At 51.4% G+C, this 57,671-nt stretch carries 44 protein-coding genes, 1 tRNA gene and 6 pseudogenes (1 of these 51 cut by a window edge); 29 read left to right on the top strand and 22 right to left on the bottom strand.

The genetic code is table 11. The features are described 5' to 3' along the window. The 5 genes from aspA to ACLRGG_RS09080 form a co-directional block, all read left to right on the top strand. Positions 1–1,327, top strand: partial view of an aspartate ammonia-lyase gene (aspA, locus tag ACLRGG_RS09100; protein WP_416249412.1) — the 3' portion only. The gene continues 110 nt to the left of window position 1, outside the view; 1,327 of the gene's 1,437 nt are visible here — the last part of the coding sequence; its start codon lies beyond the left edge, outside the window; its stop codon occupies positions 1,325–1,327. Positions 1,328–1,330: 3 nt separating this feature from the next. Next, the gene (locus ACLRGG_RS09095) at positions 1,331–2,632 is read left to right on the top strand and encodes an anaerobic C4-dicarboxylate transporter (RefSeq protein ID WP_416249411.1); all 1,302 of its coding nucleotides are present in this window, start codon (positions 1,331–1,333) and stop codon (positions 2,630–2,632) included. A 192-nt stretch (positions 2,633–2,824) separates the two neighbouring features. After that, a complete protein-coding gene (locus ACLRGG_RS09090) occupies positions 2,825–4,660 on the top strand; it encodes a protein-disulfide reductase DsbD (RefSeq protein ID WP_416249410.1) in 1,836 nt (611 codons plus the stop codon). Positions 4,661–4,720: 60 nt separating this feature from the next. After that, complete coding sequence (locus ACLRGG_RS09085; protein WP_416249409.1) at positions 4,721–5,299, top strand: transcriptional regulator; 579 nt, start codon at positions 4,721–4,723, stop codon at positions 5,297–5,299. A 110-nt stretch (positions 5,300–5,409) separates the two neighbouring features. Continuing rightward, positions 5,410–5,485 (top strand) — tRNA-Phe (locus ACLRGG_RS09080). A gap of 182 nt (positions 5,486–5,667) precedes the next feature. On the opposite strand, the pseudogene ACLRGG_RS09075 reads toward ACLRGG_RS09080, so the two are convergent. Both ACLRGG_RS09075 and ACLRGG_RS09070 read right to left on the bottom strand, forming a co-directional pair. After that, positions 5,668–6,685: pseudogene (locus ACLRGG_RS09075) on the bottom strand (tyrosine-type recombinase/integrase). 57 nt (positions 6,686–6,742) lie between these two features. Beyond that, on the bottom strand, positions 6,743–7,378 hold the full coding sequence (locus ACLRGG_RS09070) for a conjugal transfer nickase/helicase domain-containing protein (RefSeq protein ID WP_416249408.1): 636 nt from the start codon (positions 7,376–7,378) through the stop codon (positions 6,743–6,745). Here ACLRGG_RS09070 and ACLRGG_RS09065 point away from each other — a divergent pair. After that, positions 7,332–7,604: pseudogene (locus tag ACLRGG_RS09065) on the top strand (integrase core domain-containing protein); the annotation flags it as partial. The gene ACLRGG_RS09070 and the pseudogene ACLRGG_RS09065 sit on opposite strands and share 47 nt — an antisense overlap. A 56-nt stretch (positions 7,605–7,660) precedes the next feature. Here the strand turns inward: ACLRGG_RS09065 and ACLRGG_RS09060 are convergent. Beyond that, positions 7,661–8,301, bottom strand: a pseudogene (locus ACLRGG_RS09060) (transposase); the annotation flags it as partial. A gap of 57 nt (positions 8,302–8,358) precedes the next feature. Here ACLRGG_RS09060 and ACLRGG_RS09055 point away from each other — a divergent pair. Then, a pseudogene (locus ACLRGG_RS09055) lies at positions 8,359–8,457 on the top strand (hypothetical protein); the annotation flags it as partial. 352 nt (positions 8,458–8,809) lie between these two features. On the opposite strand, the gene ACLRGG_RS09050 reads toward ACLRGG_RS09055, so the two are convergent. Genes ACLRGG_RS09050 through ACLRGG_RS09035 form a run of 4 tightly spaced genes read right to left on the bottom strand, consistent with a single transcriptional unit; the run spans position 8,810 to position 12,128 of the window. After that, positions 8,810–10,012, bottom strand: coding sequence for an MFS transporter (locus ACLRGG_RS09050; protein ID WP_416249407.1), 1,203 nt, complete (start codon positions 10,010–10,012; stop codon positions 8,810–8,812). Then, a complete protein-coding gene (locus ACLRGG_RS09045) occupies positions 10,009–10,848 on the bottom strand; it encodes a sulfurtransferase (protein ID WP_416249406.1) in 840 nt (279 codons plus the stop codon). Before ACLRGG_RS09045 ends, ACLRGG_RS09050 begins: the two co-directional genes overlap by 4 nt. Before the next feature lie 42 nt (positions 10,849–10,890). Then, positions 10,891–11,649 (bottom strand): hypothetical protein, encoded by a 759-nt coding sequence (locus ACLRGG_RS09040; RefSeq protein WP_416249405.1) that lies wholly within the window; start codon positions 11,647–11,649, stop codon positions 10,891–10,893. Next, on the bottom strand, positions 11,622–12,128 hold the full coding sequence (locus tag ACLRGG_RS09035) for a hypothetical protein (RefSeq protein ID WP_416249404.1): 507 nt from the start codon (positions 12,126–12,128) through the stop codon (positions 11,622–11,624). The genes ACLRGG_RS09040 and ACLRGG_RS09035 overlap by 28 nt, the downstream gene beginning before the upstream one ends. Before the next feature lie 355 nt (positions 12,129–12,483). Here ACLRGG_RS09035 and ACLRGG_RS09030 point away from each other — a divergent pair, with 355 nt between their 5' ends. From ACLRGG_RS09030 to ACLRGG_RS09010, 5 genes and pseudogenes are all read left to right on the top strand, one after another. Further along, on the top strand, positions 12,484–12,645 hold the full coding sequence (locus tag ACLRGG_RS09030; RefSeq protein WP_416249403.1) for a hypothetical protein: 162 nt from the start codon (positions 12,484–12,486) through the stop codon (positions 12,643–12,645). A gap of 28 nt (positions 12,646–12,673) precedes the next feature. Next, a complete protein-coding gene (locus tag ACLRGG_RS09025; protein ID WP_416249402.1) occupies positions 12,674–13,708 on the top strand; it encodes an ATP-grasp domain-containing protein in 1,035 nt (344 codons plus the stop codon). Further along, positions 13,647–14,831, top strand: coding sequence for a trans-sulfuration enzyme family protein (locus tag ACLRGG_RS09020; protein WP_416249401.1), 1,185 nt, complete (start codon positions 13,647–13,649; stop codon positions 14,829–14,831). Before ACLRGG_RS09025 ends, ACLRGG_RS09020 begins: the two co-directional genes overlap by 62 nt. 195 nt (positions 14,832–15,026) lie before the next feature. Further along, positions 15,027–16,647, top strand: a pseudogene (locus tag ACLRGG_RS09015) (ISL3 family transposase). A 194-nt stretch (positions 16,648–16,841) separates the two neighbouring features. Next, positions 16,842–17,256 (top strand): annotated as a pseudogene (locus tag ACLRGG_RS09010) (ABC transporter permease subunit); the annotation flags it as partial. Between the two features lie 31 nt (positions 17,257–17,287). On the opposite strand, the gene ACLRGG_RS09005 reads toward ACLRGG_RS09010, so the two are convergent. Continuing rightward, the gene (locus tag ACLRGG_RS09005; protein ID WP_416249400.1) at positions 17,288–18,499 is read right to left on the bottom strand and encodes a diguanylate phosphodiesterase; all 1,212 of its coding nucleotides are present in this window, start codon (positions 18,497–18,499) and stop codon (positions 17,288–17,290) included. A 192-nt stretch (positions 18,500–18,691) separates the two neighbouring features. On the opposite strand from ACLRGG_RS09005, the gene ACLRGG_RS09000 reads away from it, so the two are divergent. Further along, positions 18,692–19,660 carry a magnesium and cobalt transport protein CorA gene (locus tag ACLRGG_RS09000; protein WP_416249399.1) on the top strand — a complete coding sequence of 323 codons (969 nt, stop codon included), beginning with the start codon at positions 18,692–18,694 and terminating at the stop codon, positions 19,658–19,660. 105 nt (positions 19,661–19,765) lie between these two features. Here the strand turns inward: ACLRGG_RS09000 and ACLRGG_RS08995 are convergent, their stop codons facing one another. Next, positions 19,766–20,515 (bottom strand): transcriptional regulator, encoded by a 750-nt coding sequence (locus ACLRGG_RS08995; protein WP_416249398.1) that lies wholly within the window; start codon positions 20,513–20,515, stop codon positions 19,766–19,768. A 721-nt stretch (positions 20,516–21,236) separates the two neighbouring features. Here ACLRGG_RS08995 and ACLRGG_RS08990 point away from each other — a divergent pair. From ACLRGG_RS08990 to ACLRGG_RS08955, 8 genes are all read left to right on the top strand, one after another. Beyond that, a complete protein-coding gene (locus ACLRGG_RS08990) occupies positions 21,237–21,893 on the top strand; it encodes a helix-turn-helix transcriptional regulator (protein WP_416249397.1) in 657 nt (218 codons plus the stop codon). Then, on the top strand, positions 21,880–23,214 hold the full coding sequence (locus ACLRGG_RS08985; RefSeq protein ID WP_416249396.1) for a TolC family outer membrane protein: 1,335 nt from the start codon (positions 21,880–21,882) through the stop codon (positions 23,212–23,214). The genes ACLRGG_RS08990 and ACLRGG_RS08985 overlap by 14 nt, the downstream gene beginning before the upstream one ends. Before the next feature lie 237 nt (positions 23,215–23,451). Further along, positions 23,452–24,495, top strand: a complete 1,044-nt coding sequence (locus ACLRGG_RS08980; RefSeq protein WP_416249395.1) for an HlyD family secretion protein — start codon at positions 23,452–23,454, stop codon at positions 24,493–24,495. A gap of 41 nt (positions 24,496–24,536) precedes the next feature. Next, positions 24,537–26,663 (top strand): peptidase domain-containing ABC transporter, encoded by a 2,127-nt coding sequence (locus ACLRGG_RS08975; protein ID WP_416249394.1) that lies wholly within the window; start codon positions 24,537–24,539, stop codon positions 26,661–26,663. A 771-nt stretch (positions 26,664–27,434) separates the two neighbouring features. Then, positions 27,435–27,986 (top strand): fimbrial protein, encoded by a 552-nt coding sequence (locus tag ACLRGG_RS08970; RefSeq protein ID WP_416249393.1) that lies wholly within the window; start codon positions 27,435–27,437, stop codon positions 27,984–27,986. Positions 27,987–28,044: 58 nt separating this feature from the next. Continuing rightward, a complete protein-coding gene (locus ACLRGG_RS08965; protein ID WP_416249392.1) occupies positions 28,045–28,782 on the top strand; it encodes a fimbrial biogenesis chaperone in 738 nt (245 codons plus the stop codon). Between the two features lie 111 nt (positions 28,783–28,893). After that, on the top strand, positions 28,894–31,398 hold the full coding sequence (locus ACLRGG_RS08960) for a fimbria/pilus outer membrane usher protein (protein WP_416249391.1): 2,505 nt from the start codon (positions 28,894–28,896) through the stop codon (positions 31,396–31,398). A 22-nt stretch (positions 31,399–31,420) separates the two neighbouring features. Continuing rightward, complete coding sequence (locus ACLRGG_RS08955; protein ID WP_416249390.1) at positions 31,421–32,434, top strand: fimbrial protein; 1,014 nt, start codon at positions 31,421–31,423, stop codon at positions 32,432–32,434. A gap of 300 nt (positions 32,435–32,734) precedes the next feature. On the opposite strand, the gene ACLRGG_RS08950 is transcribed toward ACLRGG_RS08955, so the two are convergent. Together ACLRGG_RS08950 and ACLRGG_RS08945 are read right to left on the bottom strand one after the other, a co-directional pair. Next, positions 32,735–33,319 (bottom strand): YceI family protein, encoded by a 585-nt coding sequence (locus tag ACLRGG_RS08950; protein ID WP_416249389.1) that lies wholly within the window; start codon positions 33,317–33,319, stop codon positions 32,735–32,737. 207 nt (positions 33,320–33,526) lie between these two features. Then, positions 33,527–34,378 carry an SDR family oxidoreductase gene (locus ACLRGG_RS08945; RefSeq protein ID WP_416249594.1) on the bottom strand — a complete coding sequence of 284 codons (852 nt, stop codon included), beginning with the start codon at positions 34,376–34,378 and terminating at the stop codon, positions 33,527–33,529. Positions 34,379–34,496: 118 nt separating this feature from the next. Between ACLRGG_RS08945 and ACLRGG_RS08940 the strand changes: the two genes are divergently transcribed. Next, positions 34,497–34,907, top strand: a complete 411-nt coding sequence (locus ACLRGG_RS08940) for a winged helix-turn-helix transcriptional regulator (RefSeq protein ID WP_416249388.1) — start codon at positions 34,497–34,499, stop codon at positions 34,905–34,907. 167 nt (positions 34,908–35,074) lie between these two features. Here ACLRGG_RS08940 and treF read toward each other — a convergent pair whose 3' ends face one another. Then, the gene (gene treF, locus ACLRGG_RS08935) at positions 35,075–36,805 is read right to left on the bottom strand and encodes an alpha,alpha-trehalase TreF (RefSeq protein ID WP_416249387.1); all 1,731 of its coding nucleotides are present in this window, start codon (positions 36,803–36,805) and stop codon (positions 35,075–35,077) included. 316 nt (positions 36,806–37,121) lie between these two features. Here treF and ACLRGG_RS08930 point away from each other — a divergent pair, with 316 nt between their 5' ends. Continuing rightward, complete coding sequence (locus ACLRGG_RS08930) at positions 37,122–38,030, top strand: LysR family transcriptional regulator (RefSeq protein ID WP_416249386.1); 909 nt, start codon at positions 37,122–37,124, stop codon at positions 38,028–38,030. 30 nt (positions 38,031–38,060) lie between these two features. Here the strand turns inward: ACLRGG_RS08930 and ACLRGG_RS08925 are convergent, their stop codons facing one another. Continuing rightward, positions 38,061–38,840: an L-threonylcarbamoyladenylate synthase gene (locus ACLRGG_RS08925; protein ID WP_416249385.1), complete on the bottom strand. Its 780-nt coding sequence runs from the start codon at positions 38,838–38,840 to the stop codon at positions 38,061–38,063. Between the two features lie 243 nt (positions 38,841–39,083). Between ACLRGG_RS08925 and ACLRGG_RS08920 the strand changes: the two genes are divergently transcribed. Beyond that, positions 39,084–39,605, top strand: a complete 522-nt coding sequence (locus tag ACLRGG_RS08920) for a GNAT family N-acetyltransferase (protein ID WP_416249384.1) — start codon at positions 39,084–39,086, stop codon at positions 39,603–39,605. A gap of 1 nt (position 39,606) precedes the next feature. On the opposite strand, the gene ACLRGG_RS08915 is transcribed toward ACLRGG_RS08920, so the two are convergent. Next, positions 39,607–40,674, bottom strand: coding sequence for an SDR family oxidoreductase (locus ACLRGG_RS08915; RefSeq protein ID WP_416249383.1), 1,068 nt, complete (start codon positions 40,672–40,674; stop codon positions 39,607–39,609). Between the two features lie 99 nt (positions 40,675–40,773). Here ACLRGG_RS08915 and ACLRGG_RS08910 point away from each other — a divergent pair, with 99 nt between their 5' ends. Next, positions 40,774–41,715, top strand: a complete 942-nt coding sequence (locus ACLRGG_RS08910) for a LysR family transcriptional regulator (protein WP_416249382.1) — start codon at positions 40,774–40,776, stop codon at positions 41,713–41,715. A 39-nt stretch (positions 41,716–41,754) separates the two neighbouring features. Here ACLRGG_RS08910 and ACLRGG_RS08905 read toward each other — a convergent pair whose 3' ends face one another. Genes ACLRGG_RS08905 through ACLRGG_RS08895 form a run of 3 tightly spaced genes read right to left on the bottom strand, consistent with a single transcriptional unit; the run spans position 41,755 to position 45,601 of the window. Next, positions 41,755–43,068, bottom strand: a complete 1,314-nt coding sequence (locus ACLRGG_RS08905) for a c-type cytochrome (protein ID WP_416249381.1) — start codon at positions 43,066–43,068, stop codon at positions 41,755–41,757. Between the two features lie 11 nt (positions 43,069–43,079). Continuing rightward, positions 43,080–44,861, bottom strand: a complete 1,782-nt coding sequence (locus ACLRGG_RS08900; RefSeq protein ID WP_416249592.1) for a GMC family oxidoreductase — start codon at positions 44,859–44,861, stop codon at positions 43,080–43,082. A 2-nt stretch (positions 44,862–44,863) separates the two neighbouring features. Beyond that, positions 44,864–45,601 (bottom strand): gluconate 2-dehydrogenase subunit 3 family protein, encoded by a 738-nt coding sequence (locus ACLRGG_RS08895; protein WP_416249380.1) that lies wholly within the window; start codon positions 45,599–45,601, stop codon positions 44,864–44,866. A gap of 283 nt (positions 45,602–45,884) precedes the next feature. Here ACLRGG_RS08895 and sbmA point away from each other — a divergent pair, with 283 nt between their 5' ends. Continuing rightward, the gene (gene sbmA / locus ACLRGG_RS08890; RefSeq protein ID WP_416249379.1) at positions 45,885–47,111 is read left to right on the top strand and encodes a peptide antibiotic transporter SbmA; all 1,227 of its coding nucleotides are present in this window, start codon (positions 45,885–45,887) and stop codon (positions 47,109–47,111) included. Positions 47,112–47,720: 609 nt separating this feature from the next. Here sbmA and ACLRGG_RS08885 read toward each other — a convergent pair. Continuing rightward, positions 47,721–49,265: a methyl-accepting chemotaxis protein gene (locus ACLRGG_RS08885; protein ID WP_416249378.1), complete on the bottom strand. Its 1,545-nt coding sequence runs from the start codon at positions 49,263–49,265 to the stop codon at positions 47,721–47,723. 385 nt (positions 49,266–49,650) lie between these two features. Beyond that, on the bottom strand, positions 49,651–50,955 hold the full coding sequence (gene gltP / locus ACLRGG_RS08880) for a glutamate/aspartate:proton symporter GltP (protein ID WP_416249377.1): 1,305 nt from the start codon (positions 50,953–50,955) through the stop codon (positions 49,651–49,653). A gap of 531 nt (positions 50,956–51,486) precedes the next feature. Here gltP and acs point away from each other — a divergent pair. From acs to ACLRGG_RS08865, 3 genes are all read left to right on the top strand, one after another. Then, on the top strand, positions 51,487–53,442 hold the full coding sequence (acs, locus tag ACLRGG_RS08875) for an acetate--CoA ligase (protein WP_416249376.1): 1,956 nt from the start codon (positions 51,487–51,489) through the stop codon (positions 53,440–53,442). Between the two features lie 311 nt (positions 53,443–53,753). After that, the gene (locus ACLRGG_RS08870) at positions 53,754–54,065 is read left to right on the top strand and encodes a DUF485 domain-containing protein (protein ID WP_067704401.1); all 312 of its coding nucleotides are present in this window, start codon (positions 53,754–53,756) and stop codon (positions 54,063–54,065) included. After that, positions 54,062–55,729, top strand: a complete 1,668-nt coding sequence (locus ACLRGG_RS08865) for a cation acetate symporter (protein ID WP_416249375.1) — start codon at positions 54,062–54,064, stop codon at positions 55,727–55,729. Before ACLRGG_RS08870 ends, ACLRGG_RS08865 begins: the two co-directional genes overlap by 4 nt. 48 nt (positions 55,730–55,777) lie before the next feature. Here ACLRGG_RS08865 and ACLRGG_RS08860 read toward each other — a convergent pair whose 3' ends face one another. The 3 genes from ACLRGG_RS08860 to ACLRGG_RS08850 all read right to left on the bottom strand — a co-directional run bounded on the left by ACLRGG_RS08860 (position 55,778) and on the right by ACLRGG_RS08850 (position 57,622). Then, positions 55,778–56,323, bottom strand: coding sequence for a YfaZ family outer membrane protein (locus ACLRGG_RS08860; protein ID WP_416249374.1), 546 nt, complete (start codon positions 56,321–56,323; stop codon positions 55,778–55,780). 179 nt (positions 56,324–56,502) lie between these two features. Beyond that, positions 56,503–57,201: an LrgB family protein gene (locus ACLRGG_RS08855; protein WP_416249373.1), complete on the bottom strand. Its 699-nt coding sequence runs from the start codon at positions 57,199–57,201 to the stop codon at positions 56,503–56,505. Continuing rightward, positions 57,194–57,622 (bottom strand): CidA/LrgA family protein, encoded by a 429-nt coding sequence (locus tag ACLRGG_RS08850; RefSeq protein WP_416249372.1) that lies wholly within the window; start codon positions 57,620–57,622, stop codon positions 57,194–57,196. The genes ACLRGG_RS08855 and ACLRGG_RS08850 overlap by 8 nt, the downstream gene beginning before the upstream one ends. Positions 57,623–57,671 lie beyond the last annotated feature (49 nt).

Raw genomic sequence — 57,671 nt, 5'->3', positions numbered from 1 at the left:
TAACAGTAAAATCAGTGATATTCCTGAGTTTGTGCGCGGCATGGTTATGGTCAAGAAAGCAGCGGCCATGGCGAATAAAGAGCTGAAAACCCTGCCTCGTGACATTGCGAACCGGATCATTCAGGCCTGTGATGAAGTGCTTAACAACGGCAAATGTCTGGATCAGTTCCCGGTTGATGTCTATCAGGGCGGCGCAGGCACCTCGGTAAATATGAACACCAACGAAGTCCTGGCGAATATCGGACTGGAGCTGATGGGCCACCAAAAGGGTGAATACCAGTTCCTTAATCCTAACGACCACGTTAATAAATGTCAGTCAACGAACGACGCCTACCCAACCGGTTTCCGCATTGCGGTTTATACCTCCATTCTGACGCTGCTGGAGGCGCTTAGTCAGCTCAGCGCAGGCTTCGAGCTCAAGGCCACTGAGTTTAATACCATCCTGAAAATGGGGCGCACCCAGCTACAGGACGCCGTGCCCATGACGCTCGGGCAGGAATTCCACGCCTTTAACGTGCTGCTGAATGAAGAGATCAAAAGCATTCTGCGCACCGCCGAACTGCTGCTGGAGGTCAATCTGGGGGCGACGGCAATCGGTACGCGGCTAAACACCCCGGAAGGTTACCAGCATCTGGCGGTGCAAAAGCTGGCTGAAATCAGCGGCCTGCCCTGTATCCCTGCAGAGGATTTGATTGAAGCTACCTCAGACTGCGGCGCCTACGTGATGGTGCACAGCGCGCTGAAGCGCCTGGCCGTTAAGCTCTCTAAAATCTGCAACGATTTGCGCCTGCTCTCCTCCGGCCCCCGTGCGGGCCTGAATGAAATCAACCTTCCCGAATTGCAGGCAGGCTCCTCAATCATGCCCGCTAAAGTCAATCCGGTGGTGCCCGAGGTGGTCAACCAGGTGTGCTTCAAGGTGATTGGCAACGATATGACCGTGACGATGGCGGCAGAAGCGGGCCAGCTGCAGCTGAATGTAATGGAACCGGTCATCGGCCAGGCGATGTTTGAGTCTGTACATATTCTGACCCATGCCTGTTCAAACCTGCTGGAGAAATGCGTCAAAGGCATTACGGCCAATAAAGCCGTATGCGAAGCCTACGTGTTCAATTCCATCGGCATTGTCACCTACCTGAACCCCTACATTGGTCACCATAACGGCGATATTGTTGGCAAAATTTGCGCTGAAACGGGTAAAAGCGTGCGCGAGGTGGTGCTGGAGCGCGGCCTGCTAACCGAGGCCGAGCTGGATGACATCTTCTCCACGCAGAACCTGATGTTCCCGGCGTATAAAGCGAAACGCTATACCGATGAAAACGAGGAATAATCGATGATCGTGCCGGAGTTAATTGTCGTCCTGATGGCGATTTATCTGGGCGCACGCCTTGGCGGGCCAGGTATCGGCCTGGCGGGCGGCGTGGGAATGCTGGTCCTGACGCTGGGCTTCCACATCCGGCCTGGCGCCATTCCCTTCGATGTCATTGAAATTATTATGGCCGTTATTGCCGCGATTGCGGCAATGCAGGTGGCCGGGGGCATGGATTACCTCGTGAGTCTGGCCGAGCGGCTGTTGCGCAGGCATCCCCGTTACATCACCTTTCTCGCGCCGCTGGTGACCTGGTTTATGACCATGCTGGCAGGTACCGGACATACCGCATTCTCAACCCTGCCGGTTATTGCGGAGGTGGCGAAAGAACAGGGCGTACGACCTTCCCGCCCGCTGTCGATAGCCGTCGTCGCTTCGCAGATAGCCATTACCGCCTCACCCATCTCGGCAGCCGTGGTATTTCTGGCGGGTATACTGGAACCCGTCGGCATCAGCTATCTGGGCTTGCTCTCAGTGGCTGTTCCCTCAACGATGATCGCCATTTTCCTGGCGGCGCTGGTGACTAATTTCCTCGGCAAAGAGCTTAAGGACGATCCCGTTTACCTGGAGCGCCTGGCAAAAGGCGAAGTGAGCCGGCGCGGGGCCAGGGTACTGGAGGAGAAGCCAGGCGCGAAACTTTCCGTGCTGCTGTTTATCGTCGGTATTATCGCCGTTGTGCTTTACGCGACCGCCATTAGCGATACCGTCGGGCTGATCGCCAATCCGGTATTACCGCGCAATGAGGCTATCGTCATCTTTATGCTGACCACGGGCGCGCTAATCTGCCTGACCTGCAAAGTGGATGCAACGCGTATTCTCTCTGCCAGCACCTTCAAGTCCGGCATGAGCGCCTGTATTTGCGTAATGGGAGTGGCGTGGCTGGGCGATACCTTTGTTAAGGCGCATCTGTCCGAGATTCAACAGGTCGCTGGCGATCTGCTGGTTGAATTCCCCTGGATGCTGGCGGTGATCCTCTTCTTCGCGTCGACGCTGCTCTATTCACAGGCTGCAACAACCAAAGCGCTGATGCCTGCTGCGCTGCTGCTGGGAGTCTCCCCCGTCACCGCCGTGGCGTCCTTTGCTTCCGTGTCGGCCCTGTTTATCCTGCCCACCTATCCCACGCTGCTGGCTGCGGTGGAAATGGACGATACCGGCTCCACGCGCATTGGAAAATTTGTTTTTAATCACTCCTTTATCATCCCTGGTACACTGGCTATCTGCCTTTCCGTACTGTTTGGCTTTATCTTCGGCCATCTGTTTTTGTAGCGCCTTCAAGGGCCGGATCTTTCTGGCCCTCTCTTCTTTCCCGCTTAATCACGTTACATCCTGAAAATGTTCCCGACCCAACGTCATGATATAGTGCGCAGCATCCGTATACGGATTACCCAACGTGCGCCCACAACCACGCCCGGACGCCGGTTGTTATTCAATTAAACATGGAAAGAGCGGTTTCATCCTATGGCTCATCGTATTACCACATTACTCGTTTTGCTGTTAACGAGCCTGCTAAGCCCCGTCGCTAACGCGTCGCTGTTCAGCAGCCCGGCTAAAACGCCTTTTGGCACGGTTAATCAGGCCTTTAGCTTTGATTTCTCTCAGCAGGCAAATAAATTAACCCTGAGCTGGCAGATTAAGCCCGGCTACTATCTCTATCGTCAGCAGATCGGCATTGCCGCCCATGGCGCGACCCTCAGCAACTGGACATTGCCGGCAGGAAAAGCGCATGAGGATGAGTTTTACGGTAAAACCGAGATCTACCCCGAGAACCTTACTCTACCGCTACAGCTGCTGCGGGCCGACAAGGGCGCCACGATTACCGTAACCTACCAGGGATGTGCAGCAGCAGGGTTTTGTTATCCGCCGGAGACGCGTACCGTTCCCCTGAGTCCAGTGCTGGCAGCGGGCAGCGGCACGCCCTCAGCCTCGCAGGAAAATAGTTCCCCGTTGAAGGCTTCCCCGATCGCCTCTTCGCGGGCTGATGCGAAAAACGCTAACGGTATGGCGGATCCCTCTTCACCTGCTGATGCAAAAAACGTAAACACTGATTCGGCCGTACATCCTTCTCCATCTGCTGGTGCCAGCGCGTTGCCTTTCTCAGCACTCTGGGCGCTGCTAATCGGCATTGGCGTGGCGTTTACCCCCTGCGTACTGCCTATGTATCCCCTTATCTCCGGGATCATCCTCGGCGGCAGCCGTCGCTACTCCCTCCTGCGCCTGTTTGCGCTGGCCGTGGCCTACGTACAGGGTATGGCGCTGACCTATACGGTGATGGGCGTCATCGTCGCCGCAGCGGGATTGCGCTTTCAGGCGGCGTTGCAGTCACCGATCGTACTGATGGGTCTGGCGGTGCTGTTCACCCTGCTGGCGCTGTCAATGTTTGGCCTGTTTACCCTGCAAGTTCCCGCATCGGTGCAGACGCGTCTGACTCTGTGGAGTAACCGTCAGCAGGGCGGCTCGCTGCCCGGCGTCTTTTTGATGGGCGCGCTGGCAGGGCTGATTTGCTCCCCCTGCACCACCGCGCCGCTCAGCGCGATCCTGCTTTATATAGCCCAGAGCGGCAATATGCTGGCCGGTGCCGGGACGCTCTATCTCTATGCGCTCGGCATGGGGCTGCCGCTGATTGCCGTGACGCTGTTTGGTAACCGCCTGCTGCCTAAGAGCGGTATCTGGATGCAAACCGTCAAAGAGGGCTTTGGCTTCGTTATTCTCGCCCTGCCGGTTTTTCTGCTCGAACGCATCGTCGGCGACGCCTGGGGACTGCGACTGTGGAGCGGGCTGGGCGTTGCGTTCTTTGCCTGGGCATTTATAAGCCTGAAATCCTCGCATGGCTGGCTGAGAGTGGGACAAATCGCGATGCTGGCGGCGGCGCTGATCGTCGCCCGCCCCTTACAGGACTGGGCGTTCGGTTCCCCCAATGCCCCTCAGACGGCCGCACACCTCAGCTTCACTCAGCTTAATGATGTGAAGGATCTCAACGCGTCTTTGCAGCAGGCTGACGGGCGCATCACCATGCTCGACCTCTATGCCGACTGGTGTGTTGCCTGTAAAGAGTTCGAGAAATACACTTTCCGCGATACACAGGTGCAGACCCGGCTGAGTGCATTACAGCTGCTTCAGGCCGACGTCACGGCTAACAGCCCTAAAGAGCGTGAGCTGCTTGAGCATCTACAGGTACGCGGCCTGCCGACTATCCTGTTTTTTGACGCCAACGGCCATGAGATCCCGCACTCCCGCATTGCGGGCTATATGGATGCCCCGGCCTTCCAGCAGCATTTGCAGAAACTGACGCAGTAAACGACACTGGGAAATGATTTCCGGCTGAAGCCGGAAAAATGCATACAAGAGGAGAGTCACTTGCAACGTGAACAGGTACTCGAGCATGCACTGAGTGTACTCGAGCAAAATGGCCTGGCCCCCACCACTTCCTTTGCCATGATGGCAGAAGCCGTGGCGTGTCAGGAGCAGGATATCAAACGTTTCTGGCCGGACCGTGAGGCATTACTGTATGACGCCTTGCGATATCACAGCCAGCAGGTTGATACCTGGCGGCGCAAACTGCTGCTGGATGAGACGCTCAAACCCGAGCAAAAGCTGCTGGCCCGCTATGAAATGCTGGCCGAAGCCGTAAACAATAACCGTTATCCCGGCTGCCTGTTTATCGCCGCGTGTAGCTTTTATCCCCAGCCCGAACACCCTATTCATCAGGTCGCTGACCAGCAAAAGCGCGCTTCCTGGCAGTACACGCACGATCTGCTGAGTGAGTTACAAACGGATAATCCCACGCTGGTCGCCCATCAGATGGAACTGATCCTTGAAGGATGCCTGAGCCGCCTGCTGGTAAAGCGTAAGGTGCAGGAAGTTGAGATTGCGCGCCTGCTCGCAGAAGATGTGCTGAATTTTGCGCTGTGCCGCAGGAATGGCGCACTCACCTGAGCAATATTCTGCCAGACTGGGTGAAAAGCAGTCACTCAGACGGGTTTTAACGGATTTTTGTGACAAAGCCGTTGACGAAGGACGGCCTTTACGGTTTAATGCGCCCCGTTGCCCGGATAGCTCAGTCGGTAGAGCAGGGGATTGAAAATCCCCGTGTCCTTGGTTCGATTCCGAGTCCGGGCACCACTATTCGGAGCACGCTGGTCAGAGGTGAGAAAACTGACGGGCGTTTAACGGGAGTGGTTCTTGTTGATGTTGATCCTCACATCAGCATACATCAAGAAGTTACCCTCTCGATTAGGGAGCCTGTTAGCCGCAGGCTCCCTTTTCTCGATCACTGTGAATAATTACAATGACGTGACTGAATGTCAACCATTGTAAAACATCTCTTCATCCTTATCGGTGTAAAGTGCCATTTCTTTCTCCAGCGCCTGGCTCACAATATCCATACTGATATCAACATATTCCATGGTTGTACTCACGTTGCGGTGTCCAAGCAAACCCTTAACCAGTTGCAGGTTTCGTTCAGGCGAGTTCATCAGTGTCGTGGCAAGGGTGTGCCTGAACCGGTGAGGAGAAACATCAAACCCGCACTCTTTTGACAGCCTGCGAAAAAACGAGCGTAACGGTTGCAGCGATGGTTTTTCCGAAAGGGACGCCCTTTCAGCAGGCGAAGAGACAAACCGCTCATAGTGAAATAGTGAAATAGTGAAATAGTGAATCATTATTGCCAGCACCGCAGTCCCTTGCACGCTGAAGCAACGCTTCCAGTCCCGGTCGTAAATGACTGACAACGGGAACCCGCCATTCCCGGTACGTTTTACTGCCTTCCGCTCTTAATTCAATCCACCCATCGTCAAGACATACATCTTTCAGACGTATATGGAGCAGTTGATTTTGCCGCATACCGGTGTAACGCTACGTGTCCAGGACAGTCAGCCAGTACCATACTGGCCTCAGAGCGGATTTAGACCCGGTTCCGGGCTCAGAAGCAAATTGCTGCATAGTTAACCAGATTTTTGTCATCTGGTTTTTTGTGAGAGTTTTTTTACGCTTCTTGTCCTGTTTGACCGATACGCCATTGAAGGGATTTTTACTTAAGTTCGTCAGTTGAGAAGTGATGGCTAAATTATACAGGGCACGCATATGGCTGACCTTATTGTTCCAGGTATGTGCAGAAAGGCACTGCTTCTTGAGCACATGCCTTCGCCACTCAAGCACATCGCGACTGGTTATGCCGTAAGGCGGACAGGCTTCCCCAATATGCTTCCTGAAACAACGAACAACCTTCTTATAACTCCACTCGGTATCTTCTCGCAGAGATTTACAGAAAAAGTACTCATCCATAAGTTCCTGCCAGAGCCAGTCAGCACTATTTTCGTTCATTTTTTCCATTCCTCTCTGAGTAACAGTAACGCACCAGATGTCAGACCGACGTTGTGGTCAGGGGAACAAAATGAACTGACTGTCCTGAGGGATGGTCTTTCTGTATACCCGCCTGCTTTTCACCAGGTAGCCTTTTACCCGTTTGAGCCTCCCTGACTTGTCGGGTGTATCGTAAAGCTGAGCAAAATAAAACCTCCTGTTATCACGACGCTTATGCAGGTTAAGTCGCTCAAAAGAAGCCTGAATGCTTTCCCGTTGAATAGTAGAACCAGTGGCCTTAAGGTAATCGAAAAAGATACCGGGGACGGGGAAAAAGACATAGCCGGCAATAACATGGATTTTGTCTGCTTTACCATTAAAACTAATATTTCCCCGATTGAGTCCCTCCCGGAGCCAGTCAAAAAACTGTTCTCCTTCCGCTACGTCAGTACCGGAGACTGCTACAGGTACGGAATCTGATTTTTCATCATATTTGTTAACAATTGCAACCTGAGAGTAGTCCGGGTTTCCCTTTGCAGACGGTTCCTTTTCATTTGCGGGGCCTTCTTTCTTTTCAAGGGCTTCTGACGATTGCTGCTCCTCTGCAATCACAACGGACACGTCTGCCTGTACCTCATCTTCATTATCTGACGCCTTAGCATCTCCTGTCGACCACACAAAGACCAAAGCGATGTCGCCGCAGACGAACGGCATCTGCGAACGGTTCCACAGGACGATATTGCAGGAGTTTTATCAGGTAGCATTCCGCAAAAAACTGTATGGCGAACTTGATACATTACAGTCGGATCTTGATGAATGGCTGGTTCACTATAATAATGAGCGAACCCATCAGGGGAAAATGTGCTGTGGCCGGACGCCAATGGAAACGTTACTTGATGGAAAACACATCTGGGCTGAGAAAAATTTAAACCAGATGTAATCTGACGGATACCTGTATAAATAACCGGTAACTGTCAGATCAGGTCTGAGCTAATAAAACTGCCGCTGCACGCGATTCGGGGCAACGACTGAAGGTCTGCCAGCGATACGACGTGGCGCTTTATAGCCGCGTACTGCTTTGATCCGGTTCAGTTGCATAATACGGCTCACCCGGTTTTTACCGCAGGGCTCGCCAATTTCATTCAGATCGCCATGAACCCGGCGATAGCCGTACATGCCTCCGCTCAGTGAATAAGAGTCACGGATAAGAGCCAGCAGGCGCTGATTATCTTTATCCCGCGCAGAGACCGGGTTATGCAGCCACGCACAGAACCCGGCCCGGGCGACACACAGTACCCGACACATCGTCATGACACCCCATACAGAGCGGTGTTCATTGATAAAGCGGTACTTCAGTCGGGCTCCCTTGCAAAGTACCGCGCGGCCTTTTTCAGAATATCCCGTTCTTCTTCAGGACGCTTTAGCTGCGCTCTGAGCTTCAGGATCTCACTTTTTGCTTCCAGTAAATCACGGGCATGCTGCCCGCTGTTATCGGGTTTAATCGCCCGTAACCACTTGTAGAGACTGTGTGCAGAAACACCCAGCCGATCGGAAACTTCAGCGACGGAATAGCCGCGCTCCGTTATCTGACGGACGGCTTCTTCCTTAAATTCAGGTGTAAATCGTGGTGTGCCCATACGTTCCTCCTATGCTCAAACTATAGGGCAGGATCGTCTACCGGGGCGGGGTCAGTCCAGTGCCGTTCAATGTGGCAGTTGCTGAGAAAGGTTCATCGCTTTATGGAAACCGTCAGTCCATTCCCCGGCGGGAAACATGGCCTGGCAAAAGTGTAGCGGTATTCGGCGCAGCTATTTAGATCCCTGCTACCCACAATGACCATACGCTGGCCGGGATGCGTATTCCGCTCTGAGCGATCGTAGATTGGCATCGAAGTTCGGGCAGCGTTTCGCATCTGGTCGATCAACCGGGATTCATTAACTTTCTCTCTTGCTTTCTAGCCTGTTTTCTTCACTTTCCACTGTCATCCGCGTTTTCCTCATCGATTCTCCTCGCAGTGCGACTCTGTGCGCGTTAGGATTCTTTTACAGCGAAACATGGCCCGTCGACACCGCTCCGGGATTTTTCGGACGGCGGAAGCCGTCGGCAATTGACTGTTAAGCCATAGGTGATTCAGGGAATTCAACGTCAGCCCCCCTGGCCCGTTGAGGAATAGATCGAAATCGCCACGCCTCCCAACAGAAAAAGAGAGATAAACATCAGATCTGTAAATCCAGCATCTATAAAAAAACCGCAAAAGAGCGGACACAATGCCGTTCCCAGGGAAGTCAGATTAATCAAGCCGAAAGAGGTGCCTCTTAAGTCATCAGGGGCCAGCCTGTCTACTTCAACACTGAACGCAGGCATGGTAATAAGTTCGCCAACACTGAGAACGAAGACACTGAAAACCAGCCATTCAATTAAATCCAGTTGAATGGTCAGAAAAAGTAACTGAGAAACGGAGATGATTGTGACGCCCAGCTGTATTCTGGATTTCATCGACCATTTTTTCAGCAAATAAAGAACGGGATACTGTAATGCAACCACTGTTATAGCATTGACAATAAAGATGAGGCTGATGGCAGCGTTCAAATCCGTGAACGCCATACGTGTCATAGCCTGGATGAGTGGGGAATCAAAGGAGATGTAAACGAACATCACCAGAAAATAACACAGCAGTAACCTTGAAAACGTTGTATGGGAAAGAATGGTCAAAACAGACTGACTGAAGGAAGGAAGTTTGTTCCTCCTCTGCTTTACGAGTTTCTTTACTTTTTTCAAAACGCACAGCAAAGCTAATGTGTAAACCGAGTAAACGGCACAGGAAACAAAAAAGATATTCAGGACAGGTGATGAAAGGGCATAAGTCCCTGCCAGTGGACCAAGCGCAGAGCCTATATTCACAACGTAGTAACGGATATACTGATATTTCTCCCTTTGCCGGATATCAGCAATATAGTCGCCAATCATGGCCTTACTGAATGTTTCAGTAGAGGCTCGCCCGGTTGCGACGAGCATCATGGCTGCCACATATTCAGCCGTATGATCAGAAAACGCCATAATGGCGAAACCCGCGATGCTCAACATTAAACTTGTTATTAGCGGAAGATTACGTCCCAGCCTGTCAGAGTAATAACTGGCCAGAACCCCCGTAAAAATGCCAAAAGCTGACGTCAGAAAAAAAATGGCACCAATCAATGATGCACTAAGATGAAAGTGACGATACAGCTCCACGGACAGGTAAGGCCACACCATGAAGTAACCTGCCCGGGAAAGAAAAGTCCCGGCCAGCATGGTATGGATAACCGTCAACGGATTGGGCTGTTCTGCTGGGATTTCCAGGTGGGTCATAAGTCTGCTCGGTTACAACGCAGCGGCAGGGTGTCGTCCTGGCCCCACTCGGCCCAGGAACCATCATAAAGTCTGAGGCGTTTTAAACCCGCTAAATGGGCCGCAAAAAGTACAATACAGGCTGTCACGCCAGACCCACAGCTAAAAACCAGCTCATCATTATCAGTCAGTCCGTGAGAACAAAAAAGGTCAGCCAGAGACTCCCGGCTCATATACCGTCCTTCCTTGAGCACTGTACTGAAAGGGAGGTTAATGGCACCAGGAATGTGCCCGCGCCTCAATCCGGCCCGGGGTTCAGCCTGATGCCCGCTGAATCTTGCTTCAGGCCTGGCATCGATCATCTGAAAACGCGGTGCTGCGATATTTTCCAGTACGGTGAATTTATCCACAACCTGACCGGGTTTAACCTTAAATTCGCCGATCTTTCTGACAGGAAGGGCATGGTTTTCAGCGATGCCATAACCAGCCTCCCGCCAGGCCCCTAAACCGCCATCAAGAACAAAGCTTTTACCGACCCCCATCATCCTGAGCATCCACCAGACGCGCGGCGACGAATAAATTCCCTGCTGATCGTAAACGACAACAGTGGAGTCAGTGGTGATTCCTGTATCGGAAAGCAAAGCGGCGAGTCGTGATGTTGAAGGCAGGGTATGAGGCAATGGGGATTCCGGATCTGAAAAAGTCGCATCCAGATCAACATAGACTGCACCCGGAATCACCCCTTCTGTAACTTCGCGGGTGGTATTAACCGTTTTCCTGAGCGTAGCGTCCAGCAGAACAAAGCCCGGTGTGGTGAGATGATGTGCAACCCATTGCGGTGAAACTAGCGCTTCCATAATTTTTTCCCAAAGAGGGCTCCTGAAGGAGCCCTGAGGTTTTCAGACTTCAATAATGTCAATACGCTTCTGATTGACAAGGGGAATGTCATAGTTCTGCATTTGAAGGATCTCACCCGCAAAACAGCCATTTTTATAGATACCCGTGAGTCTGTCTTGTGTAAAGGCTTCGATAGCCTCGACGTTGAAGTGGACCTGATAATCGGTTTCGCCGCTCTCGGCATGCGTAAAGCGCGTCAAGTAGCCAAAGGTGGGTTCAAAGATGTTGACACAACCCACGATCTGGCCAATGCGTTCATGAACCGTTCCGTCAATAATCTGGCTTTGTCCTGCATCAGGGATGATGGCAAACAACTGACGACCGGCCCGGCACCACCCCACATGAGAAGGCAGCTCCAGAACATCAATCCCGGACGTGCCAAAGTCTTCACTGACACCCAGCTGGAATTGAAGTGGAACGTTTTCATGTATCCATTTTATATCCTGATAAAACTGCGCAACCTGCTCCTGCGAGAGTTGTAGCTGCGGATGTCTTCGCCCATGATCGGTAAAGCAGTTGAATCTCAGGGTCTGAGCCCCTAACTGATTAAAAATATGGCAGTAATTAATCAAATTCTCCCTGGTGTGATTGTGGGAGCCTACCGTAATGCCAATATTCACCCGCAGGATATTACTGTTTCCTTTTTCCTGGCTATAATTTTGAATCCGTAAAATTACCTCAATGCATTTTTCACCAGGAAATACCCCTTTGATAGGGTAATCAGTATGAGATCTCAGCGTACCCTTATCTGCATCATCCACAAGCCCGTGAAACGTAATGGATATCGTTCCATATCCATTCTTAATGGCTTTATCAAGAAGTTCTTTATAGTTCTTCTGCAATAACGGTTTACCACTCGTCCATGCATCCCCTGCATCATTGTATCCGTTTCATTTTTATCTTCACCTGAACGAAATTCACGATTATGAGCAGGGCCATATATGTCCATAAACTCACCATTATGTGCAAAACTATCCACATACCTAGGATAGATGTTGAAACGCTGCTCACTTAGCTTTCGATAAATATTATGACCTTCCTGAATACCAAAAGATTTTGAGAAAACCTTTTCATAATTGACAAACCAGCAGTGATTGCAATTTTGTCCGCAGGTATCTTTACCGACAAACGTATCCACATCCAGATAAAAATGAATGTCCTCATTCTTAATTGTGTTGAAGGGCACACGAAAATCTATGTCCCCATGATAATCGTACGACATATCCATATTGCGTTGCATCGACATTGCCTCATTTTATATTTATTGCACGCTGATTAATATAAAAGACTCCGAAATTGTCAATGCCCACGTTGATTAATGAAAATAAATTCTTTTTTATTAACCCTCTTCAGGGCATTATATTTTACAGGAGGCGATCTTCAGCATTTAAACCTAAAGAAAGATTGCTAATGATATAGTAACTATTGATATCAATCATCAATACTAATCATTTAGGGGCTGATAGAGAATTTTATAAATGTAATTTAATGAAAATTAAGGATATAAATAATATGTAACACTTGTACTTCTCAGGTAAGTTTACTTAATCTTAATTGTTGATATTGTCCTGTAAAAACAGGGACTTTTATAAGAAATGAAAACCATTCTCATCCTGGCAAAAACGGAACATTCGCGTACCCCTTATGATGTCTGGTTAAAGGATACCGGAATTAATCTTGTGCTGATCACGTCAGAAAAATTCTTTAATGCTTATGCCAGCCGGATTAAACATTGCTTTTACCTGAAAAAATTATGACAGCGATGACGCTGCTCTTGACTCATTAGTGGAATCTATTTTCAAGGACCTACCTTTTGATTACGTTTTCTGCCGGGCAGAAGTTGACGTCATCCGTGCTGCGAAAATCAGACAGCGTTACGGCCTGCCTGGTCAGGATTTGAAAAGCGCGATGTGTTTCAGAGATAAGTTTCTGATGAAGGAAACGTTATCTCCGTATCCTGTAAAAATGGCTGATTACCGTCAGATTGATTCTGCGGAGGAGTTGATTGAATTCGCATCCCGGAATGGCCTGCCTCTGGTCATTAAACCCCGCCTGGCTTCAGGATCCTCCGGCGTGGCTATCCTCCATTCTACTGAAGAAATCCATTCATATTTACATCTGAATAAAAACCAACTCGCTGGAATGCTGGCGGAAGATTATGTTTCCGGCGAAATGTTTCATATAGATGGGCTGGTTGTACACCGTGAAATCAAATTCCTTCAGCCTTTCAGATATATCAATAACTGCCTTTCTTATCGGGATAACCTTTACATCGGGAATATCCCATTGGGTCGTCACGATCCGTTGTATGCGCGTCTGGTCAGTGCTGTAAAGGAAGTCCTTGACGCAATGCCATCTACTCCGCATTTTGCTTTTCATTGTGAGATGTGGGTGACGCCACAGGATGAGATCGTATTCTGTGAAATAGCCAGCAGAACGGGAGGCGGAATGATCAGTTTCCTGATTGAAGAAATGACCGGTTTTAATATTGATAAAGCATGGTTATTAGCAGAATGTCGGATTCACCTCTCCTCATATCCTGATTACCAGGAAAGTTTTCTTCGTTTTGGGTGCGTCTGTATCCCGCCCGCGAAGGGGAGGCTTATGTCGCTGCCAGCGGAGTACCCCCAGGAGGTGCGAAAAACGCATTTAACCGGCAAAGTGAATGAAATTTATACAGGAGGAGAAAAGTCGGGGTTATATCTTATCGGACACGTCGTAGAAGCTGACGATCCCTCAACCGTGCTGGAACTGTTTGATGCCTGCTATCAGCAAATCCACGCGTCCGGGCGCTGGGAATCTGAAAGACAGGGTGACTAAGATGCCTCATGGAGAGCGGGAACATTTCCCTCATCCCCCCATTTTTCGGTTCACCTCCGGGATCTATTCGGATTGCAACGAGCTGAAGGCAGGCGCTCAGGATGTGCTGAAGAGTGACTATCCGCGTTATTCACGTTTTGGCACCCCGGTTACGGATGCTGTTGAGCATGAACTCACGCATCTGGAGCGAGGATACGGCTCGCTCAGTGCGTGTTCGGGACTGGCTGCGATAACGTCAGTGCTTTTGTCTTTTCTGCGTCCCGGCGATCGTATGCTGATAACCCGTTCTGTTTACGAACCCGTCAGACGTTATGTCATGACGTATTTGTCCCGGCTGGGTATCAGCGCGACATTTCTAAGCAGTAGGGAATTCACTCAGCTCGAAAGATATGTCACTGAGAATACGACGCTGATCTATGTGGAATCTCCCTCGTCGAACGTTTTTGAAGTTACGGATATAGAAGTGGTCGCTCAGTTCGCGAAGCTTAGGGGGATTGTGACCATCATGGATAATACCTGGTCTACACCTCTGCTTCTCAATCCGCTCCGGTATGGGTTTGATGTCGTAATCCACTCAGCGTCAAAATATCTGTCGGGTCATTCTGATGCCATAATTGGCACGATAACCACAACCGAACAGTATTATAATCCGCTGCGTCGCTATCTGATTGCATCGGGAATGTGCGCGGGCGGAGAAGAGTCATTCAGTCTTTACAAGGGATTGAAAACATTGGCCTTAAGACTTACGGCGCAGCAGAAAACGACTCAAGGACTGACAGAGATGCTCACGGCTCATCCGGCCGTCAGGAGGGTGGTCTCTCCCGTTCTTCCCGCACATACAGATCATGAAGTATTCAGAAAGTATTATCAGCAAGGCAACGGGATTTTTAGTTTTGCCGTCACAAAGCCGAAAGACTCTCAGCGAGATGTTTTTTTACGCAGACTAGCGCATTTCAAACTCGCCTATGGCTGGGGAGGTACTGAAAGCTGTATAATTCCCTTCAGCGCACCGGACTGGCTACCTGAATCTGACGGGTTATCTTTTTTCAGAATAAGTGTTGGCATAGAAGAGGAGGGAATGTTAAAAACTGAACTTTCTACTGCATTGTTAGAACTCATGTAAGCCTAAACATATTGGGTAATCCTCCCAACTTACTGACTTAGCGTATGATGGTGTTTTTGAGGTGCTGTCAACAGCAGTCGAAGTTTGACCCACCTTTGTTTAACAACAGCAGGTTAATATTGGGTCTTCCGCAACTTGGGTGTATAAAAGTTGATGAAACTTTTTAATTAACAAGGATCTAAGCTGTTTTAAGTTATGGATAACAAAATGGCCTCTCTTAAGACACTTTTACAACTACCCTGCGAATGGCAAACCTGTCGGCAAATTACTGGTACTGATGGAATAACACTCCATCTCCGTTCCACGCGCAAAACGTCATCATGCCCTGAGTGCCTTACGCGCAGTAATTCTGTCCATAGTTGTCGTCGACGGCGAATACAACATCTTCCATGCTCAGGCCAGGCTCTCTGGTGAATCTTTGCCATCCGGCACTGGTACTGCCGTAACCCGTCCTGTTCTCGTAAAATATTTGCTGAATCACTTGCTCCCTTTGCGGGTCCGCAGCAGCAGTCTTCTGCATTGCTGCAAAATCTGCAGCATCAACTGGGCCTAATAGCCGGTGGAGAAGCAGGCAGACGAGCGGCAGTAGCATCGGGAATACAGATCAGCGCGGATACTTTACTGCGCAGAGTGGTTCAGGCTCCGGAACAGACAGAAAGCCGGAACCCGCATATCGGTATTGACGAGTGGGCATGGCATCAGGGCCACAGGTACGGCACGTTGACCGTTAACCTCGATACTCATCGTCCCCTGGTGCTACTACCAGGCCGGGAGCAACGCACGCTGGCGGCATGGTTCAAAAAGTACCCGGAGATACAGGTCGTCTCGCGCGATTGTGGCGGGATATATGCGTTAGCTGCACGTGATGGCGCACCGCAGGCAATACAGGTGGCCGATCGCTGGCATCTGCTGAAGAATATTGGTGATGCACTGGAGCGCATGATGTACAGACACATGCCATTGATACGACTGGTGGCCACCGAGTTATCTCCCAAAAAACAGAACGCTGAAGCCTCTCCGGCACCTGTCTCAACGTTACGTCGTCCTGAGCGCATTAAACGAGAACGGCGTGACAAACGGTATCAGCGCTGGGCTGAGGTCGACTCTCTTAATAAAAAGGGTTGTGGGATAAGAGAAATATCACATATCACGGGACTGTCCCGTGTAACGGTTCGTCGGTGGATACAATCGAAAGCATTCCCTGAAATATCAACAAAGCCACCCAGACCCGGGCTACTTGATCCGTGGCAGGAATGGCTGGAAGAACAACGGATAAACGGTAACCATAATGCCGGGCAGCTATGGCGAGAGATGGTTGATGCAGGCTTCACCGGGAGTGAAACGACCGTCAGGGATGCAGTGGCGAAGTGGCGTAAGCCGGTTAACGGTCCAGTTATTACTCCAGGCCGACTCCCCTCAGCATCCAGAGTAAGTCGCTGGCTAATGCCCTGGCGAATGATCAGAGGAGAAGAAAACTATGCATCCCGCTTCATCGAGTCAATGTGCCAGAAAGAACCGCAACTGAAAATGGCACAACAGCTATCACTCGACTTCTACCGAATGTTGAAAATGAAGAATAAATCACCGTTAAATCAATGGTTCGCTGACGTCAGTAGAAAGCGGACTCGTTGACCTGCAGCGAGTGGCGGCCGGGATGGAAGCTGATGCAACAGCAATACACGAAGCGATAAGCAGCAGATGGAGCAACGGAGTAGTGGGGGGCCATGTAAATCGCTTGAAAATGCTGAATCGGCAGATGTACGGTCGGGCTGGGTTCGAGCTACTGCGGCGGCGAGTAATAAGTCCCCTGGCTTAAACTGGTCCACCCAAGTTGCGGAAGACCCACTTTCGCACTGCTGCTAACAGACCGAGCCTGATACGGCCTTCCCCCGGCGGTTCACTACGTGGCCGGTCATCTGGGGATGAACGCTGGCGCCCACTCCCTGCCCAACGAAATCATTATTATCGTCGCGCCCACTCCCTGCCCAACGAAGTCATTATTATCGTCGCGCTCACTGCCTGCCCAACGAAGTCATTATTATCGTCGCGCTCACTGCCTGCGTCTCAGCCTTTCAGGCGGAGGTAGTAAAAGTGGCGCTGAATGCGTTTGATTCAGGTCAGTCAGACGCCGCACGCTCGTTAGGTTATACCACCCCTCAGCTTTTCCGCCGGGTGCTGTTGCCCCAGATTATCGTGTCAGCTATCCCCCGACCTGGCTAATTCCTTTATGGTTATCATCAAGGCGCTGTCGCTCGCTTTTGCTGTCGAGGTGGCAGATATCTGTGCCCGAGCCCAGCTTACGGCTGCGCTAAATTTCTACTATCTGGAGGCTTTTGCCATTGTGGTGGCGTTTTATATGGTTATCGCCTGGGCTGTTACAAAGGCGGCCGATAAAATTGAGTCCGCCCTGCGAGTCCGCTGCTGAGACTAACGGCCCGGTCAGGGCCGTCTGGATGTTAGCGCGGCTCCGGCCAGGCAACGGCGGGGAGACCCTTTATTCGGGGCCTGGCGAACAGAAAGCCCTGGAAGTGAGAGATCCCGGCTGCCTCCAGCCACATCCACTCTTCAGGCTTTTCAACGCCCACCGCGATGACGGCGATTTCCAGCGACGAGCAGGACTTAATGATCCCCAGCACGATGGCCTGTTTAGGGCCATTTTTATGAATATCGCTGATAATATCGCGATTTATTTTGACGCGATCCGGCTGGAACCGGGACAGAAGCGACAGCCCGGCAAAACCGGCACCAAAATCATCAATGGCGAAGCTGATACCGGCGGCTTTTAACTTCCGGATGGCCCTTTCAAACTCTTCCACGCGGGAAAGATCGTCATTTTCTGTGACTTCAACCACCACCTGCTCCGGCACTAAACCGTTTGCCAGGATCTGCTGAAGCAGGAACTCAACGGCATCAGGCTCCGAGACCAGCGACATCGGCAACAGATTGATGGAGAGCGATTGCTGCTGGATATTGAGTTTTCTTGCCAGCGCAAACGCCGATGCCTTTGATCGGAGATCTGCCTTATAGACATCCTCCCGGGGTAGCGGAGCAAAATAGTCGTCGGGTGAACCGCCTTCAACCGTGCGGATCAACGCCTCGTAGGAAACGATCTGCCGGGCAAAAGGGTCAATAATAGGCTGGAAAGCAAAGCAGTAGTCTTCAGTACCCTCGTCCAGCGGCGCGGCTTCCGGTTCTTCCTTCCCTTCCTGAATAAAATCCCAGAGATCGGCCGAAGGGATTTCAAAATAATTTTCTCTTTCGCGAGCCTCAACGAAGGTGCGCAGAAACTGCAGCGCCCGGTCATTGTAGGTCAGCTGATACTTTGATGTACCCTTGTCTAAAACTGCCTGAAGAACCGAGTCTCTGCCATATTTACGCAGATCAAAAAGCTCCATGCCGACCCTGCCAAAACGCCGTGTAGGGCCAAAATCGCGCATAAGCTCAACCAGATTATGATGGCGAGTATCGGCGCAAATGCGATCGTAGATCGCGCAGACTGCCTCTTCCGGGCCTTCCAGAAGCTGCAGGAAGTGGGTGCCGTTAAACAGCAAAATGCCTGTCACATCGAATGACTGATTCTTGCAGTTGGCCTGGTTAGCTAACTTTTCCAGGGTTTTCACCGGTACATCATCAGAAAGATGGCTCCGGTAGATGATCGTTGACAACATACTGCGTTCCGAGTTTATGCGTGAGTACCGCATACATTACCAGAAGCATTTAACCAGCGATCGAGATTTCTTATCGAAGGCGTGATAGCGCTGTCGTTTACACAAACGGTGACGATTTATCCTGAGCGGCAGACTTTCCTCCCTGAATATTTCCCTGCTAAGCTTCAGCAGCATTCGAAACAGGACAAAGAAATGATAGTGAACAGCAGGGTCTACCACGCTGGCAAGCATGGTGAAGAGGTAGACATTGATAATATCAGTGAGGTTCTCAAAGAACCGGATGCCTTTATCTGGCTTGGCCTGTTGCATCCCGATGCCGGGTTTATGCATCGAATTCAAAAAGAGTTCGGGCTACATGATCTGGCCATTGAAGATGCCCTGACCGCTCATCAGCGCACTAAGATTGAGCACTATGGTGATTCTGTGTTTATCGTGGTCAAAACGGCGCGCGATGCGAAAGACGGCACCATTCATTTTGGCGAAACGCATATTTTTATTGGTAAAAATTTTCTGATCACCGTCAGACACGGTGCATCCGATCGCTATTCTTCGTGCCGCAAACGGGCGGAGGAGAATCCTGATATGTTGGCCATGGGTCCCGGTTATGCGCTCTACTGTATCCTGGATTTCATTGTCGATAATTACGCCGAGTTGACGATGTCGCTGAGTGGAAGAATTACCGATATTGAAGATGCCATGTTCCGCAGTGATTTCGACAAAAACGCGGTGCAAAAGGTTTATCTCATGCGCCGCCACCTGCTTGCACTCCGCAACTCGGCAATGCCGGTGGTAGAAATCTGCAATCAGCTGGTCAGGTTACATGATGAGCTGATTCCTAAACCCCTGAAAGCTTATATCCGCGATGTAGAAGATCATGCCAGCCACGTGGTGAGCGATGCTGAAGATATGCGCGAAATGTTAACTACCGCAATGCAGATGAATCTGGCCCTGGTCAGCGTTCAGCAGAATGAGGTGGGGAAAAAGCTGGCGGGTTGGGGAGCCATACTGATTGTTCCAACGGTCATGTTTAGCATGTACGGCATGAATTTTGATCACATGCCGGAATTACATACTCACTATGGCTATCCTGCTGTCGTAGCCTGCACGTTCTCGCTTTGTACCCTGCTGTGGTGGAAGCTAAAACGAACAGGCTGGCTTTAACGCAAGAGGCTTAGTGCCGTACGAGGGGATGCGGAGGATCCCCGCGCCAACATAACGGTGCAATATCTTCTCCAGCTGTGACGCCATAAAGGCGCCAGCCAGGAATCACTCAAGCCGGACCATATGCCCCTTCTCAAGAGTAATCTCCCCCCGCTCCTTCATTATCTTTAACGTTCTGCTAATTGAACTTTTTGAGAGCCACGAACTGTTTTCAATCAGGTACATGGCAGAATAGCGTTTTAGCAGATGTGCGGGGAGTTTTCCCCAGTAATGGCTAAGCGACTTCACCTCTTCATAAGCGTTGCTCTTATTCAGTGTGATGTACTCCGTTAAGTCTGAAAAGTGTTCGCATATCAACAACATAGCATCATCAAGAAGATTTTTTTTACAGATGAGATGCCAGAATGTTTCCAGTGGAATATGGCTAATTTTCCCGTAATCTATGCGCTCAAGATATAGCGGAATGTCATCATTGCTGTGAATCATTCCGACAACATACGGAGAGGAAACTATATTGACCAGTTTATTACTCCCCTGCGTATTCAACAAATAATCGCCTTCACTGAGTAAGTAAACGACTGGCAATGAGTTCTTAGAAAACCGGTAGCGCCTTTTTTTACGGGAGATTTCATCATGCTCGGAAATGACTGAGAAAGATGACAGTATATCGATTATTTTTTGGTGACTTTGACGGGGTTTATTATAATTCTGCCCGTAATTAACAGAACTATGTAGCATCGCCCCCCCCTCTTTAACCGATTTCACATGAAAAAATGCGTTCAATGGCTGCGTTTTTTTTGGAGACTGACCTTCGCCAATGACCTGGGTATTCATCTCTTTGAGGCTTTTATCCATAAATTCTCTTAGAATAAATTTTATGTCACTTATAAGAGTGGCGCTCCGTCCATCTCATTCAAATAGATCTACACCGACTCTCTAATATGGCATCATTTTAACGGTAAAAAAGTATTACATGTAATGGTGAACTATACAAGAAAGAGAATAATCAGCAGAAAGTAACATATTAGTAATCTGAGACCCAAAATAAACACATAATAAGTTTTATAACATCCCTGGTATTTTGACAAAAAAAATAAATAACAGCATTAACTACTGCCATTTTTTTCACCATGAACTTATTTGCTAGTATTGAGCTTTATGCAGAATAAAAACCTCCTTAAGCACTGTGAATCGATACTTGTAAAGTGAAATACTTAGTGGAAGAATGCAGCTCTATGGCCTGGGATATTCAAATGGATCTTCCATTGCTATAATCCAGGTGAGAGATCAATGGTTACAGATACCTATTACTCGTATTGGTTACGGATTTAATTAGGGAGAAGCCATCAGGTATCACTATCCAAAACACAGGTTCTGTCCTGATGAGAGAGCGGTTAGAGCGACGTCCTTAATGCGAGTAAACTTTCCCATGACGACACATCGAATTATTTCGAGGTGAAGCCGTATCAGAAGAGCACTCCCGAAAATAGACAAATGATAGTGCTAAAAAATCAATGACCGACAATGACATGGACATCTTAAACACCTCCCGTCACAATAATGCAAGGAAAGGCATATGAGGACAGAGAAAAAACCCTTAAAAATTATTATTTTTTATGAAGAAAATATTTTTGAGAAAGCGATATGCGATTATATTAAAAAGGAATCCAAAAACGCACCCATTGAGATAAGCATCTGTGATAACTATACATTTCTGTGCCGCCAGATAGCAGGGGGGAAAGTTGACATCCTCCTTACAGAATATTATTTTGTTTATAAAAAATGCAGTACGGGAGAGCAAAAGTACCTTAAAGATGAGTGTCGTCATCACCATGTCAAAATCATGATGTTTCTTCAGGATACTAAAACGCCCTTAATAGGTAAAATAATACAATCAGGCTATCACGCGCTGATTAGCGCGCAGGATAATGTAGAAGAGTTTCAAAATGCGCTGCAACACCTGGTCTCTTCTCGCGAAGCGTTATTTATATCTAAAGCCTTACGAAGCGTAACCGATGACAAAAAACGGATGGCCCTGTCTGAGACGCTAACGTTGAAAGAGTGGGAGGTTATCTTTCTTATTGTTCAGGGCCACTCTCTGTCAGAGATAGCCGCGAAGAAAAACAGGGCAATCAGTACTGTCGCAACTCAGAAGCATAATGCTATGAAAAAGCTGAGTGTGAGCACTAACGGCGAACTGCTGAAATACGCTTATTTTAATGGAATGTTATAAGCTAATGAATTTATCTAAGTTATCACTTAGCACCTTTTTCCTGCTGCTCTGGCCGGGGTACGCTCAGGCCTTAACGCTTCAGGAGGCGGTAATGGTGGCGACGGCCTATGACAGCGAGTATCTTGCCGCCGTAAGTTTACATCAGGCTGAGCAGCAAAAGCGCTATCAGGGCTTTTCCGGCCTCCTGCCAGAAATAACGCTAACCAGTAATTTTTCAAAACAGGATCAACCCAAAGCAGCCTATGCTGCGGGCGTTAAAAGTCATGATTACGCACTTAATCTGACACAGCCCCTTTTCGACCTTGCCCGCTTCGCCAGCTGGCAAAGATCAAATGCCACAGCCAATGTTGCTGATGCTAATTTTTTGCTGTCGCAGCAGAAATTAATACAAACCGTCAGTAAAGCATGGTTTGCAGTTATCTTTTCCAGAAAACAACTAACCACATTAAAACAGGAAAAAAAAGCCTATGAACTTCAGTTAAGAAAAGCCCAGGATGCGCTAAGAGTCGGTGATGGAACTCAGCTGGATATTGATGAAGCGCAGGCCAGCTATGATACTTCTGACGCCAATATGCTCTCCGCAGAAAACGATCTTAGTCACGCTGAGATTGACTTCCAGCGCTTAACGGGCTTGAGTGCACAGGGAATAAGTGAAGCAGAAACGGCATGTCTCTTTAAGCCGATGCGTGAAACCCTGAATACCGTTCTGGCGCGTGCAACAGCCAAAAACCTGAGTATCATTGCTGCCTCGCATCAGCTCCAGGAATCGCGTTCGGACGTCTATGCGGCAACATCGACGCATTTGCCTGTCGTCACTCTTCGCGCTAACTATGGAGCTAACTGGAGCAGAGGAGAAAATGAGAATGTGCTGGATCAATTCTTCGGAACAACCTCAAAAACCCAAAACACGTATGTCGGTATTAATGTCGCGGTGCCTGTTTTTACCGGAGGGAGAAATATCTCCCAAACGCTTGAAGCCGTGCACCGTCACGACAGAGCAAAACAACTGCTGGAGAATACCCGGCGAAAAATACTACAGGATACTCAGGTTGCCTGGCTGGGCGTGAATAATAACCTGCAAAAGGTTTATGCCTTTCGGAAAGCCAGGCAGTCTGCCCAGAAAAAACTGGACTCCACGATTTATGGAAAAGAGGTGGGTTTAAGAACGCTAATTGACCAATTTAATGCTGAGAAAGAACTGTTTAAAGCGATACAGAATCTCACCGAGTCTGAGAATAACTTTATACAGCAGAAAATTCTGCTGGCAGCTGCCGCGGGTGATTTAGATTATTCGATGCTGAAAAACTATATCTGCCATTAAGCCAGGATGTAAAAATTAATTATGAGTAGTCAATTATTCAGGGATGAAGCCTTAGAAGCTAACCGTTCAAAAGCGATCGGCAGGGTAGCCATTTACTGCCCCCCTTATCGATGGGTTTACATCGTACTGGTAGCGGTTGTTACCCTCATCATCGTTTTATTTTGTGTCTTCGGGCACTATACCAAACGCGAAACAGCTACAGGTTCATTGATACCCTCAGAAGGCATGATGAATATTATGGCTGCTAATAGTGGCACCATTGTCGATCTCAATATGTTTGAGGGAAAGGAGGTTAAAAAGGGGCATCACCTTGCCACCCTCTCCTCTGAAATTGCCACGAAATATGGGCAAACCCGGGAGAGGGTCGCCGAACAGCTGTTACAACAGACGCTGGGGCTGGAAAACGAACTCCAAAATCTTGAGATGCTAAATAAGGAAACGCTTCAGGGATTAAATGAAAAGGAGAGGCATCTTAAGCAGCAGATCGAACAATACAGGTTAATGCACTCACAGCGTTCCGCCCAGGTGGACCTTGCCCGGAAACAACTCAAAAAAATCTCTCTGATGCGTGAAAACGGTTATGCCTCGAACTCTCAGGTTGAGCAGCAGCAGTCCGCACTTCTTGACGCCCAATCTCGTCTTCTGGAGGTAGAAAGACTGCAAATTGATGTTGAACAGCAGCTGACGCTGACCCAGCAGCAAAGGCGGGAACAGCCGCTGAACTTTCGTAACAAACAGCATGAAATTGAGCGTCAACTTTCCAGCATCAGACAGTCGCGGGTGGAAAACGAATCACGTCGCTCTGTTATCCTGGAAGCCCCTCAGAATGCGCTTGTGGGTTCCGTTCTGGTTAAACCCGGTCAGATAGTCAGTGCTGGGCAGTCCGTGGCCTCCTTACTGCCCGAAGACAGCCACCTGGTCGCCCGTATCATGGTGAGCAGCCGGGCAATCGGTTTTATCAAACCCGGCCAGCAGGTGGTACTGCGCTATCAGGCTTTTCCCTATCAAAAATTTGGTCAACAGTTTGGCACCGTCAGCGATGTCTCGCGCGTATCACTTTCCCCACAGGAAGTTTCGCACATTACGGGCGACCTTCAGGTCCGCGAAGCCTTTTATCAGGTTCGGGTCAGGCTGGAAAAACAGCATATAAATGCTTATGGACAGCGGATAAAGCTTCAGCCCGGCAGCGCTGTCGAGGCTGATTTTATCATCGATAAGCGCCGCCTTTACGAATGGGTCCTTGAACCCCTGTATGCGCTCGGACGTCGATCCTCTGTTTAATTTCCCCTTTTAATTTCTCCTTTTATTCAGGCTTATCACCTATGAAAATTTTAAGAAATCTACAGTTTTCCTGGCGGAGAAAGTTGCCGGTATTGCATCAGACCCAGGCGGCAGAGTGCGGGCTGACCTGTGTAGGAATGATTGCAGGTTACTATGGCCACAATACCGATATGATCACCCTGCGTCGCGCCCACGCGACATCCCTCAAGGGAGCCACGCTGGCAGATGTGATGCTCATTGCCAATAATATGGGCATGTCGGGTCGGGCGCTCAGGCTTGAGCTGGAGGAGTTAGAAAAGCTACAGCTCCCCTGTATTCTTCACTGGGACATGAACCATTTTGTCGTCCTTAAAAAAGTCACTAAAAACAAAATTACCCTGCACGACCCGGCGCGCGGTCAATGTGAACTGACGTTTGAGCAGGCTTCCGAGTCCTTTACCGGCGTTGCGCTTGAGCTCTATCCGAACTGCAATTTCGAGCAGAAAAATGAAAAAAGCCGCCTGTCGATGCTAAATTTAATTAGCAACGTCACAGGCATTGGAACGGTTTTCTTTCATATTATGGTGCTGTCCATTGGGCTTGAAGTATTCGGGCTGCTCTCCCCTTTTTACATGCAGTGGGTAATGGACCAGGTACTGGTATCTGCCGACAGGGATCTGCTTACGCTGCTGGGGTGTGCATTTATCTGCATCATTATTTTGCAAACCTGCATTTCTGCATTGCGTTCCTGGGTGACGACCTGGTTCTCCAGCCTGTTAAGCGTTCAGTGGTCCAGCAATATTTGCTCCCACCTGCTCGGTCTGCCGATGGCCTATTTTCATGAAAGACATATCGGGGATATCGTTTCGAGGTTTGGCTCCATAGGTACGATACAGAATACGCTGACCACCCGCTTTATCAGCTCTATCCTTGATGGAGCGATGGCCGTGGTGACCCTTTTTGTGCTTTTTAACTATAACAGTACTCTCACCTGGATCGTATTGGCGACCGTCGCTATCTATACCCTGCTCAGAGCGGTATCCTTCCGCCCGTTCAGGCAGGCCAATGAAGATCAGCTGATAGCCTCTGCAAAAGCACAGTCTCAACTGCTGGAATCTATCCGGGGCATGCAGGCCGTAAAGCTCAATAATAAAGAAGAGATCCGCGTATCCAGCTATGCCAGTGAGTTAGTCCAGGTGACTAACAAAGGCATAAAAATTCAGAGGCTTTCCATCCTTTTCAGCGTATTGCAGGGATTAACCTCAGGGATCAGCCGTATTATCCTCGTCTGGCTGGCCGCCATCCAGGTGCTGGATGGAAACTTCACTGGCGGGATGCTGGTGGCTTTTATCAGCTTTTCCGATCAGTTCATCTCGCGCGTGACAGGTTTAGTTGATGCTGTTATTGAGTTTTCAATGCTCAGACTGCACGGCGAACGCCTGGCTGATATCGTTCTGACAGAGACGGAGAAAAATACGGAGAACCTGGCTGCGCTGCCTGAAGATGATTCCCCCTGCACGGTTGAGATTAAACACATTGATTTCCGCTATTCAGAGACGGAGCCCTGCATTCTGAAAAATTGCAGCTTAAGGATAGCGGCGGGTGAGTCCGTTGCGATTATCGGCCCCTCAGGGCAGGGAAAAAGCACGCTGGCTAAACTGCTGTTAGGCCTTCTTCGCCCGGAGTCGGGCGAGATTATGATAAATAATATAGATATTAATAAATTGGGCATGAAATACTTCCGTAATCTTGTCGGAAGCGTCATGCAGGATGACATTTTGTTTGCGGGCTCCATCATGGATAACATTTGCTTTTTCGATGCAATATACGATGAAGATAAAGCAATTGAAGTCGCTAACATCGCCCGCATACATGAAGATGTTCTGGCCATGCCTATGGGGTATAACAGTCTTGTTGGTGATATGGGGTCTTCCTTATCCGGGGGCCAAATTCAACGTATTCTGCTGGCCAGAGCCCTTTACAGACGCCCAAAACTGCTCATCCTCGACGAAGCAACCAGCCACCTTGATGTGGCAAGAGAAAGCGCTATTAATGATGAAATATCCAATATGAAAATAACCAGAATTATAATAGCTCATCGTCCTGAAACTATTCTTAGCGCTGACCGGGTAATTCAGCTTGATAAGGGAGAACTAAAAATTATCAACAAAAAAAATCTCTTTAATTAGGCTTTAGAATTTGTACTATTGTTGGACAATAGCCTTCCCGATAATCTCAGCTCTCGAAATTTGTTGTTAACACTATAAAACCAGAGAGCTCAGTCAGTGCGTGAATCACACCCTTTAGAAATAAATAAAGTATCAGAGGCAACTTTTTAGCCCCTCTGGTACTGCTGTAATTTATCTGCAGTAGGTGTGACCAGCGCAATATGCAAACGTGTTGCCAGCGGCGGCGCTCAGAGGGGTAGACCGGGCGTTAGCGCTGTCTGTACATTGTCCAGCATGATTGCGGCGGTTATAGCCGGAGGCGTTCAGGAAGCACTTTATTGTGTGGTCAGTGACTGGGATCTCGCAATGAATCTTGCTGACACTTCCTAAAAAACGTATTAATTGAAGTTTCAATAAACCAACGTAACGGGAGGAGAATTACATGCGTCAAATTCACATTAAATAAACAGCTCAGGTATCAGGCGGGATCCTCACCTGGCTGATCCCTGATATTATCTGTGGCACCGATTCGAATAAATCTGCTCGCGATAAGCTCTGTTACCGACCCTTCCCCGACAGTCGGTCAGGGGATTATATTGAGTAAATTTGCGTTCGGGGGATGAGCTATAACGATAACAGGCGTTAACTCTGTCCGGTAGTATTCTCACTGCTGGCCTGGCAGAAAGTAAACCTTTCTGAATTAACTAACCAGTCAGTTTTTTAAGAACAGCTACAGGCTTTAAATAGAAAATCGTAAACCCACCGTTGTGAACACATATAAAGGAATATAACATGAAAAAGACACTTATTGCATCATTATTTATAGCGAGCAGCACTCTGGTATCATTCCCGACACTGGCTACACCGGCAGGTACAATTACCGTTGATGGCGCAATTACCGCCTCTACCTGTGATGTCGCTTTAGGGAATGACGAATCCGGTGACGGTACCGTAAGTCTGCCAAAATTATCGATCAGACACCTGGCTAAAGCGGGCGACACTGCCGGTGATACCAGCTTTATGATTAAGCTGAGCAACTGTACACCCGCCACGGGCGGCGTGCGTGCCTACTTTGAAACTGGTTCCACTGTTGATGCCGTCACCGGCCGACTGATTAACACCAACAATACGGCTGATAGCGCAAAAAACGTAGACGTTCAGCTGCTGAACGATAAGGACGTCGTACTTCAGGCGGGTAGCATCAGCCAGCGTACTAATGCCGGAACTAATTTGGTAGAGGGTGCTGCAAACCTGGTTTATAAAATGCGTTATTATGCCGCCACCGATGACGTAAAACCGGGGAAAGTTGATACCAAAGTGACCTACTCTATCGATTACGATTAATAATGATCTGTACTTTTAATAAATCGGGGGCTTCCCCCGATTTATTAGGGAATATACAATGAATATATATACTATAATCGTCAGATCTGCTGTTTTATCCTTAGTGGCTTTTTCAAATATTATAAGCGCCGGCATTGTCATTAATGGCACGCGGGTTATTTATAATGAAAAAGAAAGAGAAGTGATTGTCCGACTCGAAAATAAGGGGGTACAATCCTCTCTTGTACAAGCATGGATAGATGAAGGTAGCGAAGATCAAACCATAAACACAATGGATGTCCCTTTTTTAATCTTGCCGCCAGTCGCTCGTATTGAACCTGGCCAGGGACAAAGCCTGAGAGTTACCTATACAGGGCAGGCTCTACCGAGAGAAAGAGAGCGTGTTTTTTGGCTCAATGTTTTAGATATTCCGCCTCAGGCTGAAAACAATGATGGTAACGAATTGCAGATGGCCTTCCGCACAAGGATGAAACTCTTTTTCAGGCCGGCTGGGCTTGATAAATTATCTTTCACCGATGCCCTCGAAAAAGTAGATGCGTTTATTTCCAAAGAAACGTCTGGTGATAACGCTAAACTTTATGTAAAAAACAATTCTGCGTTTCACGTAACGCTTTCGTCCTTACATATCCAGCGCGGAACTAAAATCATTGCAACTGTACAGGGTAGTATGATTTCACCTTTCACTACAGCGGCATATAATTTTAAAAGAGAGTACCTCGGCAAGGATTACCAGGTTTTCTTAAATTACATTAATGATTATGGCGCAATGATTAAGCGCCCCCTTACAGAGAGCTGAATGCCACTTTAGTCACTCAAGGATGATCAGATGAAACCCTCCGTAATTTCCAGATTCGTTCTCTCAGCCATTACAATGCTATGTGTGTCAATATCCATAAGAGCACCAGTAATGGCTGCGGTTAAATTTAACCCCGATTTTCTTAACCGCGTGGCTGGCGGCGACATTGATATTTCACGATTCAATGGGGACTACCGGATATTACCCGGTAATTATTTTCCGGACATCTATATAAATGGCCGTCTTGTTGGTCGTAGCAATATGAATATTGCAGAAAAAGCAGGTCATTCACTAATTTGCATCAATCAGGAAATCATCACGCTGTCTGGAATAAAAACCCGCGTTATTTCGCCTGAATTAATGAAACGCCTCGCAGAACCGGCCCAATGCATGACAATAAAGGAACTACTGCCGGACGCCAGTGCCGTAATGAATCTTTCGGCTATGCGTCTCGACTTATCCATTCCGCAGGCTCACCTAAACCAGCTGGCACGAGGGTATGTTCCGCCTTCAATGTGGACCTATGGCGTCAATGGTCTGTTTGCCAGTTATAACACCAGCTACTTCGAACAGCATAATGGCAACAACGTTAGTCGATCATTGTATGGCGATCTCAGAGCCGGGCTCAATCTCGGCACCTGGCTTTTGCGCCACGCCGGTACGCTGCGCTGGGATCAGACTGCGGGCAGTGGCTACAACCGTTTTATTACCAACGTGCAGCGGGACATTATTCAGCTGAGTTCACGCTTACTGATAGGCGACTCCAGCACCTCAGGGGAAATATTTGACTCTTTTCCTTTTCGCGGCGTTCAGCTGGCGACTGCAGACCTGATGCTACCTGATTCACTCCGGGGATACGCGCCTGTTGTCAGGGGCATTGCCAAAACCAATGCCAAAATCACCATTAAGCAGCGTGGAAACGTGATTTATGAAACCACGGTACCGCCCGGAGAGTTTTCTATTAACGATCTCTACCCCTCCGGGTATGGTGGAGATTTAGATGTCACCGTTACTGAAGCGGATGGAACGCTATCCTCTTTTTCCGTTCCATTTTCTTCTGTTACCCAGCTCCTGCGGCCCGGAATGAGAAATTACAGCCTTGTTGCAGGCCAGCTGCGTAATCTCAACCGCAAAACGCAGCCCCTCGTTGTTCAGGCTACCTATAAGCAGGGTATCAGTAATCTGTTGACAGTCTATACGGGGTTAACCAGCACTGGCAACTGGGGTTCAGGCGTCATCGGTAGCGCACTGGGCACGCCAGTGGGCGCGTTCTCATTTGATATCTCAGGAACCCGTTTTAAATATAAAGAAGAATCACGTCATGGCGTCAGCATGAAAGCAAGCTACAGCAAGTTGTTGACGTCAACCAACAGCAATATCTCTCTGGCGGCTTATCGCTTCTCATCACCGGGCTATCTGGATATATATAATGCGGTATATCTGCAGGATTTGATGAAGAGTAATCCCGGAGGCAACCTGCTAAGGCGGCTTAATCGGCCTAAAAACAGGATCTCATTAACTCTGAGCCAACCGCTAAATGACATCCTGGGCCAGATGTATCTATCCGGTTTCAGAGAAAATTACTGGAATAAAGGCTATACCAATACTCAGTTTCAGCTTGGTTACAATAACCATTACGGCTTACTGAGCTATGGCCTGTCGATAAACAAAATCTTCAGTCAGGCAGATTCGGAGACACAGTATCTGCTCAATTTCTCCTTACCATTAGGTTCCGGGCAGCACGCTGCCAACATTAACAGCTATACCACCCTGGAAAAAAAGGGATCAACCAGCCAGTCAGGCATCAGCGGTCAGGCCGGTGAACGTAATCAAATGGGATATAACGCTTCGGCCAGTAAGAACAAAAATAATCACTACTCCGGCAGCCTTAATGGGAATTATGTCTTCTCCGGTACAACAATAAACGCGGGTTACTCTGGTGGTCAAGGCTACTACGGCCTGTCAGGCGGGTTAAGCGGCAGTATTGTAGGTATCTCTGACGGACTGGTTCTTAGTCCTTACAGCAACCTCAGCACCATGGCCGTCGTCTCTGCCCAGCATGCAGGCGGGGCCACCATAGAGGGTTACTCTGGCGTTCGCCTTGATAAAAATGGCATGGCACTCGTGCCTTATCTGAACCCCTATCGTATCAATCAGATTTCTGTTAATCCGAAAGGGCTGCCCTGGAATGTGGAATTGCAAAATACCAGCCAGCAGGTAGCACCGCATCAGGGAGCGATTGTAAGAATCGACTACCCAACCCAGCGCGGACGTATGGTCCTGATCCGCGCTGAGCTCCCGGATGGCCATACATTGCCCTTTGGCGCAGTGGTGAAAAAAGAAAATGGCGAGGACGTGGGAGTCGTCGCCCAGGGTGGGCAGATATATGTTCGACTGAAGGAAGATGACGCCAGTCTGTCAGTGCACTGGGGAAGTAACAGTGAAATGGGCTGCAACTTTACTATTGAACCAGACCCGCAGCCCCTTTCTGCTCCAAAAGCGTTTACAAGGCTCCACCGCATCTGTCAGCCACTGTCTTCGGACGCACTTCGTCACGGCGTAGTAAAACCCGCGTTGATGGCACATCTTAAGACCCCGGAACAACCTGAGGGTTAAGAAAGCGATAAAGGAACACGTAATGCAAATAATAAAATCCTGTTTGCTAATTTTCTCACTCGTGGTCTGTTCTTATACGCGAGCGGACCTCACCTGTGGCTTTAGCGATAATTATGTGGGGAGGACGGAATTTGACTTTAAAACCCTACCTTCACAAATTCCCTCCGGCTTACCGATTGGGACGGTGATCTTCAGAAAGACACTGAACTTTAAGACCTGGTGTGCCAAAGCCCCACGCAGTTCAGGAGTGTTCGAAAATGAATATATTTATTTTAATGTCAAAAATCTCGACGGCGTTTTCGGAAGAAACAGCGGCTTAGATCTTTCTTTCACGATAAATGGCCAAAAGATTACGGGCGCCAAAAGTATAAAAACTGATTATGAAACCCGCACTCTTTATATCGCAGGTACACCTACCGATCGTTACCTCAATTTTGATTCGGAAGTTATTGTCGAGCTAATGAAGACGGGAGAAAATGTTAACCTGGATCCCCAAAGTGATACGGTGGTCATGTTCGATATAGGTTCCGTGGGTAATGGCAGCCTGCAATTTATGATGAATAATATCAATGCGCTGAGTTTCTCTAATCAAACCTGTGATCTTATGGGGAATGGAAATTATCGTGTAACCCTGCCGCCTGTCAATATCAATCACATTTCAGGAAGGGGGAGCGTATCGGGTGCCAGCAGCAACTTTAATATCACTCTATTCTGTAATTCTGATTTGTGGAGTACCCTGGGGGTCTGGATGACGTTAACAGGCCCTGGTATTTCCGGACTGGAAAAACAGGGCGTCTTCTCCTTTAAGAATAAAGCGACAGGAGAAATATCGGATCAGATTGCCATGCAAATATCCCGCTCAGAAGATGATATCTGGACACCCATTTCTCTGGGCGAAAAATTTAAGGTGGGCAGCTTTGGATCGGCACTCTCAAGAATGACTATTCCCCTGCGGGTTGGCTATTATGCGCTTAGTGAAAAACAGTCAGTAGGTGAATACCAGGCTACTCTTATCTATACAATTAAATACGAATAATATGGGATCACCGCGACGATCGTGCGTGCCTTTTGCTGCCCCGAAGGTAAATTTAACCTTTGAAAAAGACGACCATTCATAGGATAAATAATATTTCATGGCAGGATGGCGCAAACATTACCTTAAGCCAGGAAACCAGATCATGATTTTCAGCACAGTCAGTCAGAATGCAGAAGCTTATAATATGATGCTATCGCATATCGATAAGAGCGTGGCTCATTTTACCCTAAGTTGATACCTTTCGCCCCTGGAGTGGCTAACCGCCCGAAACATCGGGCGGTTAAATTACCCCTCGCAAATTTATTTTGCGTAGGCTTCTGTCGAAATCGTCAGTACAACGTCATCACTCACCGCTGGCACATACTTATCCAGCTTGAACTCTGAACGCTTGAACGTTGTGGTGGCGTCAAAACCTACTGCTTCTTTTTTCACCATCGGGTGCATACCCTGCTTGTTCAATATTGCATGCAGGACAACGGGGCGGGTGATATCCCGAATAGTCAGATTGCCATAGACGTCCATTTTATTTTTCCCTTTGCTGACCACTTTCGTACTCTTAAAGGTCGCAGTCGGGAATTTCGCCACGTCAAAATAATCCGCTCCCTTAAACTCACTGGTCAGCGCATCGACATGGGTGTTGATCGTATCAACCGGAATAGAAACGTCCACTTTTGAATGCGTAACGTCTTTTGCATCGAAATCAATATTACCGGTTATGTTCGATAAATCGGCGGTCGGATGCGAGAAACCAAAGTGGGTCCAGGAGACAATTACAGAAGTGTGACCTGAATCCATTGCGTAGCTTTCTGGCGCGGCGGCAGAAAACTGTGAGTAAAGTGCACAACCAAGAAGTAGCGGCAGGGTAATCTTTTTTAATACAGACATGCGCGAAAACCTTATTCAAACAATGTGTATTAAACATAGTGCAATATTCATTACTTCACCGATATTCAAGATATTTGAGTCACTCTTTCAAATATATTAGTTAACAACAGAAACTATTTACGTACAACCATTCCCCCGAGATGCACACTGAAACAGCACAGGTACTGGACTCGGGGGTAAAGGCTGGTTGCCTTTGGAAAATTATTGTTATTTAACAAATGCCTTAATGACCTCCTGCCAGGGCGTGGAAGAACGGCCTACCAGCTGACGCAGAGTATGACTGTCGTCGAAAAGCGCCCCTTTGGCCGCGCTGGCATCGGAGTCACCCAGCATTTCCGCTAACGCATCAGGCAGCCCGGCCTCTTTTAACGCACCCACAAACCCGGCTTCAGGCAGATTAATATAGTGAATCTCCTGGCCGCTTTGTCTGGCTATCTCGCGGGTAAACTCCTCCAGGGTGTATGCGCTATCCCCTGCAAGTTCATAGATTTTTCCAGCCGCATTCTCATTCGTCAGAACCGCAGCAGCGGCTTCAGCATAGTCCTGACGGCTCGCAGAGGCGATTTTCCCCTCCTGTGCAGCACCAATAAACGCCCCATGTGCCATTGCCGGGGCAATGCTGGCCGCATAGTTTTCGGTGTACCAGCCGTTGCGCAGAATGGCGTACGGCACCCCGGAGGAGATTAATGCCCGTTCGGTTGCGAGGTGCTCTTTACCCAGCCCCATTGGGGTAGTGTCAGCATGCAGCAGGCTGGTATAGGCCAGCAATTTCACTCCGACCTCTTTGGCGGCGGTAATCACCGCCTTATGCTGTGATTCACGCTCGCCCAGCTGGTTAGAGGAGATCAGCAGTACTTTCGTTGCCCCTTGAAGGGCGCTGAGCAGCGTTTCAGGCTGAGTGTAATCTCCCTGACGGATTTCTATCCCCAGGGCGACAAGATCGCGCGCTTTTTCGGGTGAACGTACGACGGCAATAATCTTACCTGCCGGGGTGGACTTTAATAATGCATCAATAACTAAACGGCCAAGCTGGCCTGTTGCACCGGTAACAGCAATCATCATGCGCTCCTTATAGCGTAATGAAAATTTTTTGCGGCTCAGAGACCGCGAATGTGCTTTAACCCTACCAGCCTAAGTCATATACTAATTAAAAGTAAGTACGCACAGGAATGTTAGTATGAAAAAAGAGTCCGCGCAGTCTCTCTCCACCCTGAGTGAAAAGTTCCGTCGCGGCGAGCTGTTGAACACTCACTGCCCATCGCGTGAGGTGCTCAAGCGTCTGACCAGCCGCTGGAGCCTGTTGGTTTTGGTGGCGCTGGAGGAGGAAACGCTTCGATTTGGCGAACTGCGGAGAAAGATTGGCGGCGTCAGTGAAAGGATGCTGGCGCAGACTTTGCGGTTTATGGAAGAGGACGGCTTCGTCGAACGCAGGGCGTGGGAGGTTGTACCGCCGCACGTGGAGTACTGTCTTTCGCCGCTGGGGCAGGAGGTACGTGCTCAGATAACAGGGCTGGCCGACTGGATAGAGATGAATCTGCATCAGATCATGGTCAACCGCCGCGGATGGGCGCAGGACGGAAAGGAATAATCCCTCCAGGCAGACCTGCGCCCAGTTGCGATGACCTGAGAGTAGAAAAACAGCTCACCTGAGGTCAATGCGAGACACTGAGGAGCGCATCAGCCTGTAATTACTGCGAGACACATAAAAATCTCAGCCCGCAATTACTGCGGGACACAGGGATGCGCATCAGCTATTTAGCGCGCGGGCATGGCATCCGGGTACATTGCCAGCAGGCGGCGGGTCACACCGTTTGTCCAGCCAAAGCCGTCCTGCAGAGGGTATTCTCCCCCACCGGCCAGAACCGGCGCCCGGCCAGCCACATTGTACTTCTCAACCATCTTATGATGCCGAGCGTAGGTGGCTCCTACAACCTGTAACCAGCGCGTGGCGATCTCTTTCGCCAGCAGCTCTTCGCCATAGTGATTCAGCCCTTCTATCGCCATCCACTGCATGGGTGCCCAGCCGTTAGGTTTGTCCCACTGCTCGCCTGTCTCGTCAACCGTCGAGAGCACCCCACCGGGAGCCAGCAGATGCGATCGAATGGCTGCCGCCATACGGTTTGCCTGCTCATAGCCTGCCATCCCGACGTAAAGAGGCGTCACGGACGCTGCAGAAAACAGGCCTTTTTCACGATCGCACCAGTTATAATCGCGATAAATCCCGGCTTCTGCATCCCACAGGTATTTATTCACGACGGCACGGCGACGTTCGGCCTTTTGCTGGAACTGCTCCGCCGTTAGCGGGTCGTTATCCGCCGCGGCAAGCCGGGCGATGGTGGTTTCCAGCTTATAGAGAAACGCGTTCAAATCGATCGGCACAATGCGCGTTGTATGGATACTCTCCAGGCGACCTGGCTCGCTGAGCCAGCGCGAGGAGAAATCCCAGCCGGAAGCCGCGCCGGCGCGCAAGTCGCGGTAGACCTCACTGGCAGGGCGTGAAGAATTTCGGGCGGTTTCCACGTCCTCAATCCAGGATTCATCGCGCGGCGTATCGCGATCGTCCCAGTAACGGTTAAGCACCTCGCCGCCCGGCAGCATCACCACGTGGCGATATGCTTCGTTTGGCGTCAGGGAGTCAGCCCCTTCCATCCAGAAAGCATGTTCGCGCTTTAGCTGCTTCAGGTAGCGCTTCGCTTTCTTCACACCATCTTTTTCAAACAGTTCAACCATCATCGCAAAAACGGGCGGCTGAGAGCGGCTGAGATAATAAGTCCGGTTACCGTTTGGGATATGCCCATAGGTATCGATTAGCCAGGCGAAGTTGTCCGCCATATTGCGCATCAGATCGTCGCGGCCGCTGGCGGCGAAGCCCAGCATGCTAAAGTAAGAATCCCAGTAATAGGTTTCACTAAAGCGCCCGCCCGGCACCACATAAGGTTCAGGCAGGGGCAGAAGCGAAGAAAACTCCGAGTGCTTCTCTGGCTGGCGCGTCAGCACCGGCCACAGGGAATCAATATGCTGCCCCATGTTTTTCGCAGGGTCTGAAATATAGCGGCTGTCGTGAGTGCGCGGCAGATCAAAATTCTCAAGCACGAAGGTCAGCAGATTAAAACCGGCCTCTTCACGCTGGATATAATAACGATATAAAATACGTTCCGGCTCTATTTTAGGCGCACAGTCCGCAAAGGTTTTACTGTCGGTGAATATACGGGCGCTCTGTACCGCCGCAAACAGTTCCTGATAGCGATCGGACGGCGTCAGGATATCGGGCGCAGGCAGGCCGCTGATCGGCTCCGGCTGGGGCTCAGGCTGCACATCTGCGCTGGCCTCATAGTCGTTATACCAGGCCTCATAATCAGTACGGTTATTGTCAACGATCAGGTCATTTTGATTAAAAGTGATAAAAACCTCCTGATGCCAATTAATATCGACAATGTTTGCAGTGTGTTTTTTAATTAAGCGTTCAGTATAGTACCCTCGTCTCATAATGCAAGTCGGTGGTTTTATTACCTCACATGAATCTATATTTCAAAACATAAATAACATTACCTTATTATTCCCTCACGCACTGACGGATATATCATCCTTTATCAGAAAAATATTAATGAAGATTTCACACTATTGAGAATAATGCTTAACCGGGAAAACTCTGCTCTTAAATATTTACTTCATCCTGCCCAGCCTCTAAGCTACTGCCCTCAATAACTGACTGACAAATGCCCGCCCCTGCCACCGGTTAGCCTCTATGGCGGTGACCGGGACAAAGTGAAAGCCGCCGCGAAAAACCAGAAGGAGCGCGACCATGAGCGATGTTGAAAACCTGCATGCGATGATCGTTTTTGCCCGAGTGGTGGAGACGCTTAGCTTTACCGACGCGGCGAAGGCGCTGGGGCTGTCGAAGTCCTCGGTCAGTAAGGAGATCGCAGCCCTTGAAATACGCCTTGGTACCCGATTGTTACTGCGAACCACGCGGAAAATTCAGGTGACTGAGGTCGGTATGACCTGGTATCACTACTGCGCCCGCATCTTAAGCGAGGTGAAAAGCGCCGAGTTGTTTATACGCCAGTATCATGAGGAGCCGACCGGCAGCCTGCGCGTTGTGGCTCCGGTCACCTTTGGCTGTCAGTGTATTGTGCCGGTGCTGAACCAGTTTGTGGCCAATAACCTGCACGTCAGCGTGGATCTGGATCTCACCGATCGCCCGGTTAACCTGGTGGAAGATAATGTTGATATCGCGATTGTTATCCGCCGCGATGCGCCTGCGGAGGCGAACGCTAAACCCCTGATGGACATCAGCTGGGGACTTTATGCCGCACCCGAGTACCTTCAGCGCTTCGCCCCCATCCTCGGGCCGGACGATCTGCCTCGCCATGACTTTATTCTGTTCCGCGGCCCGGCACACACGCTTTCGCTGCCGTTTAAAAAGGACAAGCAGAAGCGAAATATCGAGGTTCGCAGCCGGTTTCGTGCCAACAACAGTACGGCGCTGGTCAACTCTGCGATTGCGCAGACCGGCATTGCCTATCTGCCGGATTATATCGCTCAGGCCGCAGTAAAGGCGGGCAGCCTCCAGCGGGTTTTGCCGGAATGGGAAATGGAGCTGTACCGTTCGTACATCCTTTATCGGCATGAGGGCGTGATATCGCCGCGCGTCAGGCTGTTTATGGAAGCGTTGCAGAAGGCGTTGCGGGTGGAGTCTGCGCAGGTTTAAGCGGGCGGCGATGTGCCGCCCGGACTGACATCAGTAGTAATTACCGTGGCGGTAATCCCAGGTCGTGAAGGTGTCAGACAGCATGGACATGATTTTGTCCACGTCCAGCCCCTTACGGATCAGGACCGGACAGGGGGTAATATTGCGCTCACCTTTCTGTTCAGGCACCAGCTTGCCGCTCTCATCCACCATTGCCACCATCACGCCCTGCTCGTAGCGGGTCTTCTCTGATTCATTTGGCTGGATAGATTTCACGTAGTCATTGGCTTCGATAATCAGATCCGCCTGTGATTCAATGCGCTCTCCGATGCCTTCAACCAGACCGCGGTTACCCTTACCTGATGGGTTAGCAGAGCTGGCGAATGAAAACTTACCGTGATTTTCCCACAGCTCTTTTGCCAGATTCTCACCGGGTACGCCGAATTTAATCACGAAGCAGCTGGTCTGACGGCGATCCATCATCAGCTCTTTCGAGCCATCTTCCGGAATGCGTGCCACCGCCTCTTCTTTCCACGGCAGAATGCAGCCCAGCAGGACATCGTTGTCCCAGTGCTGCTGGTACAGGGACTCAATTTCCGGGTTCAGCTGAGCCAGCTCTTTCAGCTGTTCCAGCGAACCACAAAGTACCACGCCCGGCTTGTTACGGTTACGCTGCTTGGCGTCAAACTTGCGCTCCAGGCCTTTGGCGTCAGAGGTCATAATGATATAGCCCACCTTGGTTGGGCAAACGATCATCCCGCCGTCGGCAGACAGAATGTTTACCGCTTCTGGCTGTAAGCCGCCGTTCCAGTGAATGGTTTTATTACTCATGAGCACACCTGCCTGTTCAGAAATTAAGAGTGTCGGTCTGTGCCCTTCCCTCATGCTGACTGGGAGGGCGAAGAGCGTCAGGACCTGTTAAAGTCATCCTACCCTCTCCGGTTTTATTCACAACAATTAGCTAGCATAAAGCCGCATTGTTTCCACAGGGAAACGGTTGTTGCAAACAGGGTAGACAGACCGAACTTTTCTTTCGCCCAGGCCACCCAGTATTAATCAGAGAGGAGCAAGAGCATGCAAATCGACTTTTTCCACGCGGCAGATCAGAGCGAGCTGCGCGGTTGGTTTTCCTCCCAGCAGGCGGTGACGCAGTGGGCCGGGCCGGGTGTCGCCTGGCCGCTGACGGAGGAATTTATGCGTACGCTGCTTGACGCTGATAAACAGCAGCCCGCACGCCTGCTCACCTTTGCCACACGATGTGAGGGTCAGCTCGCGGCGGTTGCGCAGCTGAGTTTCGACTGGGAAAACCATCTTGCCTGCCTGTGCCGCGTAGCCGTCAATCCGGCGCTGCGAGGAAAAGGTCTGGCGGGCCAACTGCTGGACGTCATGATCCATACCGCCTTTAACAATCCCGCAATCGAACGGCTTGAGCTGGTCGTTTATCCGCATAATCTGGCGGCGGTGCGCACCTATGAAAAGCTGGGATTTGTCCGGGAAGGCGTCAGGCGGGCATGCGTTGCGGTAGGAGATGCGCGCTGGGACAGCGCCTTTTATGGCCTGCTGCGCGCGGAATTTACCGCACGCAGCGCCGCCTGAATCAGGCGGGGATCAGTTTTTCCGCTTTCAGTTTATCAAACAGGGTGATAAACGCGTCACGGGTACACTGATAGCCCGTAAAGCCCGCCTTGCGGCTTTTGCTGATATCGGTGATCACTTCCATTGGGCGCCCCAGGTCAGCATCGGTATGCCACCAGGAAACCAGACGACTGATGTCGTCCTCTTTCAGATCAAACTGGTGTGCAATCGCTTTCCACTGGTCGGGCGCGGCATCCATCCGGCCATCAAGCGGCTGCATCTCCTCCGGGTACGGGGCCGCCTCAATACCGAAGTAGCTGGCAATCTCGCCCCACATCCACTTCCAGCGAAATACGTCGCCATTGACCACGTTAAAATCCTGATCCTGAGCGGCAGGCGAGGTGGCAGCCCACTCCAGCTGCTGCGCAAGGAGGTGCGCATCGGTCATATCGGTCACGCCTTCCCACTGGGTTTTCGAGCCAGGGAAGATAAATGGCTGGCCGGTCTGCTTACACAGGCTGGCATAGACGGCCAGCGTCTGACCCATGTTCATCGCATTGCCCAGCGCAAAGCCGATAATGGTATGCGGGCGGTGGACGCTCCAGGTGTAGCCATATTTCTCTGCGCCCGCAAAGACTTCATCTTCCTGCGCGTAGTAGAAGTTATCAACCGGCTGACGGCCCTGCTCTTCACGGAACGGCGTTACCGGAACGGCACCCTTCCCGTAGGCGTCGAACGGCCCGAGATAGTGCTTCAGCCCGGTGACCAGCGCTACGTGCCCCCCTTTCAACCCTTCGCCCAGCGCATCAATCACGTTGCGTACCATCGCGCCATTCACACGAATATTCTCTTTCTCGTTTTCCTGGCGTGCCCAGACGCTGAAAAAGACCTTATCGACCTTAACATCCTTTAGTGCCTGCTTTACGGAGGCCGCGTCAGTCAAATCAGCCGTCAGGGAAGTACAGCCCGCCGGTACGGCAGTGCGGCCACGGGACAGACCCAGAACCTGCCAGCCATCGGTATTCAACTGCTCCGCCAGTGCGGTACCAATCACGCCGCTGACGCCAACGATTAATGCACGCTGTTGCATAATATATCTCCTGTTTTGATTATCCGTTAAGCTTAATAGAGAATTTAATTCTTATCTAAGGTATAAATTCACATCATTAATGAATAAGAGTCATCAATAATGCACAGTCAGGATCGGCTACGGGGGATCACGCCCTTTGTCGCCACCGTTGAGCACGGTAGCTTTACCGCCGCCGCAGAGAGCCTGCATCTGACCAGTTCCGCCGTCAGTAAAAGCATCGCACGGCTGGAAAGCCGATTAGGATCGCGGCTGTTCGAGCGCACCACGCGCCGCCTGGCGCTCACCGATGCGGGACAGGCTTTTTATGACACCTGTAATCGGGTGCTGAGCGAACTCGCGGAAGCGGAATCAGTGCTGGCGGCACAGCGCACCAGCCCGGTCGGCAGGCTGCGGATCGCCGTTCCACACACCTTTGGCCGGATGAGCGTAATGCCTCTGCTTACGCAGTTTTGCCAGCAGAATCCGGATATGCAGATTGACCTGGCCTTCTCCGACCGCTTTGTTGACCTGTTTGAGGAGGGCGTGGATATCGCCGTGCGCATCGGTGGCCCGGCGGAGTATCCGCCCTCGCTGGGATTTCGCTACCTGGGCAATGAGCAGCTGATATTCTGCGCTGCGCCACACTATCTGGCACAGTACGGTACGCCAGATTCACTTGAATCACTCAGCGGGCATCAGGCAATTGTCTATGACCGCGTGGACGGCAGCACCAGCCCGTGGTCCATCGCCTCGCCTGACGGGCGCATTGCTACGCGCACCGTCCCGCACCGCATGGCGCTGGGAGACGGCGAAGCGCAGGTTGCCGCCGTTGTCGCGGGTCTGGGCGTGGCGCAAATGGCAACCTGGCTGATGGAGAAACAGCTGGCTGAGGGTCAGCTGGTACAAATTTTGCCCGAGCTGGCCGTCATCGGCCTGCCGCTCTACGTGGTGTGGCCGCGCAGAAAGCAGCTTACGCCCAAGGTGGATGCGCTGTTAACGGCGCTGGAGGGGCTATCAATTTCTGGCCAGAACGGCCTCCAGGCGGAGAAGGAGACCCGTTGAAAACCAGAACGGCCAGCCCGCTGGCCGTTCTGCTCAGACTTATTTCACTTCGATCAGCTTCTCTACGTCAGAGCTACCCTGCGGTTCTGCCATCTCTTCGCGCACCTTCGCCACGTCGCGGGCGCTGACCGGGGTTTTTGCCGTATTCCCCCAGCTGGTGCGAATAAAGTTGACCACGTCAGCCGTCTGTTGATCGCTCAGCCGCCAGCCAAATGCCGGCATGGTGATGGTCGAGGGCGCATCCTTAACGCCGGGCAGCGTGGCACCGCTGAGGACAATATGGATCAGCGAGGTGGGATCTTCGGCCTGCACTACGGCATTTCCATGCAGCATCGGGAAGAAGCGCCTGTAGCCGCTGCCGTCACTCTTGTGGCAGGCCGCACAGCTATCAATGTAGACAGACGCTCCCGGTTTACTGTCATCGCCGTGCCAGAGCGCGTTGCCTTCAGCATTATCGGCCGCAAAACCGACCTGGCTCGGATCGCGTGCACCCAGCGACTTCAGATAGCGGGCAATGGCCGTTGCGTCCTCCGCGCTCAGATGTTGCAGACTGTGCTGGATCACATCGGTCATCCCGCCAAATACCGCCGTGCGGTCGTTACGCCCGGTGCGCAGGAACTGCACCAGCTCATCCTCGCTCCAGCCTCCCAGCCCGTCACGGCTGTCGCCGCGTAGATTACTGGCGGTCCAGCCGTCAATGGGCGCGCTGCTGCCGGCAAGATAGTCGCTGCCCTCAGTGTCGTTAAGGGCTTTTTCCTGCATGGTCAGGCTACGCGGCGTGTGGCAGGCACCGCAGTGGCCTAACCCCTCCACCAGATACTGCCCACGCGCCAGCACCGCGTCCTGCCCGCTGAGCGGCTGGAAAGCCTTAACGTCCGGCGCGAAAATGCCGCGCCATATCGCCAGCGGCCAGCGCATCGAGAGCGGCCACGGGATGTCGCTCTTCCGGTTAGCCTGCTCGACCGGCTGCACGCCGTGCATAAACCAGGCGTAGAGCGCATGCATATCCTCATCGCTCACCACGGCATAAGAGGGATAAGGCATAGCCGGATAGAGCGTCTGGCCATTTTTCGCCACGCCGTGCCGCACCGCTTTCTGAAAGTCATCCCAGCTGTAGTTTCCAATGCCGGTTTTTTTATCGGGGGTGATATTGGTAGAGTAAATGGTGCCGATGGGCGTTGCCATCGGCAGCCCGCCCGCAAAGGGTTTGCCGCCCATTTTGGTGTGGCAGGCGACACAGTCGCCTGCCCGTGCCAGATATTCGCCGCGTTTGATCTGCGCGGCGCCGCTGTCATCCGCCACGGCGGCACAGGTCGTCATCCCCAGTAACAGGGCAGAAATTAACATTTTCATCGTGGACCTCCTCACGCCTGCACCAGCGGGCCTGGCTCCTTCAGATACCGTTCACGGATCGCCTTCGCTGACCAGTACGTCAGGGCAGCCACCAGGCCAGTTGGGTTATAGCCCAGCCCCTGTGGAAACGCCGAAGCACCCGGCACAAACACGTTCGGTACGTCCCAGCTTTGCAGATAGCGATTCAGCGCGCTGGTTTTCGGGTCGTCTCCCATAATTGCCCCGCCGTTCATATGGGTGGTCTGATAAACGGTGGTGTCGAAGTGTGTTCCCGGCATTTTTGGCGAGCCGCTGATCGTCATGGGATTCATGGCCTCGGCAATTTTATGCATGCGGCCATGCATAAACTGCGACATTTTGATGTCGTTTTCCTGCCAGTCAAAAGTCATACGCAGCAGCGGCTGACCAAAGGCGTCCTTGTAAGTGGGATCCAGATCCAGGTAGTTGCTGCGATAAGACTGGTGCGCACCGTGCGCATCCATGGAAACGTGATGCGTGTAGTGATCGGCTACCGCCGCTTTCCACTTGCTGCCCCAGCCGGGCGTACCCGGTGGCGTAGGCAGGCCGGAAATCGGCTTCACGCCCGCCTGGTTTACCCAAAAAGGTGAGCCACCTACGAAGCCATATTTGCCGTGGTCGAAGTTATCGGCGTTAAAATCATCCACCCCGACGCCCGCGCCGCCCGCCCCAATAAAGTTATTGGTAAAGACGCTTTTATCGAAGAAGGCCTTAATGGTGGAGATGTTCTGGTAGGCAAAGTTGCGGCCCACCACCCCCTCATTCGTCACCGGATCGTAAGGCTTGCCAATACCCGAGAGCAGCATCAGATGCACGTTATGGAACTGAAATGCCGAAAGGATAACCAGATCGGCCTGCTGCTCAATCTGACGGCCCAGCGCATCAACATAGGTGACGCCAGTGGCGCGCTTTTTATCTGCCGTCAGGTTTACGCGCATCACGTTGGAATTTTCGCGCAGCTCAAATCCCGCTTCCTGGCGTAGCGCGGGCAGCACATTGACGTTTGGCGACGCCTTCGAGTACATGTAGCAGGCATAACCGCTACAGTAGCCGCAGAAGTTGCATGGTCCCATCTGCGCGCCATAGGTGTTGGTATAGGGGCCGGAGGTGTTGGCCGAGGGCAGGTCGTATGGATGGTAGCCCACCGATTCTGCCGCCTGCGCAAACATTTGTGCCGAGAAAGTGCGCTTCTGCGCGGGCAGCGGGAAGGGCTGCGATCGGTCGGGCGCAAACGGGTTGCCCTTGCCCTGACCGACGACTTTCCCCCTGACACGCCATTCAGAGCCTGAGGTACCAAAAACTTTTTCTGCTTTATCGAAGAAGGGTTCGAGTTCTTCATAGGTCACCCCGAAGTCCTGAATGGTCATCCCTTCGGGGATAAATTTTTTACCATAGCGTTCTTCATAATGGCTGCGCATCCGCAGCTCGATGGGATCGACGCGAAAGTGAACGCCCGACCAGTGCAGCCCTGCGCCACCGGTACCGGTCCCCGGCAGAAATGCCGCCAGCTGACGATAGGGCTGCGCGGTCTGCGCCGAATTGTGGCGAATGGTTACGGTGCTTTTCGACAGATCCTGAAAAAGCTTTTTACGAATGTTATAGGTGAGTTCGTCAATGACCTGCGGGTAGGCGCCGTCCGGATAAGTATCACGATGCGGCCCACGCTCCAGCGCCACGACATTCAGGCCGGCCTCGGTGAGTTCTTTTGCCATTATCGACCCGGCCCAGCCAAAGCCAACGATTACCGCATCCACCTTTTTCATTTCAGTGCCCAACATCAGCTCCTCTCCCCGCGAATTGAGACCGGTGGGAACGGATAGCGCTCACCACGCTCCACCCAGTCCATAAAGTCTGCGCGCGCGCCGGGAAAACCAATCAGCTGCCAGCCAGCCATCCCCTGATTGCCGCCGTGGATGGGATCGCTGAAAAAGCCCTCCCGCGTGTTTTGTAGCAGATAGCTGAAGAATAGCGTGGACGGAACCTGCCTGAATTCGACGCTCCCGGCTTCAAAAGCCTCAAGCAGCGCATCCTGCTGCTCCGCATGCAGGCGGGCGAAGACGCTGCCGTGCTTCGCTTTAGCCGCCGCATCCGCGTCGGCGAGGCCCAGGCGATAGATCTGCTGCGGCACCAGCGGTAGCTGATAGCCCAGCGCCTTATCAGCCTCGGGGTGGAAAGGCCCCTGCATATACCAGTTAGCACCGGTGGCATAGGGCGTATTCATTTGCCTGTCGATATACTCCGCGACGCCCGCTTCCAGCGCGCCGGGTCCCCGATCGTCGGCCGGGATCAGGCGGGCGACCGCAGCCTGGAGGAAGGCATACTCTTCCGGGGTGAACCAGCTGGGCTGGTAGTTTCTGGCCCGCTGAGGGCCAGTGGGGAGAGGCTCTTTAGCCATGGCAGGGGCCGCAGCGGTGAGAGAACCCACCCCGCTGGTACCAATGGCGACGGCGGGTGCGAGGGTAATAGTCTTGAGCAGGAACTCCCTGCGGGAGCTACCCTTCTTTTCTTGCGACATAACATTGCCTTATTCACGCCTAAGCCGCGTGAAAACGATCGGGATTGACGATTGCCTGAGGGTCTATTTTAGTAGTAATTGAAAAACCAGGGGTATTAAGCCCTTTGTTACCGGTAACAAAGGTTAAGTTTAACAGTTATCTCAGCAAGAATTTAGCAAAACAAACAAAAAAGCACTAATTCATTAACAATACTTGCGGCGTTGAAATTAATAGAAACAACCGTGATGAGACCGTTAACGTTAAAAAGCGTTATAAAAAGAGAACATTAACAGCGGAGTGTCTATGTTTAAATCTTTCTTCCCCCGGCCAGCGCTGTTCTTCAGCAGTGTTATTCTCTGGAGCGCCCTTGCCATCCTGCTATGGTTTGGCGGCGGCAGAGACGGGATCCTTCACCTGCCGCTGTTTGCCGGACATGCCAACGCGCCACTGCCCAATAATGCGCTACGGTTTATTGCGCCGGACGGGCTGGCTTTCTATCTCTATTATCTGGTGGTGGTTACCCTGTTTGCTGGGATGTGGTTCCTGTGCAGCCCTCACCCGTGGCAGCGCTGGTCGGTGCTGGGATCGGCGCTGATTATCTTTGCCACCTGGTTTTCCGTGCAGGTTGGCGTGGCGGTCAACAGCTGGTATGAGCCCTTTTACGATCTGATTCAGCAGGCGATGTCACACCCGAATACCGTTAAAATTGAGACGTTTTATACGCAGATGGCGGGTTTCCTCAGTATTGCGCTGATTGCGGTGGTCATTAACGTACTTAATATGTTTTTTATCAGCCATTACGTCTTCCGCTGGCGCACGGCGATGAACAACTACTATATGGCGCACTGGTCACGGCTGCGCGGGATAGAAGGGGCAGCCCAGCGTGTGCAGGAAGACACCATGCGTTTCTCCTCCACGCTTGAGGATATGGGCGTCAGTTTTATTAACGCAATTATGACGCTGATTGCATTTCTGCCGGTACTGGTCGCGCTGTCGGTGCATGTGAAAACCGTGCCCATTCTGGGCAGTATTCCCTACGCACTGGTGATTGCCGCCATACTCTGGTCACTGCTTGGCACCGGTATGCTGGCCGTCATCGGCATTAAACTTCCCGGACTCTCATTCCGTAATCAGCGGGTGGAAGCCGCCTACCGTAAAGAGCTGGTCTATGGCGAAGATGATCCGCAGCGCGCCACGCCGCCGACCGTACGAAAACTTTTTTCTAACGTGCGTAAAAACTATTTCCGCCTCTACTTTCATTACCTTTATTTTAATATTGCCCGTATCCTCTATTTGCAGCTTGATGCCGTTTTCAGCCTTTTCGTCCTGTTTCCCTCCATCATTACCGGTGCGATTACGCTGGGATTAATGACGCAGATAACGAATGTATTTGATCAGGTGCGCAGTTCGTTCCAGTATCTGATCAACTCCTGGACGACGCTGGTGGAATTGCTGTCGATTTACAAGCGTCTGCGCAGCTTTGAACAGGTGTTGAATGGACAGCCGGATAAAGAGAGCGTAAGCCTGTGAACGGATCGGCGGCCCTGAATGGGGCCGCCGCATAAACAGGGAGAGTCGGGCAGGCAGATATAGCCAGGAATTTCCTTACGTAGAACAGCTAATTATTTCCATTTCGTATCATGCATTAATTTAGCATAATATCTCGCTGATTCATCAACGCTCCAGCAGCGGACTCATATCAGGCAAAGCGCGCTATTTAACCGACCCGGTCAGATTTAAAAAAACCGGAAATTATTAAAAAAATAACTACTATTAATGCTATAGACACTCAGATAGTGTCCGATAAGCTATTCTTTGCAGAAACTATCACGTTCTATTAATAAAATGGCTGCATGAGATAACTAAATAATATAAAAAACAATGGGTTTTCTGGTGCATAAATGTCAGACAGAATAAAAACGCATGATTAAGGTATTGGTGAGAGGTGACATCCTCTCACCGCCGCAGGCACCCTGACTCAGTTTCCATCACGCCAACACCAGGGCGTTTCAGAGAGCAGACCGAGAGGTCTGCTTTTTTTTGTTGCTCCCCTGAGCTGTTAATCGCTGACCGACAGGCCAGCGATTAACAGCTACGCGCGCGCCTGAGAGACAGGCAAGAGCGGTGCTGACCAGACGGCTAACGGAATACGCTAATCGCCTCAACCAGCCTGGTCGCCTGACGCGCCATACGATCCGACGCCTGTGCGCCCTCTTCGACCCTTGCCGCGTTTTGATGAGTAATATTATCCAGATCTTCTACCGCCAGGCTGACCTCGCTGAGGGCGGTAGCCTGCTCAGCGGTAGCCGCGCTTATCTGTGCTACCAGCGCGGTGACGTTCTGCACCTGGGAAACGATCGCTTCCATCGTCTTTCCGGCATCGTTCACATGCTGACTGCCGGACTGGACCTTAGCCGTACTGTTTTCAACCAGCACTTTAATTTCACTGGCGGCCTTTGCGCTGCGCTGGGCCAGACTGCGTACTTCCCCTGCCACTACGGCAAAGCCTTTACCCTCTTCACCGGCGCGGGCGGCCTCTACTGCGGCATTGAGCGCCAGAATATTCGTCTGAAAGGCAATACCGTCGATGACGCTGGTTATGCTGGCGATTTTCTGCGAGCTGAGAGCGATCTCATCCATCATACTCACCATGTCGTTCATGGCCTGCCCGCCCTGCATCGCCGCATCCCGCGTACTTTGCGACAGGGTGTCCACCTGCCTGGCGGTTTCGGTATTACTTTTCACCGTCGCAGTCATTTCATTCATCGTTGCGGCGGTCTGCTGTACGTTTGCTGCCGCCTGTTCGGTACGGCGGCTGAGATCGTTATTTCCCTGCGCGATGGCATCGCTGCCGCTGAGGACGTTTACGGCCTGCCCGCTGATATCATCCACCAGCCAGCGAAACATCAGTCCCAGCTGGCCGACGGCACGCAGCGTGGTGCCCACCTCGTCCACCCGGTCAAGCTGATCGACCTTATGACTGGCGCCGGTCGCAACCCGCAGCGCCTGCTGACAAACGCGTTCTATCGGGCGGGAGACCTGCTGCTCCAGCCAGGCGCAGGCCATAAAAAGCACCACGGCCATGATACCCGCAAAGAGGCTCAGAGGCTGCGCGGCCATACCCAACGCCCAGACGCCAGCCAGGCTTAAGGGTAGAAGGGTGGCCAGGGTGGTCCGGATGCGCCAGCGCAGCGGCAGGATCTTAAATATCGAGCGCCATCTCAGCAGACCGGTGCGCACCAGCAAGCCTTTATGGAAACGCCAGCCCTTACGCTTCCCCTCGCGAAACTCGCGGTAAAGCCGTTCCGTTTTTTGAATCTCTTCTGCACTGGGTTTGGTTCGCACTGACATATAGCCCTGCACCTTCCCTTCACGCACCACCGGGATCGCATTTGCTCTGACCCAGTAGTGATCGCCATTTTTACGGCGATTTTTGACCAGTGCCGTCCAGGGTTCACCCTGCTTCAGCGTCGCCCACATATCAGCAAAGGCTTCTGGCGGCATATCCGGGTGGCGCACGGTATTATGAGGCTGCCCGTTAATCTCATCAGGTTCGAAGCCGCTAACCGCGATAAAGGCATCATTGGCGTAGGTGATGTGGCTGAGGGTATCCGTGGTCGACATCAGCGTCGCGCTGTCGTCAAACGGATATTCCTGCTGGGTAACGGGTAGATTGGTTCGCATGCGATGGATCCTTGAAGCAGTGGCAGGACTGAGCTTGAATTAAATGATTATTATTTTTTATTATTTTCGGCGGGAATGAGCGGATCTTTAGCCTGTAATCGCCATTTTGCGATAGCGGTTGCAAAGCAGGCGGAGGCCGGGCAGTTATCCACCCACAGAGAGAGAGTTCGGCGTCAGCCTCAGGGCAAAGCCCTTTAGTTAAGCTGAACTTAACAATATTATCAGGATACCCCAGGGTACCCGCGGCCATCGTACTCTTAATGGTACGCCGCTTACGCTTGCATAATGAGGTTATACATTTAACGGATGGCGCGGGCCAGCGTGGGCCGTCGCAGCGTTAACTGCCTGACGCCCCACGCCGTGGTTGCCCCGCACAGGCCGGGTGTTAAGGATTCAGCGCCACATGCTTCATTTTTGCTTCATAAGCAACAGCCCGCTTTGAATCAAACTGGTGTTCCCACTTGGCGATAACCAGCACTGCCAGTGCGTTGCCAATGACGTTAAGGGCAGTCCGCGCCATATCCATAATACGGTCAACACCGGCAATAAACGCCAGCCCCTCCAGCGGGATGCCTACGCTGCCCAGCGTTGCCAGCAGGACCACAAAGGAGACGCCAGGCACGCCGGCGATACCTTTAGATGTCACCATCAGGGTCAGTACCAGAACGATCTCCTGCCCGATGGACAGGTTAATGCCATACAGCTGGGCAATAAATATCGCAGCAATACTCTGATAGAGCGTGGAACCGTCCAGATTAAACGAGTAGCCGGTAGGAACAACAAAGCTGCAAATCGATTTCGGCGCGCCGTAGGCCTCCATCTTCTCCATAATGCGCGGCAGCACAGTTTCAGAGCTGGAGGTCGAATATGCCAGGATCAGCTCCTCTTTCAGGATACGTATCAGGGTAGTGATACGCAGATTACAGATGCGGGCAACGGTGCCCAGCACCACGAAGGCGAAAAAGAGGATCGCCGCGTAAACCAGAATAACCAGCTTAGCCAGCGGCCATAACGAGGCAAAACCGAAGTTAGCAATGGTTACGGAGATCAGCGCAAAGACGCCAATTGGCGCATAGCGCATAATCATATGCGTTACCTTGAACATCGCTTCTGAGGTAGAGCGGAACACCTTCAACAGCGGTTCGCGATGTTCAGAGGGCAGTGAGGAGAGCCCCAGTCCAAACAGCACCGAGAAGAAGATAATCGGCAGCATGTCACCTTTCGCTATGGCAGCGAAAATGTTTTGCGGGATAAGCGACAGGATAGTGGTGACCAGACTGTGCGCGCCTCCCTGCACCTGCGCCGTTGTCGCTTCATACTTAGAGATATCCACCGTTGCCAGCGTCGACATATCAATGCCGTAGCCGGGCTGAAACACGTTCGCCAGGGTAATACCTACCACAATGGCAATGGTGGTAATCACTTCAAAGTAGACGATGGTTTTTACCCCAATGCGTCCCAGTTTTTTCGCATCGCCGACGCCGGCAATGCCTACAATCAATGTAGAGATAACGATAGGTACAACAATCATCTTGATCAGATGAATAAAGATATCACCGGCCGGGCTGAGTATATTGATGATTAACCATTCACGATCGGAGGGTTGGTTATGCAGTATCGTGCCAACGATGATCCCCAGGACCAGCGCCGTCAATATTTGCCAGGCCAGGCTGAATTTAGCAGCTTTCATAACTTATCTTTTCCTTAACAAAACCCGCTCTCCGCGGTGGGCTGCGGAATGAATCACGCTCAAGGGAGGCTTTGCCGAAGTCGGCTAATTCACGGATATGGGATGGTTGATACCTGATTCTCAGGCAGATGATAAGTACCATTTTCACTGGTACAAATGCAAGCCTGCGTGAAATGTGGCTACTTTATTCGCGCCTGACAGGATAAAGCTCTGGAACAACCCCAAAGATTTAACCTGTTGTTATAATTAGCAATATTGTGAAAGGATTACGCATAGCTATGCAAACCTCGCCTTTGATCGCTATGCATTGCCGGATTTAATTGACTAAAAATTACACGGTGAGTTGCGTGAGTCAATGACTTAAGCGACTTCTCACGCCCTTTGAACCCGCTAACTTAAGGTCATTAATGCCCTTATTATTACCAAGGGCGCTATGACGTGATCTGTCGCGCAAAAAGAAAACAAAGCCACGCGGCATACTCCATTTAACCTTTGGTTGACATAGTATTAACAACTTCAAGGAGATCAGCCATGAGCCAACAATACAGACATCCCGTCCCCGCCAGCATTGCGGAGCACACCCTGATTAATGCCCAACAGTATCAGTCAATGTACCAGCTGTCGGTACAGGACCCGGATGCTTTCTGGGGGGAACAGGGCCAGATCCTCGACTGGATTAAGCCTTATACCTGCGTGAAAAACACCTCCTTCGCGCCGGGTAATATCGATATCCGCTGGTTTGAAGACGGTACGTTGAACCTTGCTGCCAACTGCCTTGATCGCCATCTGCATAGCCGGGGCGATCATCCTGCAATCATTTGGGAAGGCGATGATGCCAGCGAAAGTAAAACGCTCACCTTTCGCGAGCTGCACCGTGAAGTCTGCCGCTTCGCCAATGCGCTGAAGGAGCTGGAGGTCAAAAAAGGTGATGTTGTCGCCATCTATATGCCAATGGTGCCCGAGGCCGCTATCGCCATGCTCGCCTGCGCGCGCATTGGTGCGATCCACTCCGTCATATTTGGTGGTTTTTCACCGGACGCAGTGGCTGGCCGCATTATTGATTCCAATGCCAGACTGGTGGTGACCGCAGACGAAGGTCTCCGCGCCGGACGCACCATCCCACTGAAAAAGAACGTCGACCTTGCGCTGGCGAATCCGAAAGTCACCTCGGTCACTAACGTCGTGGTTTTCCGCCGCACGGGTGTGGATTCAGGCTGGGAAAACGGCCGGGATATCTGGTGGCATGAGCTGGTGAATAAGGCCAGTGCTCACCACCAGCCGGAAGAGATGAACGCTGAGGATCCCCTGTTCATCCTTTATACCTCGGGTTCCACCGGCAAACCCAAAGGCGTTTTGCACACCACCGGCGGCTATCTGGTCTATGCCGCCGCCACCTTTAAATACGTGTTCGATTATCACCCTGAAGATGTGTACTGGTGCACCGCCGACGTGGGCTGGATCACCGGTCACAGCTACCTGCTATACGGGCCGCTGGCCTGTGGTGCCACCACGCTCATGTTTGAAGGCGTACCCAACTGGCCAACGCCCGCGCGCATGGCTGAGGTAGTGGACAAGCATAAGGTCACGCTGCTGTATACGGCGCCAACGGCTATCCGCGCACTGATGGCGGAGGGCGATAAGGCGATAGCCGGGACACACCGTACCAGCCTGCGGATCCTCGGTTCAGTTGGCGAGCCCATCAACCCGGAAGCCTGGGAGTGGTATTACAACAAAATCGGCGATGGCCGCTGCCCTATCGTCGATACCTGGTGGCAAACGGAGACCGGCGGCTTTATGATCGCGCCGCTGCCCGGGGCCACCGAGCTGAAGGCGGGTTCGGCAACTAAACCCTTCTTTGGCGTCCAGCCTGCGCTGGTGGATAACGAAGGGAGTGCGCAGGAAGGAGCCTGCGAAGGAAATCTGGTCATTATCGACTCCTGGCCCGGTCAGGCCCGCACGCTGTTTAACGATCACGACCGTTTTGAGCAAACCTATTTTTCTACGTTTAAAAACATGTACTTCAGCGGGGACGGCGCACGGCGCGATGAGGACGGCTACTACTGGATAACCGGCCGCGTGGACGACGTGCTTAATGTCTCCGGCCACCGGCTGGGGACGGCAGAGATTGAATCTGCGCTGGTTTCTCATGCAAAAATTGCCGAAGCGGCCGTTGTTGGCATTCCTCACAGTATTAAGGGACAGGCGATCTACGCCTATATTACCCTTAACACCGGCGAAGAGCCGTCACCGGAATTATATGCCGAGGTTCGCAGCTGGGTGCGCAAGGAGATTGGCGCTATTGCCACGCCGGATATTTTACACTGGACAGATTCCCTGCCAAAAACTCGTTCGGGAAAAATCATGCGACGGATATTACGCAAAATTGCAGCCGGTGATGTCAGTAACCTGGGGGATACCTCTACGCTGGCGGATCCGGGCGTGGTGGATAAATTGCTTGAGGAAAAACAGGCCATTAAAATGCCTTAACTAATTTACTGACGAGTAAAGCACCCGGGAGCCTCATTATAATTATGATAAGGCTCCCATAATATTCCTTAACTCAGCCTTTCCGAACCCTCTTTTATTATTTCAGATCCTGGATTATAGCCGAATAAATGAAAATTCATTTTTAAGCGTTATAACGATAACTGGCATGGCGCAACCGGGTAAGCAACAACGTATAGCGATATTACGCAGCGTTATTTAGTTCGAAAAAAATATTAAAGAGCATTCCGGAGGCGGACATTATCCGGCAGCGCTGGAAAGACCGCCAACCTATACCCTCTGGAGAAACTATGATGAATGACGTTATTTATCAACGGATGGAGAAGAGTGCGCGCTTCAAAGAGCTGGTCAGAAAACGCCAGACCTTTGCCGCCCTGCTCACTGCCATTGTACTTATCCTCTATGTCGGTTTTATTCTGCTGATCGCCTTTGCGCCGGGCTGGCTGGGCACGCCGCTTTATGCGGGTACCAGCGTGACGCGTGGTATTCCCATTGGTATCGGTTTAATTCTTATCTCCTTCCTGCTCACCGGTCTTTACGTCTGGCGGGCTAACGGCGAGTTTGATCGCCTGACGCGTCAGCTGCTGAAAGAGGTGAAGGGATGAAACGACGCTCCCTGTGTTATGCGCTTCCTGCCCTGCTGTCACCGATCGCCTTTTCTGCCCGGTCGGCTGATACGCTCAGCGGCGCGGTTGAGCGGCAGCCGGTCAACTACGAAGCCATCGTGATGTTCATTATCTTTGTCGCCGCTACGTTGGGCATTACCTGGTGGGCCGCAAAGCGCACCCGCTCACGCAGTGATTACTATACCGCTGGCGGCAACATCACCGGCTTTCAGAATGGTCTGGCAATGGCCGGAGACTTTATGTCGGCGGCCTCGTTCCTCGGCATCTCGGCGCTGGTCTACACCTCGGGCTACGACGGACTGATTTACTCGCTCGGGTTCCTCGTCGGCTGGCCCGTTATCCTGTTCCTGATCGCCGAACGCTTGCGTAACCTGGGGCGCTTTACCTTCGCCGACGTGGCTTCATACCGTCTGAAACAGCTTCCGATCCGTACGCTCTCCGCCTGCGGATCGCTGGCGGTGGTGGCGCTGTATCTGATTGCACAGATGGTAGGGGCAGGTAAGCTTATTCAGCTACTGTTCGGTCTTAATTATCATGTCGCCGTCGTACTGGTCGGTATTCTGATGATGCTCTATGTCCTGTTTGGCGGCATGCTGGCCACCACCTGGGTACAGATCATCAAAGCAGTGCTGCTGCTGTTTGGTGCCACTTTTATGGCCATCATGGTGATGAAAACGGTGGGTTTCAGCTTTAATAATCTGTTTACGCAGGCCATTGCGGTTCACCCAAAAGGCATCGCGATTATGCGGCCCGGCGGCCTGGTTAACGACCCCATTTCAGCGCTGTCGCTCGGCCTGGGCCTGATGTTTGGCACCGCCGGCCTGCCGCATATTTTGATGCGCTTTTTCACCGTCAGCGATGCGCGCGCCGCACGGAAAAGCGTGTTCTACGCCACCGGCTTTATGGGCTATTTCTATATTCTTACCTTTATTATCGGCTTCGGAGCCATTCTGCTGGTCGGTGCTAACCCGGCTTTTAAAGATGCGACAGGCGCGCTGATCGGCGGGAATAATATGGCTGCGGTACATCTGGCGGATGCCGTGGGCGGCAGTCTGTTTCTCGGATTTATCTCTGCGGTGGCCTTTGCCACTATCCTGGCCGTGGTTTCCGGGCTGACGCTGGCCGGTGCCTCAGCCGTGTCGCATGACCTGTATGCCAGCGTGATACGTAAGGGCCAGGCAACGGAGCGGCAGGAGCTGAACGTGTCCAAAATCACTGTGGTAGTGCTGGGTTTCGTTGCCATCGCGCTGGGCATTTTGTTTGAGAAGCAGAATATTGCCTTTATGGTGGGGCTGGCCTTCTCCGTTGCCGCCAGCTGTAATTTTCCGGTGATCCTGCTGTCGATGTACTGGTCGAAGCTGACCACGCGTGGCGCGATGATCGGCGGCTGGCTGGGACTGCTGACGGCAGTGGTGCTGATGATCTTAGGCCCGACGGTGTGGGTTCAGGTACTGGGACACGCTAAGCCGATTTTCCCCTATGAATATCCTGCGCTTTTCTCCATGGCAGTCGCCTTTATTGGCATCTGGCTGTTCTCGGTAACGGACAGCTCAGCCGACGGCAAACAGGAGCGTCTGCGCTTTAAGGCGCAGTTTGTCAGGTCACAAACGGGGATAGGGATAGACGACGGGCAGGGGCATTAGCGCAAGCGGGCGGGAGAAAGGCGAATCCTGCGATTCGCCTTTTTTACATCAGAAATGCAGCGCTGCACCGACATACGGGCCATCAGCAATCACATTATCTTTACGGCCATCTTTGCCGTTCATGGTCATGTATTTATAGCCTACGCGCACGTCCACCAGCGAAATCGGCTGGAAACTCACGCCTGCCGAGGCTTCCTGATAGTCGTCAATATGGCTGGAGAACGCATCCGGGGAGTAGTAGTACTCGCCAAAAACGTTAAACATTCTGTTCACCGCGTACTGTGCGCTGCCACCGACTGCGACGGCGTAGCCATCCTTACTGTCGGTAGGGTTGGTTGACATAACCTTAACGGTTGGGGAGAGAAACAGGTCGCCAACCGCCACGTTATAGCCCAGACCGACGCTTTCAGCATTACCGTCATGATCGCTACGTAACCAGTTACCTGACAGCGCAAAGCCTGGCGAGGTGGTGCCCATTCCCACGCGCACGTTAGTGTAATGCTCGCCGACGTCCACGCCGCCTTCGATTGCCTGCGCCGGACCTGCGAGGGCGAAAATCGCCACTGCGCCTGCAAGAGTTGCCACTGCTTTCATTTTATTCTCCTGTGAATTTACTCACGCCCTTTACCGGCGGCTTCGCAGAGTAAACCAACTTCAGGCTGAATAACATGAGAAATCCGCTTATCTGCACACACTTTACTCACTTCTCCCCCAACCTCTGACTCGCCTGCGCGCTCATCTCCGCCGTAAAAGACAGAAGCCGGCCGCAGCGGTCAGAGTGCGGCCCACATAATATGGCTGATAGCGGGGGCGAAAATCACCGTCACCACGCCGGAAAGCATCATAACCAGGCTTGCCACCACCCCCTCTTCCTGCCCAATTTCATAGGCCCGCGCCGTACCGGCACCGTGCGAGGCAGCACCGAAACCGGCCCCCTTCGCCATCCCCTGCTTTACCGCCAGTCGGATAAACAGCAGATCGCCTGTGGCCATGCCAAACACGCCGGTAATCACCACAAACAGCGCCACCAGATCGGGCTGGCCACCAATCTGCTTAGCCGCCGCTAACGCAAAGGGCGTGGTAATGGAACGCACGGCCAGGCTGCGCTGAATCGCCTCTGGCAGGGTCAGCAGCCGGGCCAGCCAGACTGAACTGCAAACGGCAACCAGCGTCGCGGTAACGACGCCCGCGCTGAGCGAGAGCCAGTGACGACGGATAATCGCCCTGTTTTCGTAAACCGGTACGGCAAATGCCAGCGTTGCCGGTCCCAGCAGCCAGAGTAACCAGTGGCTCTCACCAATATAGTTCTGCCATGAGATATGGGTGAGCAACAGCAGAGCAACCAAAACCATCGGCGTCATTACCAGCGGCATCAGCAGCAGCCTGTGCCAGTGGCGATAGAGGCGCTTATTGAGCAGATAAATCAGTACGGTTGCCACCAGACACAGCACGCTGATAAAAAAATCACTCATCGCCCTTCTCCCGCCTGCGCTGGGCAAACCAGATCTCGAAACGGTACACGCGATCCACGACCAGTGCGGTAGCGCTTAAAACCAGCAGCGTACTGATGCCTATCACCAGCATGATGCGCCACCCCTCCACGCGCAGTAGCTGTGAATAGTTCACCACTGCCACAACGGCAGGTATAAAGAACAGCAGCATCTCGGCCAGCAGCCAGCGCGAACCCGCCTTCACCCAGTTTAACGGCAGCACGCGCAGCATAATCAACGCCAGCAGCAGCAGCATACCGACGATATTCGCCGGTAAGGGGAGATGCAGACGGTCCACCAGCTGTTCAGCAAGTAGAAAAAAAGCGACATAAAGCGCCACCTGAAGCGGAATCTGCACTCGCTGCCATCCGCCGGATATCGACGGGCGTGGTACCAACGCCATAATGATTTCTCCTGAACGGTGTAGAGAAAGAGTATAAAGCGGTATCAAA

Source organism: Erwinia sp. PPS120 (genome assembly GCF_047918655.1).
Lineage (GTDB): Bacteria > Pseudomonadota > Gammaproteobacteria > Enterobacterales > Enterobacteriaceae > Erwinia > Erwinia tasmaniensis_A.
Note: the sequence above shows the minus strand (reverse complement) of the source record. Positions and strands in the feature narration are given on the sequence as shown.

Bases quoted from the DNA above. Each gene is read 5' to 3' on its own strand.
- ACLRGG_RS09030 (WP_416249403.1), top strand. From the start codon at position 12,484: ATGAAAACCATTCTCATCCTGGCAAAAACGGAACATTCGCGTACCCCT.
- ACLRGG_RS08945 (WP_416249594.1), bottom strand. From the start codon at position 34,378: ATGATTGCTGTTACCGGTGCAACAGGCCAGCTTGGCCGTTTAGTTATT.
- ACLRGG_RS08965 (WP_416249392.1), top strand. From the start codon at position 28,045: ATGAATATATATACTATAATCGTCAGATCTGCTGTTTTATCCTTAGTG.
- ACLRGG_RS08995 (WP_416249398.1), bottom strand. From the start codon at position 20,515: ATGGATAAAAGCCTCAAAGAGATGAATACCCAGGTCATTGGCGAAGGT.
- ACLRGG_RS09095 (WP_416249411.1), top strand. From the start codon at position 1,331: ATGATCGTGCCGGAGTTAATTGTCGTCCTGATGGCGATTTATCTGGGC.
- ACLRGG_RS08920 (WP_416249384.1), top strand. From the start codon at position 39,084: ATGCAAATCGACTTTTTCCACGCGGCAGATCAGAGCGAGCTGCGCGGT.
- ACLRGG_RS08975 (WP_416249394.1), top strand. From the start codon at position 24,537: ATGAAAATTTTAAGAAATCTACAGTTTTCCTGGCGGAGAAAGTTGCCG.
- ACLRGG_RS08850 (WP_416249372.1), bottom strand. From the start codon at position 57,622: ATGGCGTTGGTACCACGCCCGTCGATATCCGGCGGATGGCAGCGAGTG.
- ACLRGG_RS08930 (WP_416249386.1), top strand. From the start codon at position 37,122: ATGAGCGATGTTGAAAACCTGCATGCGATGATCGTTTTTGCCCGAGTG.
- ACLRGG_RS09045 (WP_416249406.1), bottom strand. From the start codon at position 10,848: ATGGAAGCGCTAGTTTCACCGCAATGGGTTGCACATCATCTCACCACA.
- gltP (WP_416249377.1), bottom strand. From the start codon at position 50,955: ATGAAAGCTGCTAAATTCAGCCTGGCCTGGCAAATATTGACGGCGCTG.
- ACLRGG_RS08925 (WP_416249385.1), bottom strand. From the start codon at position 38,840: ATGAGTAATAAAACCATTCACTGGAACGGCGGCTTACAGCCAGAAGCG.
- treF (WP_416249387.1), bottom strand. From the start codon at position 36,805: ATGAGACGAGGGTACTATACTGAACGCTTAATTAAAAAACACACTGCA.
- ACLRGG_RS08895 (WP_416249380.1), bottom strand. From the start codon at position 45,601: ATGTCGCAAGAAAAGAAGGGTAGCTCCCGCAGGGAGTTCCTGCTCAAG.
- ACLRGG_RS08855 (WP_416249373.1), bottom strand. From the start codon at position 57,201: ATGAGTGATTTTTTTATCAGCGTGCTGTGTCTGGTGGCAACCGTACTG.
- ACLRGG_RS09070 (WP_416249408.1), bottom strand. From the start codon at position 7,378: ATGCCGTTCGTCTGCGGCGACATCGCTTTGGTCTTTGTGTGGTCGACA.
- ACLRGG_RS09090 (WP_416249410.1), top strand. From the start codon at position 2,825: ATGGCTCATCGTATTACCACATTACTCGTTTTGCTGTTAACGAGCCTG.
- ACLRGG_RS08940 (WP_416249388.1), top strand. From the start codon at position 34,497: ATGAAAAAAGAGTCCGCGCAGTCTCTCTCCACCCTGAGTGAAAAGTTC.
- ACLRGG_RS08990 (WP_416249397.1), top strand. From the start codon at position 21,237: ATGAGGACAGAGAAAAAACCCTTAAAAATTATTATTTTTTATGAAGAA.
- ACLRGG_RS08860 (WP_416249374.1), bottom strand. From the start codon at position 56,323: ATGAAAGCAGTGGCAACTCTTGCAGGCGCAGTGGCGATTTTCGCCCTC.
- ACLRGG_RS08955 (WP_416249390.1), top strand. From the start codon at position 31,421: ATGCAAATAATAAAATCCTGTTTGCTAATTTTCTCACTCGTGGTCTGT.
- ACLRGG_RS09020 (WP_416249401.1), top strand. From the start codon at position 13,647: ATGCCTGCTATCAGCAAATCCACGCGTCCGGGCGCTGGGAATCTGAAA.
- ACLRGG_RS09050 (WP_416249407.1), bottom strand. From the start codon at position 10,012: ATGACCCACCTGGAAATCCCAGCAGAACAGCCCAATCCGTTGACGGTT.
- ACLRGG_RS08910 (WP_416249382.1), top strand. From the start codon at position 40,774: ATGCACAGTCAGGATCGGCTACGGGGGATCACGCCCTTTGTCGCCACC.
- ACLRGG_RS08870 (WP_067704401.1), top strand. From the start codon at position 53,754: ATGAATGACGTTATTTATCAACGGATGGAGAAGAGTGCGCGCTTCAAA.
- ACLRGG_RS09005 (WP_416249400.1), bottom strand. From the start codon at position 18,499: ATGTTGTCAACGATCATCTACCGGAGCCATCTTTCTGATGATGTACCG.
- ACLRGG_RS08885 (WP_416249378.1), bottom strand. From the start codon at position 49,265: ATGCGAACCAATCTACCCGTTACCCAGCAGGAATATCCGTTTGACGAC.
- acs (WP_416249376.1), top strand. From the start codon at position 51,487: ATGAGCCAACAATACAGACATCCCGTCCCCGCCAGCATTGCGGAGCAC.
- ACLRGG_RS08960 (WP_416249391.1), top strand. From the start codon at position 28,894: ATGGCTGCGGTTAAATTTAACCCCGATTTTCTTAACCGCGTGGCTGGC.
- ACLRGG_RS08905 (WP_416249381.1), bottom strand. From the start codon at position 43,068: ATGAAAATGTTAATTTCTGCCCTGTTACTGGGGATGACGACCTGTGCC.
- ACLRGG_RS09035 (WP_416249404.1), bottom strand. From the start codon at position 12,128: ATGCAACGCAATATGGATATGTCGTACGATTATCATGGGGACATAGAT.
- ACLRGG_RS09000 (WP_416249399.1), top strand. From the start codon at position 18,692: ATGATAGTGAACAGCAGGGTCTACCACGCTGGCAAGCATGGTGAAGAG.
- ACLRGG_RS08970 (WP_416249393.1), top strand. From the start codon at position 27,435: ATGAAAAAGACACTTATTGCATCATTATTTATAGCGAGCAGCACTCTG.
- ACLRGG_RS08915 (WP_416249383.1), bottom strand. From the start codon at position 40,674: ATGCAACAGCGTGCATTAATCGTTGGCGTCAGCGGCGTGATTGGTACC.
- ACLRGG_RS08950 (WP_416249389.1), bottom strand. From the start codon at position 33,319: ATGTCTGTATTAAAAAAGATTACCCTGCCGCTACTTCTTGGTTGTGCA.
- ACLRGG_RS08865 (WP_416249375.1), top strand. From the start codon at position 54,062: ATGAAACGACGCTCCCTGTGTTATGCGCTTCCTGCCCTGCTGTCACCG.
- ACLRGG_RS08980 (WP_416249395.1), top strand. From the start codon at position 23,452: ATGGCTGCTAATAGTGGCACCATTGTCGATCTCAATATGTTTGAGGGA.
- ACLRGG_RS08985 (WP_416249396.1), top strand. From the start codon at position 21,880: ATGGAATGTTATAAGCTAATGAATTTATCTAAGTTATCACTTAGCACC.
- sbmA (WP_416249379.1), top strand. From the start codon at position 45,885: ATGTTTAAATCTTTCTTCCCCCGGCCAGCGCTGTTCTTCAGCAGTGTT.